The following is a 57,671-nucleotide window of genomic DNA, read 5'->3' as shown; positions in this document are numbered from 1 at the left end:
CGCGCCACCGGGCCGTACACCGTCCACACCCTCACCCGCTTCGACCGGCCGTTCACCACGTCCGGCACCTGGCGGGACGACACGGTCACCGAGGGCTCGACCCGCTCGACCGGCCCGGGCCGCACCGGCGCGTACCTCCGCTTCGACACGACGAAGGACCGCACGGTCGAGGCGACCACCGCGCTGTCGTACGTGGACGCGCGCGGCGCGGCCGTGAACCTCCGCTCCGAGGGAGGCCGTTCCTTCGACAGCGTCCGGGACTCGGCGCGGCGGGCCTGGGAGGACCGGCTCGACGACGTACGGGTGCGAGGCGGCGAGGACACGCTCCGGCGCACCTTCTACTCCTCCCTCTACCGGTCCTTCCTCGCCCCGAACATCGGCAGCGACGCGGACGGCCGCTACACCGGCTGGGACAGGAAGGTCCACCGCGAGAAGGGTTTCACCTACTACCAGAACTGGTCGCTGTGGGACACGTACCGCACCCAGGCACAGCTCCTCGCCCTGCTGGCGCCCCGTGAGTCGCGTGACATGGCGCTCTCCGTCCTGAAGATCGACGAGGAGGGCGGCTGGCTGCCCAAGTGGGGCTACGGGACGGTCGAGACGAACATCATGACCGGCGATCCGGTCACCCCGTTCCTCACCAACGCCTACCAGCAGGGCCTGCTGGACGGGCACGAGGAGCAGACCTACCGGGCGCTGAAGAAGAACGCCGACGGCGTGCCGCCCGCCGGTTCGCCCGCGCTGGGACGGGAGGGCAACAAGGAGTACATCGCCGACGGATTCGTGCCCCGCCTCAAGGGCCGTCCGCACGCCAAGCCCGGCGACTCGGACTACGACCACGGGGCGTCCGCGACGCTGGAGTACGCCCTGTCCGACGCGATGCTCGCCCAGATGGCACGGGAACTCGGGCACGAGGCGGACGCCGCGCGGTATGCAGCCCGCGCCCAGAACTACCGCCGGATCTTCGACCCCTCGACCGGCTTCTTCCGGGCCCGGGACGCCTCGGGCGCCTTCACGGGCGCGGCCGATCCGGCCCGGACCGAGGGATTCCACGAGGGCACGTCCTGGCAGTACCAGTGGCTGGTTCCGCAGGACCTGCCCGGGATGATCGACCTGATCGGCGGAAGGCAGGCCGCGAACGACCGGCTCGACGCCTTCTTCGCGTACGACCGGCTGATGAAGGACCCGGCGAGGACGGCCCGCGAGGTGTGGGTCAACGGACCGTACGCCTACTACAACGCCGACAAGTACAACCCCCAGAACGAGCCCGACCTGATCGCCCCGTACACCTATCTGTCGACCGGCACGCCCTGGAAGACCACCGACGTGGTGCACGCCGCGCTGACGCTCTTCACGGACGCGCCGACCGGCATGACCGGCAACGACGACCTGGGGACCATGTCCGCCTGGCACGTTCTGTCGGCCATCGGGATCTTCCCGGTGCAGCCCGGATTCGACACCTGGGGCCTGTCCACACCGGTCTTCGAACGGGTCGACCTGACCCTCGACAGCCGCTACCACCCGCTCGGCGCACTGACCGTGACGGCGGGGCCGGACGTCTCCGACGGGCGCCGGTACATCCGGTCGGTACACGGTGACGGGGTCGCGCACGACCGTACGTACCTGACGACAGGCGAGCTGCGCGGCATCCGCCAGCTGGCCTTCACCGTGGGCGGGAAACCGTCCGACTGGGGCACGGCCCCGGACGCCGCGCCGCCCGTCCTGAAGTGACATCGCCCACTGACCTGACCCCATAGGCCACACGAGTCCCGCCACCGCCATCGGTGGCGGGACTTAATCTGCTGTTAACTGAGCGTAGCTTGATCGTACTTGACCGTAATCGCCCCACCGGGATTGACTGCTGACTCACCCGTCGTCGACGCGAGAGCCGACCCCTTGACTTCTGACCTTCTCGCACCACTCGACCTGGCGTTCTGGAACATCGAGTCCGCGGAGCACCCGATGCACCTCGGGGCCCTCGGGATCTTCGCGGCCAACTCGCCCGCCGCGGCCCCGCACGCGGCCGACCTCCTCGCGGCCCGCGCGGCCGGCGTCCCCGGGCTGCGGATGCGGATCCGCGACATCTGGCAGCCGCTCGACCTGCGACAGCCGCTGGCCTTCGCCTTCGGCGGCGCGGCCCGCGAACCCGCGACCGACTTCGAACCCTTCGACCACATCCGGCTGCACGCACCCGTCGCGGACTTCCACGCCGCCGCGGGCGCGATCATGCAACGCCCCCTGGAGCGCGGAAAGCCCCCGTGGGAGGCCCATGTGGTGCCCGGCGCGGACGGCACCTCGTTCGCCGTGCTCTTCAAGTTCCACCACGCCCTGGCCGACGGACTGCGGGCCCTGACGCTCGCCGCGGCGCTCATGGACCCCATGGACATGCCGACGCCCCGCCCCCGCCCCAAGGAGGCCTCGCGCGGATTGCTCCCCGACGTGCGCAAGCTGCCCGGTCTCGTCCGCGGCACGCTCTCCGACGTGGGCCGGGCCCTCGACATCGGCGCCTCCGTCGCCCGCGCCACCTGGGGCGTACGCTCCTGTGCCGCCCTCGTCTCCGAGCCGACCGGCACCCGCCGCGTCGCCGGAGTGAACGTGGACCTCGACGAGATCCACACGATCCGCAAGAGCGCGGGCGGCACCGTCAACGACGTGCTGATCGCCGTCGTCGCAGGCGCCCTGCGCCGCTGGCTGGACGAGCGCGGCGACGGCAGCAAGGGCGTGGCGCCCCGCGCCCTCATCCCCGTCTCGCGACGCCGCCCGCGCACCGCCCACCCGCAGGGCAACCGGCTCTCCGGCTACCTGGTACGGCTTCCCGTCGACGACCCGGACCCGCTCGGACGGCTCGACACGGTCCGAACGGCCATGAACCGCAACAAGGACGCCGGCCCCAACCGCGGCGCGGGCGCCGTCGCACTGCTCGCCGACCACGTGCCGGCGCTCGGCCACCGGCTCGGCGGGCCCGTCGTCGGCCAGGCCGCCCGGCTGCTCTTCGACATCCTCGTCACCAGCGTGCCGCTGCCCAGCCTCGGCATGAAGCTCGGCGGCTGCCCGCTCACCGAGGTCTATCCCCTCGCGCCGCTGGCCCGCGGACAGTCCCTCGCGGTCGCCGTCTCCACCTTCCGCGGGCGGGTCCACTACGGTCTCGTCGCCGACGCGGCGGCCGTGCCGGACCTCGACCGGTTCGCCAAGGCGCTGACCGCCGAGGTGGAGGAACTGCTCGCCGCGTGCCTGCCCTGAACCGCCGTTTCCGGGTCCCGTGGAGCGCCCGCCACGGGGTCCGGAAGAGACCGGTGATCATCGCGGGTTTGGTGCCTTCGCCCTGCGCTCCGTAAAATTCCGCCTTCGAAAGCGAGCGCGGTTCGCGCGCGGCGCGGAACCCTAGGAACGGCAACGGCGATGACGGTGACAGAGGACAGCCAGGCGGCCCCCGCCGTGGACACGGCTAAGGCCCCGGAAGGCTCGTACGGTCCCGGAATCGACCCGGAGCGGCTGGCCGTCTGCCTCGGCGTGCTCGACGAACTGGAGAAGATCGAGGTCGACCACCCCGACGCCATCGCCGTGCGCCGCGCCACCGCGGGCGTCTACCGCACGGTCAAGCAGCGCCGCCGCCAGGAGCGCCGGGCCGCCAAGACCGCCCACGACAAGGCGGTCACCGAGGCCACGGCCACCGGCTCCGCCCAGCGCATCGACGACGAGACCGAGGGCATCCTGCCGTCGTCGGTGACGGACGAGGGCCAGATCGCGGGGACACTCCAGCGCCCCCGCTCCTGCTACATCTGCAAGGCTCGGTACGTCGAGGTCGACTACTTCTACCACCAGCTCTGCCAGAACTGCGCCGCCGAGAACCGCACCCGCCGCGAGGCCCGCGCCGACCTCACCGGCAAGCGGGCGCTGCTCACCGGCGGCCGCGCCAAGATCGGCATGTACATCGCGCTGCGGCTGCTCCGCGACGGCGCGCACACCACGATCACCACGCGCTTCCCGAACGACGCCATCCGCCGCTTCAAGGCCATGCCCGACAGCGACGAGTGGATCGGCCGCCTGAAGATCGTCGGCATCGACCTGCGCGACCCCGCCCAGGTCGTCGCCCTCGCCGACTCCGTCGCCGCCGAGGGCCCGCTCGACATCCTGATCAACAACGCCGCCCAGACCGTACGCCGCTCCCCGGAGGCCTACAGCGAGCTGCTCGCCGCCGAGTCTGGGCCGCTGCCCGCCGGTGAACTGCCGCCCGCCGAGGTGATCGGCACCTTCGGCTCCGGCGCCGTGTCCGCGCTCCCTGTCGCCGGGGGCGGTGCGCTGACCGCGAAGGAGGTCACGGACCTGGCGCTGGTGTCCGGCTCCGCGTCCCTGGAGCGGATCGCGGCCGGTACGGCCATCGACGCGGGCGGCCTCGTGCCCGACCTGCACGACACCAACAGCTGGATCCAGGCCGTCGAGGAGGTCACGCCGGTCGAGCTCCTGGAGGTCCAGCTCTGCAACTCCACCGCGCCGTTCATCCTCATCAGCCGGCTGCGGGCGGCGATGGCGGCGGCCGGGGCCGACCGGACGTACATCGTGAACGTCTCCGCCATGGAGGGCGTCTTCAACCGCGGCTACAAGGGCGCGGGCCACCCGCACACCAACATGGCCAAGGCCGCGCTCAACATGCTCACGCGCACCAGCGCCCAGGAGATGTTCGAGAAGGACCGCATCCTGATGACCGCCGTCGACACCGGGTGGATCACCGACGAGCGGCCACATCCGGACAAGATGCGGCTCGCGGACGCGGGCTTTCACGCGCCGCTCGATCTGATCGACGGGGCGGCTCGGGTGTACGACCCGATCGTGCGGGGGGAACAGGGCGAGGACCTGTTCGGGGTGTTCTTGAAGGACTACGCGCCCGGTAAGTGGTAGGCGAAGGGGGCTTCGGAAGGTGCGGGTCGGCTGTGGCTGGTCGCGCCCACGCGGCGGAGCCGCACAATGTCACAGCCCCGCGCCCCTCAAGGGGCGCTCCGGCCGCCCGGGGTTTGTGAGCGTAGGCGGTCGTGCACGGCGTACGTGGTTGCCGTGTGGGCCGCCCGCACCCTCGTGCCGCCGTCCACCAGCAAGTCCGTACCCGTGACCCACTCCGCCGCGTCCGAGGCCAGCCAGACCACCGCCCGGGCGATGTCCTCCGGTTCGCCGATGCGGCCCAGTGGGAGGCCGGCCGCGAGTTCGTCCTCGGCCTGCTCCCAGACGAAGCGGGCCATCTCGGTGCGTACGAGGCCGGGGGAGACGGAGTTGACCCGGACCCCCGGGGCCAGTTCGCCCGCGAGCTGCTGCGTGAGGTGAATGAGAGCAGCCTTGCTCGTGCCGTACGCGCCCACGTTCGGGCCCACGTGCGTCGCGCCCTCCGTGCAGATGTTGACCACCGAGCCGCCGTGGTCGGCCATCCAGGCTTGCCACGCGTACTGGACCAGCCGCAGCGGTGCCTCGACGTTGACCGTGAACGCCTCGCGCCAGAGGTCCGGGTCGGCGTCCATGAGCGGGCCGTAGGGCTGGTTGGTCGCCGCGTTGTTCACCACGATGTCGATACGGCCGAACTCGTCCATCGCCAGCTCGGTCAGCTCCCGCAGGTGCGCCGGGTCGGCGACGGTGCCCGCGATCCCCACGGCACCCAGCATCGCGGCGGACCGGCGCACGTCCTCGGCGTCCCGGCCCGTGACACACACCCGTGCCCCCGCGGCCACCAGCCCCTCGGCGACGGCCAGCCCGATCCCGCGCGAGGCCCCGGTGACGACGGCGACCCTGCCCTGAAGTCCGTACGGCGACGTCATCCGCGTACGGTCTCATGACGGACCGTCAGCCAACAGGTCTCCGTCGGACCGTCCAGAACCCGGAACGGCGGGCGCATGGCCGTCAGCCGACGGTCCTGGGCCGCGCGTGACGTGCTGCGACCAGCTCCAGCACCGTGCGCCAGTCCTCCAGAACCCCGGCGTCGAGGCCGGACGCCCACGATGCCTCGTCCGCCTGCCGCAGGATCTGGACGTCCTCCATGACCGGGTCGTCCTCCCACCCGTCCCTGTGGAGGCGCACGAGACGGGAGACGCGCTCGCCTAGCAGTGGGCGGACCGTGTCGGCCGCGTGGTCCGCGTGCCCCGCGACATCACCGGGCCGCAGCAGCTGCCCGATGACGTGCACCAGGCCCGCCACCTGGAGTTCCTTGTCGGCGGGGCGACTTCGACGCAGCAGCGCCGCGGTCTGCAGCGCGTGGTCGTGGAGATCGACCGGGGCGCCGCCGTGACCGGCGGTGTTCCGGGACCCTCGGCAGGCGTGCAGCAGATCCATCAGCTCTTCGACACTGCGCAGCTCCATGCGCCAGTCCTCCCTGCGGGCGAGAAAGGCCGTTGCCACGCGTCAGCAGATCATGGCCAGCTTTCGACCGAACCAACGGGAACTGAACTGCGAGCCGTGGAATGCCCGGGATGCCCCGCCCCGCTCCACCCTGCTCCGCCTGCCCCGGGCCACGGTTCCCGGGGCGGGCAGTGCTGTCTCTCGGCGGTCTGGGCTCAGTGGCCTCGGTCGATCCACTCCTGGAGGTGCGGGGCCTCGGTGCCGACCGTCGTCGAGTCGCCGTGGCCCGTACGGACCACCGTCTCCGGGGGCAGGGCGAGCAGCTGTGCCCGGATCGACTCGACGATCGTCGGGAAGTGGGAGAACGACCGGCCCGTCGCGCCCGGGCCGCCCTGGAACAGGGTGTCCCCGGTGAAGACCGTGGCCAGCTTCGGGGCGTACAGGCACACGGCACCCGGCGCGTGTCCCGGCGTGTGCAGGACGGTCAGCTCCACGCCCGCGACGGAGAGCCGCTGCCCGTCGGTGAGCTCTCCGTCCGGCAGGCGGTCCGGATGGGTCTGCTTCCACAGCGGGAGGTCGTCCGGGTGGAGCAGGATCGGAGCGCCGGTGCGGGCCGCGAGGGCGGGGGCCGCGTCGATGTGGTCGTTGTGGGCGTGGGTGCAGACGATGGCCCTCAGCGTGCGGTCGCCGAGCGCCTCGGCGATGGCGTCGGCGTCGTGCGCGGCGTCGATGACCACCGCCTCGGAGTCGTCACCCACGATCCAGACGTTGTTGTCGACGTCCCAGGTGCCGCCGTCCAGGCTGAACGTGCCCGACGTAACCAGATGGTCGATGCGGGCGGCCATCACAGCATCACCACCGAGCGCAGGACGTCACCCTGGTGCATGCGGTCGAAGGCCTGCTCCACCGCGTCCAGCTCGATGGTCTCCGTCACGAAGGCCGCCAGGTCGAGACGGCCCTGCTGGTGGAGGTCGATCAGCATCGGGAAGTCGCGGGAGGGAAGGCAGTCGCCGTACCAGGACGACTTGAGGGCGCCGCCGCGGCCGAAGACGTCCAGCAGGGGCAGCTCCAGCTTCATCTCCGGGGTCGGCACACCGACCAGGACCACCGTGCCCGCGAGATCCCGGGCGTAGAACGCCTGCTTGTACGTCTCGGGGCGGCCGACCGCCTCGATGACTACGTCGGCGCCGAAGCCGCCGGTCAGCTCGCGGATCGCCTCGACGGCGTCCTTCTCCTTGGAGTTGACCGTGTGGGTGGCGCCCATCGTGCGGGCCTGCTCCAGCTTCCGGTCGTCGATGTCGACGGCGATGATCCGCGCGGCGCCGGCGAGGTTCGCGCCGGCGATCGCCGCGTCCCCTACGCCGCCGCAGCCGATGACGGCCACCGAGTCGCCACGGCCCACGTTGCCGGTGTTGATGGCCGCGCCGATGCCCGCCATCACACCGCAGCCGAGGAGGCCCGCGACCGCGGGGGACACGGACGGGTCGACCTTGGTGCACTGGCCGGCCGCGACCAGGGTCTTCTCGGCGAAGGCGCCGATGCCCAGGGCCGGGGAGAGCTCCGTGCCGTCCTCCAGGGTCATCTTCTGCTTGGCGTTGTGAGTGTTGAAGCAGTACCAGGGGCGGCCGCGCAGACAAGCGCGGCACTGGCCGCACACCGCACGCCAGTTGAGGACGACGAAGTCGCCGGGCGCCACGTCGGTGACGCCCTCGCCGACCGCCTCCACCACACCGGCCGCCTCGTGGCCGAGAAGGAAGGGGTAGTCGTCGCTGATGCCGCCCTGCTTGTAGTGCAGGTCGGTGTGACAGACCCCGCAGGCCTGCACCTTCACGACAGCCTCGCCGGGACCCGGGTCCGGGATGAGAATCGTCCGGATCTCCACCGGTTCGTTCTTGCCGGGGGCGATGACACCGCGTACCTGCTGGGCGGCCATGGCTGGCTCCTTCGCGTGGACAATGGGGCGCTGATCATGTTGGCACAGGGTCGGACGAGTGGATCCGTGCCTGTGGACAACCGAGTGAAACACGCCCGGCCGGAGCCTGAACGTCCCTGAAAGACTTCAGACGGTTACACCTTGTTTTCAGCCCCATCGAGCGGGCGCCCGCTCATTTGGTTACCCTGTACGGGACGGACAGCTTATTTGGGTCCCACCCACACCCACGGTCCGTCCCGGGACAAGCCAGCCACCACGGCCTGCTCTCAGACGAGTTGACAGGCGCCACCGCGTCGGAACGGCCTCTACTCAGACCCGAGCGGGCGTCAGGCGACCGGTAGCAGATTGGTCCTGCACGCCCCGAGGGTGATCCGACACATAAGGAGTGCGCGGTGACACCGGAGAAGACGAATCTCGATCAGGGTCCCAAGGAACGTACGGAGCACGCAGGCCGGGCCGAGAAGCTCGGCAGCCTCGACGTGTGGGCCAGGTCCGCCCCCATCCGCCTGGCGGGCTACGAGGACGACCTCGCCGAGCCCCACATCCTGCCCAGCGTGGACTGACCGCCCAGGTCCACCGAGGGACCCGCACGATCGCTGATCGGCATGGGCGTGCCAGACTCACGTCCATGCTGATCAGAGAAGCCGCGGCCAGTGACTGGCCGCGGATCTGGCCTTTCTGGCACCGCATCGTCGCCGCCGCCGAGTCCTACGCCTGGGACCCGGACACGTCCGAGGAGGACGCCCGCGCCCTGTGGATGGCCCCGGGCAAGCGTGTGTACGTCGCCGAGGACGCCACCGGAGCGGTGGTCGGCTCCGCCTACGTCACCCCCAACTACGGCGGCCCCGCCTCCCGCATCGCCAACGCCGGCTTCATGGTCGACCCCGCCCACTCGGGCCGAGGCATCGGCCGAGCCCTGGCCAACCACATCCTCGAAACGGCCAAGGCCGACGGCTACCGAGCGATGGTCTTCAACGCCGTCGTCGAAACCAACCCCGCCGTCAACCTCTGGCTCTCCCTGGGCTTCACCATCGTGGGCACGATCCCGGACGCCTACGCCCACCCGACCAAGGGCAGAGTGGGCCTGCACGTCATGCACCGGGCCCTCTGACCGGTCAGGGCCATGGGCTGCCGCCGTCTTCAGGGCCGCGGGCCGTGCCTTTCTCACGCGGGCCGCGGGCAACCGCCGTCTTTTAGGACCGCGGGGCTGTGGCATTTGCGGCTCCGCCGCGGGGTGCGACCAGCCACAGCCGACCCGCAGCCGCCCTACGCTCCTTCCCCCGAACCCTCCAGCGGAGCCGTCCGCTTCCAGGGCCGCAGTTCCTCCAGCTGCTCCGCCAGCTCCAACAGCACCGCCTCACTACCGGGCCGCCCCACCAGCTGGACAGCACCCGGCGCCCCCGAGGCCAGCGTCCCGAAGGGCACAGACATCGCAGGCCACCCCGTCAGATTCCACGGCGGTGTCAACGGCGAATAGTTCGTGTTGACCAACACGTTCCGCAGCCACCCCCGCCGGTGCCACTCCGCGGCGGCGGGCCCCCGCCGAGCGAGGGCGGGCGTGAGCAGCACCTCGTGCTCCGCGAAGAACGGCTCGAACCGTTCCCGCAACTGCTCCCGCCGCACCCCACCCCGCACGGACCCCACAAAACGCCGCCCCAGGGCGGCGTGCACCCGGGTCCGCCGAGCCAGCCGCCGCGGATCGAGTCCCTCCGCGTCCACCGCCGTCCCCGCGGTCCAGTGCGCGAGCGAGGTCGTCCCCAGCCACACGGGATACGGCGGATCCGCCCGCCGTACCCGGTGCCCGGCTCCCGCCAGCAACTCACCTGCCTCACGGGCCGCGTCGGCGTAGGGCCGGCTGACGGTGACCCCCACCAGAGGACTCCGCACGGAGACGGCGACCGTCCGGGTGACCGGTTCCCCGGCCCGTACGGCGTCGGTCGCGGCCACCGCCGCAGACTCCGTCGTGGCCTCCGTCCCGGCCAGGACCGAGAACATCAGCCGCGCGTCCTCGACCGTCGTCGTCAGCGGCCCGTTCTCGGACATCCCGAACCAGTCACCGTGGCCGATGCCCGCCGGGACGACACCGTGACCCGGCTTCAGCCCGACCAGCCCGCAGTTGGCGGCGGGTATGCGCAGCGACCCCATGCCGTCGTTGCCGAGTGCGATGGGCACCATGCCGGCGGCGACCGCGGCCGCGCTGCCGCCGGACGATCCGCCCGCCGTGCGCGTGGTGTCCCACGGGTTGCGGGCGGTCCCGTGCACGCCCTCCGTGGTGCCGAAGACGCAGAGTTCCGGGCAGTTCGTCAGCCCCACCACGACCGCGCCCGCCGCCCGCAGCCGCGCCACGGTGACATGGTCCTCGTCGGCCGGGGTTTCCGGGCTCGCGGCGGTGCCGTTGCGGGTGGACTCGCCGCGTACGGCCAGATTGTCCTTGACCGCCACCGGCACGCCGGCGAGGGGCAGTTCGGCCAGGTCGGCGCGGGCCGCCACCTCGTCCGCCTCGGCGAGCGCCGCCGTGGCGCGCAGCGTGCGGAAGGCGCCCACGCGAGCGTCGAGCAGCTCGATCCGGGCGAGGTGCTCGGCCACCACCTCGCGGGGCGTGACCCGCTTCTCGCGTACGGCGGCGGCGATCTCGGTGGCGGTCCGGCCGGCCCAGCTGGTCACGATGGCTCCTCGGGGGCGTGTGATTACCGGTGAGTACGAGTGAGTTACGAGGAGCACTGTGCCCCGGCGCGGGGCATCCCGTCGAGAGCCGCCGCGCTTGGACATTCGCTCCGGTCCTCTTGGACTTTTCGCGCCTAGGCCCGCCCACCGTTCGCGCGGAGTGGCAGGTCATCCGACCACTGGGTCAACTTGGCTGACTTCAGACCCCATTGACAGGCCCTGAAGCCAGCCCAATCATCACACCTCCGATGATTGGGAGGTGCCCGTGCGTACGGATGCCAGGAGTACGTATCCAAGACGGTCCCGGCTGGTCGGCGTCGTGGCGGCGCTGCTGCTGCTCGCGGCCCCGGTCCCGGCGGCCCAGGCGGCCGGAGGGGCCGAGAAGGCTGACGCCACGACCCCTGTGACCGTTCCCGCGCTGTCCGACTGGGCGCCGGAATCCGGACAGTACGTCTACGGGCGCGGGACGCGGCTCGTCGCGGACGGCAAGGCCGAGCGCCGCGTCGCCGACACCCTCGCCGACGACCTGCGCGCGGCGGGCCACGGCAGCGTCCCCGTCGTCGGCGGGGGAGCGCGTACGGGCGACATCGTTGTCGATGTCGCGCCGACGCGGGCCGCGCTCGGCAAGGAGGGGTACGAACTCCGCGCGGGCAAACGCCTGTCGGTGACGGGCGCCACCGAGACCGGCGCCTTCTACGGCACCCGGACCGTCCTCCAACTCCTCGCCCAGGGCGACCGGTTGCCCGCCGGACGCACGATCGACGTGCCGCAGTACGAGGAGCGCGGCGTCGGGGTCTGCGCCTGCTACATCCACATCACGACGGACTGGCTGGAGAACCTCGTACGCGACATGGCGTACAACAAGCTCAACCAGCTGCTGCTCGAACTGAAGGTGAAGAGCGACGCGCACCCGGAGGCCAACACCTGGGGCTACTACACCAAGGACGAGATACGAAGCCTCGTCGCCCTCGGCGAGAAGTACCACGTCACGATCATCCCGGAGATCAACTCCCCGGGGCACATGGACCCTTGGATCGAGAACCGCCCGGATCTCCAGCTCACCGACTCCGACGGCAACAAGCAGCCGTCCCGGCTCGACATCACGCGCCCCGAGGCCTTCGCCTACTACACGAGCCTGATGGACGAGTACGCGGAGGTCTTCAAGGCCGACTCGTGGCACATGGGCGCCGACGAGTACATGCTCGGCTCGGACTTCGCCAAGTACCCGCAGGTCCTGGAGTACGCCAGGGCGAAGTACGGCGCGAACGCCACGCCCCAGGACGCGTTCATCGACTTCGTCAACCGTGTCCACACCTACGCGGCGGACAAGGGCAAGAAGCTGCGCATCTGGAACGACGGGCTCACCGGTGCCAACACCGTGCCCGTCACCGCCGGGACGACGGTCGAGCACTGGCTGAACGTGGCGACGAAGCCCAGCCAACTCCGGGCCCAGGGCTACCCGTTGATGAACGCGGCGTACGCCCTCTACCTCGTGCGCGGCGGCTTCCACTCGGACACCAAGGGCCTGTACGACCAGAGTTGGGACCCGCGCAGCTTCGAGGGCGAGAAGCTCGCCTCGCGCGAGGGCGTCACCGGGGCGAAGATCAGCCTCTGGCCCGACAACGGGCGCGGCGAGACCGAGAACGAGGTCGCGGTCGACACGGATCCGGCACTGCGGCACGTCGCACAGGCCACCTGGGGCAGCCCCCACCCGGACGCCACCTACGCGCAGTTCACCGCTCGCGCGAAGGCCGTGGGCCACGCGCCGGGATGGCGGGACCTCACCCGTGTGCCGGTCGCGGACGGCACGTACGCCTTCCGCGCGGGGACCGCGACCGTGACGGCCGAGGTGAAGCGCACCCCGGACGGTTACGTGACCTTGAGGACCGCGAACGGCTGCCTCGAAGTACGCGGCGGCAAGCTCACCCTCAACGTGCCGCTCCAGCCCGGTGTCGAGGTGTCCCGGCAGACCTGCGACGCCGCGAACACCCTGCAGCGCTGGCAGTTGGCGCCCGCGCAGGACGGCTACCGACTCGTCAACGCGATCACGCGGATGGCCGTGCACGTGACCGACGACGGCCGGCTCGTGCAGTACCCGCCGGACCAACAGCGCCCTGCTGTATGGCAGTTGGCCGCAGGATGACCCGTAGAGCCGCACCCCGCAGCCCCGTTGACCCCCTGACCTGAGGAGTCCGACCCGCATGGCAGTCTCCAGACGTCTCTTCGTCACGGCCGCCGCCTCGCTCGTGGCGTCCAGCGGTACGGCACTGGCCCTCGCGCCCTCCGCATCCGCTGCCTCGGCCTCCTCCGCCTCGGCCGAAGAACCGTGGTACCGGATCCCCGTCAGCCCCGACGACACCCCGGAGGAACTGGTCCGCAAGGCGTCCCAAGTCCGGCCCACGGAACGGCAGATCGCCTGGCAGGCCCTCGAACGCACCGCCTTCCTGCACTTCGGCGTGAACACCTTCACCGGCCTCGAATGGGGCACCGGGGACGAGGACCCCGACGTCTTCCAGCCGGTCGGCCTCGACACCGACCAGTGGGCCCGCGCCCTGCGCGACGGCGGCTTCAAGCTCGCCATCCTCACCGTCAAGCACCACGACGGCTTCGTGCTCTACCAGTCCCGCTACACCAACCACTCGGTGGCGTCGAGCAGTTGGCAGGGCGGACAGGGCGACGTCCTGCGCTCGTTCGCCGACTCGATGCGGCGCCACGGCCTCAAGGTCGGCGTCTACATCTCCCCGGCCGACGAGAACCAGTTCCTGCACGGCGTGTACGCCAACGGCAGCGCCCGCTCCGAGCGCACCATCCCCACCCGGATCCCGGGGGACGACCGTCCGGACGGGCCCACCTTCACGCTTCCGGCCACCGACTACGGCGCTCATATGCTCGACCAGCTCTACGAGGTCCTCACCGAGTACGGGCCGATCGACGAGGTCTGGTTCGACGGCGCCCAGGGCCGTATCCCGCCGGACAAGGTCGAGAAGTACGACTGGGACAGCTGGTACACGCTGATCCGGACCCTCGTGCCGGACGCCACGGTCGCCGTGTCCGGACCCGACGTGCGCTGGGTCGGCAACGAGGGCGGGTTCGCCCGCGAGAACGAGTGGAGCGTCGTCCCCGTCCAGGAGAAGGACAACGGACGCATGGACTTCGCGCTCTCGTACGACGCGCCCGACATGGGCGGCCGGGACGCCCTGGTCGCAGCCCAGCCCGTGGCCGACTACCTCCAGTGGTGGCCGGCCGAGGCCGACGTCTCCATCCGGGACGGCTGGTTCTACCACGCCGACCAACAGCCCAAGTCCGTACAGCAGTTGACGGACATCTACTTCGGCTCGGTGGGCCGCAACGCGGTACTCCTGCTCAACATCCCGCCGGACAAGCAGGGCCTCCTCCCGGCCGCCGACGTCACCCGCCTACGGGAGTTCCGCGAACGAATCGACCGCGAGCTGCCGGAGGACCTGGCCCGCGGCGCCCGGGTCACCACCTCCCCGGGCACGATCACGGTCGACCTCGGCCGGGCCCGCGAGGTCGACCGAATCCGCCTCGCCGAGGACATCCGACACGGGCAGCAGGTGGAGGGCTGCGTGGTCGAGGCCCAGTCCGGCGGCACCTGGACGCGAGTCGCCGAGGCCGGCACCCTCGGCGCGAGCCGCATCCTGCTCCTGCCGACTCCCGTACGGGCAAGGCACTGGCGAGTACGGGTGACACGCTCGCGCCGACCGGCACACCTGGCCCAGTTCGAGTTGCACCGCTCGCGCCCCTACTGAGGCTGCTGGGCTGGCCCCGCGCCCCCTTTTAGGGGCGCGGGGAACTGCGCGCCCAGCCACTCCAACCCGCAGGCACAACACACCCCCGCCCCAGCCCCCTCCCGCTCAAGCCCCGCAGGGCCCCGTACTCTCCCGCGAGATCAACCGCGGCACCGGCACCCGCACAGCCCGCGTCGGCCCCCCGTCCAGCAGGGAGGTCAGTTCCTTCGCGGCCGTCCGGCCGAACTCCACCGTGTCGCGGGAGAGCGCCGAGAGCCACGGCTTGACCATGCGGCAGAGCGCCGAGTCCTCCCAGGCGACGACCGAGACGTCACCCGGTACCGAGAAGCCCAGCTCCGTCGCCGCGGCGACTCCTGCGACGGCCATCACGTCGTTGTCATAGATCAGCGCGGTCGGCCGCAAACCGCCTTCCGTAACGCCGCTCTCCACAACGCCGCCTTCCAGGACCCGGCGCGTGACGGCGGCACCCTCCGCGTCCGAGTAGTCCGTGGTCACCGAGCGCACCTCGGCGAGCCCGCGCCGCTCGGCCTCGGCGCGCAGCGTACGGATGCGGCGCTCGGTGTGCGCGAGGCCGGGCAGGCCCGCGATGTGCACGATCCGGCTGTGCCCCAGCGCGGACAGCTCGTCCACGACGGCGGCCATCGCGCCGGCGTCGTCCGCCCAGACGGTGGACAGACCCGGGTGCCGCGCGTCCGGCGCACCGCCGATGACCACGGCGGGCAGTCCCAGTTCGTCGAGCAGGTCAGGGCGTGCGTCGTCCGTCCGCGGGTCGACCACCAGCACCCCGTCCACGCGGTGCTCCGCCCACCAGCGCCGGTACACCGCGCACTCGTCGTCGATGTCCTCGACCACCTGGAAGAGCAGGCCGAGATGACGCTCCGCCAGGACTTCCTGGATGCCGGAGATGAGCTGCAGGAAGAACGAGTCCACGCCCAGCGTGTCCGCGGGTCTGGCCAGGACGAGACCGACCGTCGCCGCGCCCTCGCCGGACAGCTGGCGTGCCGCAGTGCTGGGCCGCCAGCCCAGTTGCTCCGCGACCCGGCGCACCCGGTCCCGGGTGATCTCGGAGACCCCCGGCCGGTCGTTGAGCGCGAAGGAGACCGCGCTCTCGGAGACCCCGGCGCGCTGCGCGATGTCCTTCATCGTCGGCCGGCGCGCGGGAGACCGCTTGGCTGGCAACCTTGCTCCCCATTTCATGAAGCCGTGCTCATTGAAGCCCTGCTCAGTGAAGCCGCACCCAATGGAGCTCCGTACTAATGCGCTTGAGCCAGATCACTCTAAAGCGCATTAGTGATCGGCTGCAAGAGGCGACGCACAAGACCATGACCTGGCCTTATGTCCAGCTAATGAATTTAGCGAGGCGGAATCCATTGACTTCCCCACCGGGATGGATGCAAGGTCTGCCCGTCACCTCTGACCCACACCGTCGCAAAGGAGCCCGGTCACCGTGCGCATGCCTCGCAGAGCACTCGCCGCCGCTGTCGTCGCCCTGGTCCTGCCGCTCAGCGCCTGCGGCTCCGGAGGTGACGAGGGCGGTTCCACGGACGCCTCCGGCAAGGTCGAGGGCGACATCACCTTCCAGACCTGGAACCTGAGGGCCAACTTCAAGCCGTACTTCGAGGGCCTGATCGCCGACTTCGAGAAGAAGTACCCCGGCACGAAGGTCAAGTGGGTGGACCAGCCCGCCGAGGGCTACGCCGACAAGATCAGCGCGGACGCGGCCGGCGGCACCCTGCCCGACGTCGTGAACGTCTCGCCGGACCTCGTCGCCCCGCTCGCCAAGGCGGGCCTCGCGCTCGACCTGGACAAGTCCGCCGCGAAGTACAAGAAGGAGTACCTGCCGGGCGCCTGGGCGAGCCACGAGATACCGGGCATGGAGGGCACGTACGCCTTCCCCTGGTATCTGAACACCGGCCCGCTCTTCTACAACAAGTCGCTGTTCAAGGAGGCCGGCCTGGACGCCTCGAAGCCTCCGAAGACGTACGACGAACTCTTCGACGACGCGCTGGAGCTGGCGGACAAGAGCGACGGCAAGGTCGCCACCCTCGCGAACGTGCCCACCATCGAGGACTTCGGCCGCTACGGCGTCGAGCTGATGAACAAGGAGGGCACCGCCTTCGCGTTCAACGACGCCAAGGGGGTCGAACTCCTCACCAAGTACAAGGAGTTGTACGACGCCAAGGCGCTCGACTCGCAGGCGCTGACCGCGACCCCGGAGTCGTCCGGCAAGAAGTTCCTGACCGGGGCCGTCGCCATGAACCCGGGCAGCGCCCTGGACCTCGGCAACTTCAAGAAGCAGGCGCCGAACCTCTACAAGAACATCGGCATCACCGACCAGATCACCAGCACCGGCAAGGTCAACATGTACGTCATGGGCGTGATGGTCAACGCCCAGACGAGGCGGACACCGGCCGCGGTCGCCTTCGCGCACTTCGTCACCGACGCACAGAACCAGATGTCGTTCGCCAAGAAGGTCGCGATCTTCCCGAGCTCCGCCGGTTCGCTGGACGACCCGTACTTCACCGAGGAGGACGACACGGACGAGACCCGCGTCCGGATCGCCGCCGCCAAGTCCCTGAAGAACGCGGTCAATTACACGCCGGTCCTGCTCAGCGAGCAGATGAAGACCGAACTGCGGAACTCAGTCGCCAAGGCGCTGCAGGGCAAGGTGAGCCCCCAGGAAGCTCTCGACAACGCTGTCAAGGCGTGCGACCGGCTGCTCAAGCAGCAGGGCTGACCGACATGGCGAGTTCTTCCAGCACCGCGACCTCCAAGAGCGCTTCCTCCGGCATCGCATCGGCCGGCACCGCGCGGGTGCGGCGCCAACTGCCCACCAGTCCCTGGCTGTTCGCCGCCCCGGGGCTGCTGGTCGTCGGCATCTTCATCCTGTATCCCTTCGTCTCGACGCTGGTCAACGCCTTCACCGACCGCCGGACCCTGATCCCCGGCGAGTTCGTCGGCCTGGCCAACTTCCGGGAGCTGCTGCACGACGAGATGTTCTGGATCGGCCTGCGCAACAGCACGCTGTACGTCCTCGGGGTGGTCCCCGCGCTCGTCCTGCTGCCCCTGCTGCTCGCACTCCTGGTCCAGAAGAACATCCCCGGCATCGCCTTCTTCCGGTCGGCCTTCTACACCCCGGTCGTCGCGTCCATCGTCGTGGTGGGACTCATCTGGGTGTGGCTGCTCGACGAACGCGGCCTGGTGAACTCGCTGTTGGAGACGATCGGCGTCGGCAGGATCGGCTTCCTCAGCGACCAGTGGCTGATTCTGCTGAGCGCCATGGCCGTCACGGTCTGGAAGGGCCTCGGCTACTACATGATCATTTATCTGGCCGCGCTCGCCAACGTGCCGCGCGAGCTGCACGAGGCCGCGTCGGTGGACGGCGCGGGCGCCATCCGCCGCTTCCTCACCGTCACCGTGCCCGCCGTCCGCTCCACCATGGTGCTGGTCGGCGCGCTCTCCTCGGTCGCCGCCTTCAAGGTGTTCTCCGAGGTCTACCTGATGGCCGGCCCGGACGGCGGCCCCGCCGGCGAGGACACCACGCTCGTGATGCTCGTGCAGCGCACCGGCACCGGCCTGACCGGCCGCGTCGGCTACGCCTCCGCCATCTCGGTCGTCGTCTTCGTCGTCACCGTCGCGCTGATGCTGCTCGTGCTGCGCGCCGACCGGAAGGAGGACGCGTGAGCGTCGCCGAGAAGGTGCGCGAGGCACCGGCCGCCGTGGAGGCGGCGCCCCGCCGCAAGCGCGTCACCGACGAGCACGGCCGAAACGTCCGGGTGTGGGAACTCGCCCTGCGCTACCTGCTGTTGATCGCCGTCCTCGCGCTCACCGTCGGGCCGTTCGTGTGGCAGCTGTCCACCTCGCTGAAGGGCCCGACCGAGGACATCTTCAGCTCGCCGCCCAAGTTCCTGCCGAGCGAACCGACCCTGCACAATTACGAACGGGTCGCCAAGACCATTCCCGTGTGGGACTACGCGTTCAACTCGCTGAAGGTCGCCACCGCCAACGTCGTGACGAACTGCGTCGGTTCGGCGCTCGCGGGCTATGCGCTGGCCCGGCTGCGTTACCGCGGACGCAAAGTGGCCACGCTCGTGTTCATCTTCGCGATGCTCGTGCCTTTGGAGGGCATCATCATCGCCCAGTTCACGACGATGCGTGAGCTCGGTCTGAACAACACCCTCGTCGGGGTCGTCCTGCCTGGCTGCATCGGCGCGATGAACGTCCTGCTGATGCGCAACGCGTTCCTCAACCTGCCCTACGAGATAGAGGAGGCGGCCTACGTGGACGGGGCGAACGTCTGGCAGCGGTTCCTGCGGATCGCCCTGCCCTCGGTGAAGGGCACCCTCGCAGTCGTCGCGATCTTCGCCTTCATGGGCGCCTGGGACGACTTCCTGTGGCCGCTCATCGTGCTCAGCGACCCGGACAAGTTCACCCTGACCATCGGCCTCAACTACCTGCACGGCACCTTCGCCAACGACGAACGGCTCGTCGCCGCGGGCACGATCATCGCCGTGGCACCGCTGATCGCCCTCTTCGCCTGCCTCCAGCGGTACTTCTTCCGCGGTGTCGGCGAGGGCGCGGTCAAGGGCTGACCCCGGCAACCACGGGTTCACCAGCCCACACCACCACGGGCACGCCCGTCCGTAAGGCCCCACACCCCCACGTACGCACCCCAGAACCAGGACTCCCGCATGCCGCCTTCTGTCGTGCGCTTCGGCGTCAACTACACCCCGAGTGAAGGGTGGTTCCACCACTGGCTGGACTTCGATCTCGACTCCGTACGGGCCGATCTCGACTCCATCGCCGCGCTCGGCCTGGACCACATCAGGGTCTTCCCGATCTGGCCCTACTTCCAGCCGAACCGTTCGCTGATCCGCCCGCGGGCCGTCGAGCAGCTCGTCGACCTCGCGGGCGCGGCGGCCGAGCGCGGCCTCGACGTCAACGTCGATGGTCTGCAAGGGCACTTGTCCAGTTTCGACTTCCTGCCCGCGTGGACGCAGACCTGGCACCGACGCAGTCTCTTCACCGACCCCGAGGTGGTCGAGGGGCAGGCGGAGTACCTGCGGACCCTCGCGGCGGCCCTCGCCGACCGGCCCAACTTCATCGGTATGACCGTCGGCAACGAGGTCAACCAGTTCTCGGCGGGCCCCCATCCGGACCCCGACCGGGCGGATCCGGCGCAGATCGACGCCTGGCTGGAGCGGATGCTCACCGCCTGTGAGAAGGGCGCTCCGGGCAAACTGCATCTGCACGCGGAGTACGACGCGGCCTGGTACCAGGACGACATGCCGTTCACCCCGGCCCAGGCGGCCCGGCGCGGCGCGGTGACCGCCGTGCACTCGTGGGTCTTCAACGGCACGGCCCAGCGGCACGGACGTACCGGAGTCGCGACCGAACACCACGCCGCCTATCTGATCGAGCTGTCCAAGGCATGGGCCGACGACCCGTCCCGCCCGGTCTGGCTCCAGGAGGTCGGCGCACCGGCGCCGCTGGTTCCCGCCGAACACGCCGCCGCCTTCACCGAGGCGACCGTCGCGAACGCGCTCGACTGCACCGACCTGTGGGGCATCACCTGGTGGTGCTCCCACGACGTGTCCCGCGATCTCGCCGACTTCCCCGAACTCGAATACGGGCTGGGCCTGTTGACCAACGACCGCCGCCCCAAGGACAGTGCACGGGCGCTGGCCCGCATGGCCGGCTCGGCGCGCGAGCACACGTACGCGCCCAAGACCCGCACCACCGCGCTCGTCGTCCCCGACAGCCCCGCCGGCCGCTCGCTCTGCGCGCCCGGCGGACCCGTCTTCGAAGCGTTCTTCCGGCTCACCGCCGACGGCGCCCGCCCGGCCACCGTGCTCGCCTCACGCGCGGACGACGAGGAACACCTCGCCGCCCGTGGCATCACCGAAGTCGTCACTCCCGATCAGGTTCCGTAGACCCCCACAAGAACTCCCACAAGGAGACACTTGCTCGTGAACCCCACCAGACGCACCGTCCTGCTCGCCGCCGGCACCGGGGCGGCAGCCGCGCTGCTCCCGGCCTCACCCGCCACCGCCGAGCCGAGCGCCGCCGCGGCACTCCAGCCGTACGCGTCCTACTGGTACCCGGACTCGTTCCCCTCGGGCTCCCCGGGCGCAGGCATCACCTGGCGCAGCCTCAAGGCATGGAGCGCCGGTACGGACACCGACCTGGCGTTCAACGCGGCGTCCGTGCCGCTCGCCGCCCGCTTCACCCCGACACCGGCGAACACGACGGCCCGCTCGGGCCAGGCCCGTATCCAGTCCCTGGTCTCCTTCGGCCCGACCGCGAGCAACCCCTCGCAGGGCGCGGCCAACGCCGACTACTACGCCCTCACCCACTGGTCGTACCTCGACGAGCTGGTCTTCTGGGGAGGCTCCTCCGGCGAGGGCCTGATTCTCGCCCCGAACGCGCCGATCGTGGACGCCGCCCACCGGCACGGCGTGCCCGTTCTCGGCAATGTCTTCCTGCCGCCCGCCGCGTACGGCGGCCAGCTGCAGTGGACCCGGGACCTGGTGCAGAAGGACGCGTCCGGGCACTATCCGCTGGCCGCGCAGCTCGTCGCGGTCGCGGAGGCGTACGGGTTCGACGGCTGGTTCGTCAACGCCGAGACCAGTGGCGGGAACGCCGCCCTCGCCACCGACATGCTCGGCTTCCTCACCGAGCTCAAGACGCTCGGCACGGCGAAGGGCCAGCGCGTCACCTGGTACGACTCCATGACCGTGAGCGGCTCGGTGAGCTGGCAGGGCGCCCTCAACAACCAGAACAGGGTGTTCTTCCAGGCCGCCGACTCGATGTTCGTGGACTTCCGCTGGTCGTCGAGCAGCCTCGCCTCCTCGGGAACGGCGGCCCAGCAACTCGGCCGCAGCCGTTACGAGTTGTGGGCGGGCGTCGATGTGGAGGCCAACGGCTGGAACCGCTCCGTGAGCTGGGACGCGATGGTGCCCAGCGGCTCGGCGCACGTCGTCTCGGTGGGCTTCTACCGGCCCGAGTGGACCCGCAACCACCTGCCCGCCGGGCGCACCCCGGGCGATTTCCACGCGGCCGACGACCGGTTCTGGACCGGACGGTCGCTCGACCCGGCGAAGCCCGACGCCACCGACACCTGGCGGGCCCCAGCCGTCTCCGTCGCCGACCGCTCGACGGTGACCTCGGTCCCCTTCGCGAGCACCTTCAACACCGGCCACGGACTGCGCTGGTACGAGGACGGCAAGGTGACGTCGACCGCCGCCTGGAACCACCTCGGCCTCCAGGACCGGCTGCCGTCCCGGCGCTGGGTCGTACGCACGACCGGCGCCCGACCCGCCGTCACCTTCGACTTCGCCGACGCCTGGAGCGGCGGCAGCAGCGTCCTGGTCGCCGGCGCCCTCGACGCGCCCGCCACCCTGGACCTGTACGCGACCAGGCTGCCGATCGGCGAGGACACGGTCGTCGAGCTGACCCATCGCGCCGACTCGGGAGACGTGACGGTCGAGCTGGCCGTCGCCACCGCCGAGCCGTCGGGCCCCGGCCAGCCCTACGCGTACACGTACTTCCCGGTCACCACAGGGAGCGGCTGGGGGACATCGACCGTACGGCTGACCGGTCTGCCGGCGGGCGCCACGGTGCACGGTCTCGGGGTCCGGCTCACCGGGTCGGGCGGCGCCGTGAAGTGGCGGCTCGGCGGACTCGCCGTCCGGAACCAGGCCGCCCAGAGCCCGTCCGTCCCGGCCGACCTGAGCATCACCGGCGCCACGGGAGGCGACCTGCGCTTCGCGTGGCGGGCCGTCCCCGGCGGCGTACGCCACTACACGCTGCACCGGGTCCTGCCCGACGGCACCCGGCGCTTCCTCGGCGGCACCGCTCAGCGGGCCTTCTTCGTCGGCGGATTGACACCGGAAGGCGGTGAGTCCACGGCACGGTTCGAACTGCGGGCCGTGGGGGAGCTTTACACCGCGTCAGCCCCCGCTACCGTCACACACACCTGGTGACCGCCGACCAGGTGGTCACCGTCGAAAGCCGGTGTTGACCACCGACACCGAGCAGCAACCCGCACAACGGAGTTACGGAGCACCTCACATGCATGACGACCGCAGCCTGGTCGAAGCCCGCCTCAAGCGTGTGCTCGACGAGCGCATACGACCCGCCGTGTACCCCGAGTCGGTACCACTGGAAGTGGCGGTGTGGCACGCGCCCGGCGAGCCGGTTCCGGTCGACGAGGGGCTGTCCGCCCCGGTCGAACCGATCGAGGCGGGCGCGCGGTGGGGTGCTCCGTGGGGCACCAGCTGGTTCCGGGTGACCGGGACCGTGCCCCAGGAGTGGGCCGGGAAGACCGTCGAGGCGATCCTCGACCTCGGCTTCGACGAGAACATGCCCGGCTTCCAGTGCGAGGGCCTCGTCTACCGGCCCGACGGCACGCCGGTGAAGGGCCTGAACCCACGCAACCAGTGGGTGCGCATCGGTGCCCCCGTCGAGGGTGGCGAGGAGGTGCGGCTGCATGTCGAGGCCGCGTCCAACCCCGTCATCCTCGACTACCACCCCTTCCGGCCCACGCAGTTGGGCGACAAGGAGACTGCGGGCAGCAAGCCGCAGTACAAGCTGGAGCGCATGGACCTCGCCGTCCTCGACGAGACGGTGTGGCAGCTGGTCATCGACCTGGAGGTGCTCGGCGAGCTGATGGCCGAGCTGCCGGTGGAGTCCGCGCGCCGCTGGGACATCCTGCGGGCGGTGGAGAAGGCTCTCGACGCCGTCGACCTGCAGAACGTGGGCGGCACGGCGGCCGCGGCCCGCACGCACCTCGAAGGGGTGCTGTCCGCCCCCGCCGTCCCCTCCGCCCACCGCATCAGCGCGGTCGGCCACGCCCACATCGACTCGGCATGGCTGTGGCCGCTGCGCGAGACCGTACGCAAGGTCGCCCGGACCACCTCCAACATGACCGCCCTGATCGAGGACGAGCCGGACTTCGTCTTCGCCATGTCGCAGGCCCAGCAGTGGGCCTGGGTGAAGGAGCACCGGCCCGAGGTGTGGGCGAAGGTCAAGAAGGCGGTGGCCGACGGGCGGTTCGTGCCGGCCGGCGGCATGTGGGTCGAGTCGGACACCAACATGCCGGGCTCGGAGGCGATGGCCCGTCAGTTCGTGCACGGCAAGCGGTTCTTCCTCGACGAGTTCGGCGTCGAGAACGAGGAGGCGTGGCTGCCCGACACCTTCGGCTTCGCGGCCGGACTGCCGCAGATCATCAAGGCGGCGGGCTCCAAGTGGCTGCTGACGCAGAAGATCTCGTGGTCCCAGACCAACAAGTTCCCGCACCACACCTTCCAGTGGGAGGGCATCGACGGCACGCGGATCTTCACGCACTTCCCGCCCGTTGACACGTACAACTGCTCCATGAAGGGCAGTGAAATCGCCCACGCGGCAAACAACTTCAAGGACAAGGGTGTCGCCCGGCACTCCCTCGCGCCGACCGGCTGGGGCGACGGCGGCGGTGGCACGACCCGCGAGATGATCGCGAAGGCGGCCCGGCTCCGGGACCTCGAAGGCTCGGCGACCGTGGTCTGGGAGACCCCGGAGAAGTTCTTCGAGAAGGCGGAGGCCGAGTACCCCAACGCCCCTGTGTGGGTGGGTGAGTTGTACCTGGAGTTGCACCGGGCGACCCTCACCAGCCAGGCGAAGACCAAGCAGGGCAATCGGCGCAGCGAACACCTTCTGCGTGAGGCCGAGTTGTGGGCGGCGACCGCGGCTGTCCGGACCAAGTTCACTTACCCGTACGAGGAGTTGGACCGCCTCTGGAAGACGGTGCTGCTTCACCAGTTCCACGACATCCTGCCCGGCTCGTCCATCGCGTGGGTGCACCGCGAGGCCCGTAAGACGTACGAGGCCGTCGCCGAGGAGCTGAACGGCATCATCGGCGCCGCCCAGCGTGCGCTGGCCGGTGAGGGGACGGCCGCCCTCGCCTTCAACTCGGCGCCGCACATCCGCGACGGGGTGCCCGCCGGCGGAGCGCGGACCCCGGTCGTCGGCGGCGAGTGCACGCTCGTGCCGCGCACGGACGGCGGCTATGTGCTGGACAACGGACGGCTGCGGATCGAGGTCGACGAGCGCGGACTCGTGGTCTCCGCGTTCGACCTCGCCGCGGACCGCGAGACCCTCGCGCCCGGCAAGGCGGCCAACCTGCTCCAGATCCACCCCGACTTCCCCAACATGTGGGACGCCTGGGACGTCGACGAGTTCTACCGGAACACGGTCACCGACCTGGTCGACGCCGACGAGGTCGCCCCCGGTGACGACGGCGTCTCGGTCCGGATCGTACGGACCTTCGGGGCGTCGAAGGTCACGCAGGTGCTGTCGCTCGCGCCGGGGGAGTGGCGGCTCGACATCGGCACCGAGGTCGACTGGCACGAGACGGAGAAGTTCCTGAAACTGGCCTTCCCGCTGGACGTGCACGCCGAGCGGTACGCGTCCGAGACGCAGTTCGGGCACTTCTTCCGGCCGACGCACACCAACACGTCATGGGAGTCCGCCAAGTTCGAGGCCTGCAACCACCGGTTCGTCCACATGGAGGAGCCCGGCTGGGGCGTCGCGGTCGTCAACGACTCGACGTACGGCCATGACGTGACGCGTGCGGTGCGCGACGACGGTGGTACGACCACCACGGTCCGCGTCTCGCTGCTGCGCGCCCCGCGGTTCCCCGACCCCGAGACCGACCAGGGCGTCCACCGCTTCCGGCACGCGCTGGTGCCCGGCGCCGGGATCGGTGACGCGGTGCGCGAGGGCTGGCGGATCAACCTGCCCGAGCGGAAGGTCGTCGGCGGGGCCTCGGAGGTCGCGCCCCTGGTGGCCGTCGCTCAGGACGCGGTCGTGGTCACCGCGGTGAAGCTCGCCGACGACGGCAGCGGTGATGTGGTCGTCCGCTTCCACGAGTCCCGCGGCGGCCGCAGCCGAGCCACGCTCACGGCGGGCTTCGATGTCGAGGCCGTCACGGTGACGGACCTGCTGGAACGGCCGCTGGCCGACGCCACCGCCCCGGAGCGGGACGGCAACAGGATCACCCTGAAACTCCGCCCGTTCGAGCTGGTGACGCTGCGGCTCAAGCGGGCCTGACCCCTTCAGGGGGCGCAGCCCTTGAGGGGCTGCGCCCTTCAAGGGGCGCGGGGCTGTATCGATATGCGGCTCCTCCCCCACTCTCGGCTTCGCTCGAGCGGGGGGACCCCCATCGTGGGCGCGACCAGCCCCCACCGGCCCGCAGGTTGATCATCTCGGACCCGGTTCCAGCCCTACGGCTGGAGCTGGGTCCGCAACCACTGCTCCACCTCACCCACATGCGCGGCGGCAGCCGCCCGCGCGGCCTCCGGATCGTGGGCGACCAGCGCACGATGGATCGCCGCGTGCTCACGGCGCGTGCGCTCGAACGCGCCCTCCTCCTGGTAGCCGCGCCAGACCCGGGCGCGGAACGTGCGTGAGGAGAGCCCCTCCAGGATGGCCGCCATCGTGTCGTTGCCCGCGGCGACCCCGATGGCGCGGTGGAACGCCAGGTCGTGGGAGAGGATCTCCTCCGGGTCGTCCGTCGCGTTCATGGCCGTCAAGTGCTTCTCGACCTCGGCCAGTTGGTCGGGGGTGATCCGTGCGGCCGCGAGCGCCGTCGCCGTCGACTCCAGGATGCGCCGCACTTCGAGCAGCTCGACCAGCCGCGGCCCCCGGGAGAGGTCCGCGACCACTCCGAAGGTCTCCAGCAGGTCCCCGGCCTCCAGCTGCGTGACGTAGATCCCGGATCCGTGCCGGGCCTCCAGGACGCCCAGGACCGTGAGCGCCCGGATCGCCTCGCGCATCGAGCTGCGCGAGATGCCCAGCTGGGACGCCAGATCCCGCTCGGTCGGCAGTCGCGCGCCCGGCTCCAGACGGCCCTCGCCGATCATCGCCTTGATCTGGTCGATCGCGCGCTGCGTCACGGTCCCCTTCTGCGGGGCGGCCGTCGTCCCCTGGGGCAGGCTCTCGTCCACGCCATGTCCTCCTGTCGCCGGGTGCGCCGCAGTCTAACCACTCAGGTGGTCGGACCACTACGTATGAAAACCAGGGAAAAATGCGGTCCAGGGGTGTTGTCGGGGGGAAGTGGTCTGATAAATATGCCTGGCACCCGCTCGATCACGCTCAACGAGGAGCCGAAAGATGGCCGGCAGAACAGTGCGGTACCGGAACGGGCGAAACACCTCACGGGCGATACGTGCGGCGGCTGCGGCCGCCTGCGTCGCCCTCGCGCTCACGGCATGCGGCAGCACCAAGGACAACGTCGCCTCGAAGGACGACGGCGGAGGCGACGGCAGCGGCAAGGTCGGGGTGATCCTGCCCCTGCTGACCTCGCCGTTCTGGCAGTCGTACAACGACTACGTACCCAAGATGGCGAAGACCGAGGACGTCGACGCCCTCAAGACCGTGAACTCCAACAGCGACCCGTCGCAGCAGATCACGGACATCAACAACCAGCTCAACCAGGGTGTGAAGGGCCTCGTCGTGGCGCCCCTGGACAGCGCCGCGATCTCCGCCGGCCTCGACCAGGCCGAGCGCAAGGGCGTGCCCGTGGTCGCCGTGGACGTGGCGCCCGAGAAGGGCAAGGTCGCGATGGTCGTACGCGCCAACAACGTCGCGTACGGGGAGAAGGCCTGCGAGTTCCTCGGCAAGGAGAACCCCTCCGGCAAGGTCGTGCAGATCATGGGCGACCTGGCCTCGGTCAACGGCCGGGACCGCTCCGAGGCCTTCCGGGCCTGCGCCAAGGAGAAGTTCCCGAAGCTGAAGGTCCTGGAGATCCCCGCCAAGTGGGAGTCCGACACGGCGGCCTCCAAGCTGGACACCCTCCTCAACGCCAACCCGGACATCAAGGGCATCTACATGCAGGCGGGCGGCGTCTACCTCGCGCCCACGCTGCAGACCCTGAAGTCCAAGGGGCTGCTGAAGAAGGCCGGCGAGAAGGGCCACATCGCGATCGTCTCGAACGACGGCATCCCGCAGGAGTTCGACGCCATCCGCAAGGGCCAGATCGACGCCACCGTCTCGCAGCCGGCCGACCTCTACGCCAAGTACGGCATGTACTACATCAAGGCGGCGATGGAGGGGAAGACCTTCAAGCCGGGTCCGACCGACCACGACTCCGAGATCGTCAAGCTGCCCAGCGGCATCCTCGAGGACCAGCTGCCCGCGCCGCTGGTGACCAAGGAGAACGTCGACGACCCCGAGCTGTGGGGCAACACGGTCAAATGAGCACTCCACTCGTTGAGGCGCGGGGCATCGCCAAGCGGTACGGTCCCACGGTCGCCCTCGCCGACGGCCGGCTGACCGTGCACGCGGGCGAGTCCCATGCCCTCGTCGGCCGAAACGGCGCGGGCAAGTCCACCCTCGTCACCGTCCTCACCGGCCTCCAGGCCCCGGACGAGGGCACGGTCAGCTTCGACGGTGAGCCCGCGCCCGCGCTCACCGACCGGGACGCCTGGCGGCGCAAGGTGGCCTGCGTCTACCAGAAGCCCACCGTCGTCCCCGAGCTGACGGTCGCCGAGAACCTCTTCATCAACCGGCAGCCGCAGGGCCGCGGCGGCTTCATCAGCTGGCGCAGGCTGAAGACCGAGGCCGCCGAGGTCCTCGACACCTGGGACGTCCACGTCGACCCGGAGGCCCGGACCGCCGACCTCAAGGTCGAGGACCGCCAAATGGTGGAGATCGCCCGGGCGTTGAGCTTCGGCGCCCGGTTCATCGTCCTCGACGAACCGACCGCCCAGCTCGACAACCGGGAGATCGAGCGCCTCTTCACCCGCATGCGCGCGCTCCAGGAGTCCGGCGTCACGTTCCTGTTCATCTCGCACCACCTCCAGGAGGTGTACGAGGTGTGCCAGACCGTGACGGTCCTGCGCGACGCCCGCTGGATCACCACGGCCCCGGTGGCCGAGCTGCCGAGGGCGTCCCTTGTCGAGGCCATGGCGGGGGAGTCCATCGCCGCCGTGGAGGAGAAGGCCTCCCGCGGCGACGTGGACGCCGGCGCGCCCGTCGTCCTCGAAGCACACGGGCTCACGTCGGATTCGTACGAGGGCATCGACCTCACCGTGCGCGGTGGTGAGGTCGTCGGCCTCGCCGGATCCAGCGGCAGCGGCAAGATCGAGCTGGCCGAGTCCTTCGCGGGACTGCACACGCCGACCGGCGGAACTGCCCAACTGGAGGGCAGGCAGCTGCCGTTCGGCGATGTGACGGCCGCCCTGCGCGCGGGGGTCGGCTGCGTACCGCGCGACCGGCACGGGCAGGGTCTCGTCTTCGGCATGACCGTCGGCGACAACGCCACCATGAGCGTCCTGGACCGACTCGGCCGGTACGGCTTCGTCGGCACCGACCGCAAACGGGGCTTCGCCGACGAGCTGATCGACCGCCTCGACATCCACACCCAGGGGCCCGACCAGCCCGTGTCCGACCTCTCCGGCGGCAACGCGCAGAAGGTCGTCATGGCCCGGGCCCTCGCCTCCGAGCCCCGGCTGCTGGTCCTGATCAACCCCACCGCGGGCGTCGACGTGAAGTCCAAGGAGTCCCTGCTCTCCCGCATGGACTCGGCCCGCGACGACGGCACCGCCGTCCTCGTCGTCTCCGACGAACTCGACGACCTGCGCCGCTGCGACCGCGTCCTCGTCCTCTTCCACGGCCGCGTCGTCGCCGAGCATCCGGCGGGCTGGCGCGACCACGAGCTGATCGCCTCCATCGAAGGAGTGGACCACCATGGCTGACACGAAGGCCCCGTCGGCCTCGGCCTCCACCCCCCTACGGCCGCTGAAGAGCAAGGCCGACGCCAAGGCCGTACTCCTGCGCAGGGCACGCGAACTCGCCCTCGTACCAGCTCTGTTGCTGTTGCTCGTCCTCGGTGCGTTCGTCAACGACGCCTTCCTCACCGAGCAGAACATCATCTCCATCCTGGGCGCCTCGGCAGCCCTGGCGATGGTGGTCCTCGCCGAGTCGCTGGTGCTCATCACCGGCAAGTTCGACCTGTCGCTGGAGTCGGTCGTCGGCATCGCGCCAGCCGTCGGCGCGCTGTTGCTGCTGCCCGCCGCACAGTCGGGCTGGGGCACGGAACTCCCGGCGTGGCTCGCCCTGCTCGCGATCCTCGTGGTGGGCGCGGTCATCGGCGGCTTCAACGGCATCCTCGTGGTGAAGCTCAAGCTCAACGCGTTCATCGTGACGCTCGCGATGCTGATCATCCTGCGCGGCCTGCTGGTCGGCGCGACCGAGGGCAAGACACTCTTCGGCATGCCCGACGCCTTCTACACGCTCGCCACCACCACCTTCCTGACCGTTCCCATCTCGGTCTGGCTGGCGGCGGCGGCGTTCGGCGTCGCCGGGTTCTTCCTCAAGTACCACCGTCTGGGGCGTGCCCTGTACGCGATCGGCGGCAACGCCGACGCGGCCCGCGCGGCCGGCATCCGTGTCGAGCGCGTGATGCTCGGCGTGTTCGTCGTCGCCGGGACGCTCGCCGCGGTCGGCGGACTCATGCAGACCGGCTACGTCGGCGCGATCAACGCCAACCAGGGCCAGAACATGATCTTCACCGTGTTCGCGGCCGCGGTCATCGGCGGCATCAGCCTCGACGGCGGCAAGGGCACGATGTTCGGCGCCCTGACCGGCGTCCTGCTCCTCGGCGTCGTCCAGAACCTGCTCACCCTCGCGCAGGTTCCGTCCTTCTGGATCCAGGCCATCTACGGGGGAATCATCCTGGTCGCCCTGATGATCGCCCGCGTGACCACCGGCCGGGCTCAGGACTGAGCCAACGCCTCGCGACCGTCCCAAGTACCGGACCGAAAGGCCCTTCTGTGTCCTCATCTGCCGCCCGCATCACCGCGGTTGACACCTACGACATCCGCTTCCCCACCTCGCGTGAGCTCGACGGCTCCGACGCGATGAACCCGGATCCCGACTACTCGGCCGCGTACGTCGTGCTGCGCACAGGCAGCGACGACACGGCCGACGGCCTGGAGGGGCACGGGTTCACCTTCACCATCGGGCGGGGCAACGATGTCCAGGTCGCCGCGATCGAGGCGCTGCGCCCGCACATCCTGGGCCGGCCGGTGGACGAACTGTGCGCGGATCCCGGCGCGTTGAGCCGGGACCTGATCGGGGACAGCCAACTGCGGTGGCTCGGGCCCGAGAAGGGCGTGATGCACATGGCGATCGGCGCCGTCGTCAACGCCGTCTGGGACCTGGCCGCCAAGCGCGCCGAGAAGCCGCTCTGGCAGCTGCTCGCCGACGCCACACCCGAATGGCTCGTGTCCCAGGTGGACTTCCGCTACATCGCGGACGTCCTCACCCCCGAGGACGCGCTCCGCCTGCTGAGCGAGGGCCGGGAGGGCGCGACCGAACGCGCCGCGCTGCTCAAGGAGCGCGGCTTCCCTGGCTACACCACCTCGCCCGGGTGGCTCGGCTACTCCGACGAGAAGCTCACCCGGCTGGCCCGTCAGGCCGTCGCCGACGGCTTCACCCAGATCAAGCTGAAGGTCGGCGCGGACCTCGCCGACGACGTACGCCGCTGCCGGGTGGCCCGATCCGTCGTCGGCCCCGGCATCCGCATCGCCATCGACGCCAACCAGCGCTGGAACGTCGACGAGGCCATCGAGTGGACCAGGGCGCTCGCCGAGTTCGACCCGTACTGGATCGAGGAGCCCACCAGCCCCGACGACGTCCTCGGCCACGCCGCGATCCGCAAGGCGATCGCCCCGGTCAAGGTCGCCACCGGCGAACACGTACAGAACCGGATCATCTTCAAGCAGCTGCTCCAGGCGGGCGCCATCGACGTGCTGCAGATCGACGCGGCCCGCGTCGGCGGCGTCAACGAGAACCTCGCGATCCTGCTGCTTGCCGCCAAGTTCGGCGTCCCCGTCTGCCCGCACGCCGGCGGCGTCGGCCTGTGCGAACTCGTCCAGCATCTCTCGATGTTCGACTACGTGGCACTGTCCGGCACGACCGAGGACCGCGTGATCGAATACGTGGATCATCTGCACGATCACTTCCTCGACCCGGTGGTGATCGGAGAGGGTCACTACATGGCACCCACCTCACCGGGCTTCTCGGCGACCATGCGGCCGGAGTCCATCGCGGAGTTCACGTTCCCCGGCGGCACCTTCTGGGCCGCCGACCTCGACCGGCAGAAGGAGCAGGCGGCATGAGCGACTTCGAGGGTCTCAGGGCCCTGGTGACGGGCGGCGCCTCCGGCATCGGCCGGGCCACCGCGGAGCTCCTCGCCTCCCGCGGCGCCCAGGTGGCCGTCCTCGACCTGGACCCCACGAGCGTCGAGAAGCCCCTGCTCGGCTACCAGGCGGACGTCACCGACGACGAGTCCGTACGCCGGGCCGTCGCCGCCGCGGTCGCCGACCTGGGCGGCCTCGACGTGCTGGTCAACAACGCGGGCATCGGCGCCCAGGGCACCGTGGAGGACAACGACGACGAGGTCTGGCACCGCGTACTGGACGTCAACGTCGTCGGCATGGTCCGTACGGCCCGGGCGGCCCTGCCGTACCTGCGGAAGTCCTCGCACGCGGCCATCGTGAACACCTGCTCCATCGCGGCCACCGCGGGCCTGCCGCAGCGCGCCCTGTACTCCGCGTCCAAGGGCGCCGTCCTGTCGCTGACCCTCGCCATGGCCGCCGACCACGTCCGCGAGGGCATCCGAGTCAACTGCGTGAACCCCGGCACCGTCGACACCCCCTGGGTCGGCCGCCTCCTGGACTCCGCGACGGACCCCGCCGCCGAACGGGCCGCCCTGGAGGCCCGCCAGCCCACCGGCCGACTCGTCTCGGCGTCCGAAGTCGCGGGCGCCGTCGCCTACTTGGCGAGCCCGCTGTCCGGCGCCACCACCGGCACCGCGCTCGCCGTGGACGGCGGTATGCAGGGGCTGCGACTGCGTCCGGCGGGCCAGTGAGCGGGTCGGCGAGCACGCCGCTGAACAGGCTCGGCCGCAGCGGCGTCGAGATCACCGCCCTCGCCCTCGGCGCCGCCGCCATCGGCAACCTCTTCACGGAGGTCCCCGACGAACAGGCGCACGAGACCGTGGGCGCCGCCTGGGACGCGGGCGTCCGGTACTTCGACACCGCGCCCCACTACGGCATCGGCCTCTCCGAACGCCGCCTGGGCGCGGCCCTGAGCGAGCGCCCCCGGTCGGCGTACACCATCTCGACCAAGGTGGGCCGCCGTCTGGAGCCCAGCGACGCGGGCGGCGACGACCTCGCCAACGGCTTCGCCGTGCCCGCCACACACCGCCGCGTGTGGGACTTCAGCGCGGACGGCGTACGCCGCAGCCTGGACGCCAGCCTGGAGCGGCTCGGCCTCGACCGGGTGGACGTCGTCTACCTCCACGACCCGGACGACCACGCCGAACAGGCCTTCCGGGAGGCCTATCCGGCGCTGGAGAAACTCCGCTCGGAGGGCGTGGTGGGCGCGATCGGCGCGGGCATGAACCAGTCCGGGATGCTCACCCGCTTCATCCTCGACACCGACGTCGACGTGGTGCTGTGCGCCGGGCGCTACACCCTCCTCGACCAGGGCGCGCTGGCCGAACTGCTGCCGGCCGCACAGGAGCGCGGGACCTCGGTGGTGATCGGCGGCGCCTTCAACTCCGGTTTGCTGGCCGACCCGAGGCCGGGAGCGATGTTCAACTACACGGCCGCACCGCCCGAGTTGCTGGACCGCGCCCTCGCTCTCAACGCCCTGGCCGACCGGTACGGCACCACCCTGCGCGCCGCCGCCCTGGCCTTCTGCGCCGCCCATCCGGCCGTCGCGGGCGTCCTCGTGGGAGCCAAGTCGCCGTACGAAGTCCGCGACTGCGCCGAGCAGTTCGCGACGCCGGTGCCAGCGGCCTTCTGGCAGGAGGCGCGGGACGCGGATCTCCTGCCCGTCGACGCGCCCGTGCCCGGCGAGCACGCGTCGGAGTCGAAGGGGGCGTCGTGAGAGTGGCCCTGCACACCAAGGTCCGCGCCGACCGTGTCGCCGAGTACGACGCCGCCCACCGGGAGGTCCCCGGGGAACTCACGGACGCCATCCGCGCCGCCGGAGCCTCCTCCTGGACGATCTGGCGCAGCGGCACCGACCTCTTCCACGTCCTGGAGTGCGAGGACTACCCGCGACTCCTCGCCGAACTGGAGAAACTGCCGGTCAACATCGCCTGGCAGGCCCGGATGGCCGAGCTTCTCGACGTGGTCCACGACTACTCGGCCGAGGGCTCGCAGGCGGAACTGCCGGTCGTATGGGAGCTGCCGTGACCGTACGCACGGGCACCGTCGACGCCCACCATCACGTCTGGGACCTCTCCGTACGGGACCAGGACTGGATCACCGGCCCCGAACTGGCGCCCCTCAGAAGGAACTTCACCGTCGAGGACCTGGAGCCGGAGGCGCGTGCCGTCGGAGTCTCCCGGACCGTCCTCGTGCAGACGGTTACGGTGGCGGAGGAGACCCCGGAGTTCCTGGCCCTCGCGGAGGCCCACCACCTGATCGGCGCGGTCGTCGGCTGGACCGACCTCACCAGCCCCGACGTGGCCGACGAACTGGCCCGCCTGCGCGAACTGCCGGGCGGCCGGTACCTGAAGAGCATCCGCCACCAGGTCCAGGGCGAGCCGGACCCCGAATGGCTGCTGCGCGAGGACGTACGCCGAGGACTGACGGCGGTCGCCGAGGCGGGCCTGGTCTACGACCTGGTGGTCCTTCCGCACCAACTCCCGGCCTGCGTACGGGCGGCGGAGCACCACCCCGAACTCACCTTCGTCCTGGACCACTTGGGCAAACCCCCGATCGCCGCAGGCGAGTTCGAACCCTGGGCCACCGGCATCCACGCCCTCGCGGCCCTGCCGAACACCGTCTGCAAGCTCTCCGGCATGGTCACGGAGGCGGACCCGAAGGGCTGGCGGGTGGGCGATCTGACCCGCTACTCGGACACCGTCCTGGAAGCCTTCGGCCCCGGCCGGCTCATGTTCGGCTCCGACTGGCCGGTGTGCACCCTCGTCGCCTCGTACGCCGAAGTGGCCGATATCGCGGGCCAGTTGACCGGGAAACTCAGTGAGAGCGAACAGGAGGAGATCTTCGCGGACACCGCGACCCGCGTCTACGGACTCTGAAGCACACTGGCGACCTACATCTACGACCTCTGAACCACCGCGTCGAGCCGCGTCGGCGGTAGGAATTCCCGTACATACGTCCGCTCCCAGCAGGCGCCCGTCTCCCGCAGTTCCCGCCAGGTCGTGTACCGGTAGCGGAAGAGGCGGGCCCGGACGTACCGGGGCGGCGCGTCCGGCGGGAACGGGGAGCGGCGCAGGAGTCGCAGTGTGTCCCGGTCGTTCTCCAGGAGCCGCTCCACCAGGGCACCGAACCACGATCCGGCGTAGGCGGGGGAGAGCGCGGCGAACCACATCATCCAGTCGAGCCGCAGGTGGTACGGGGCGAACTGACGCGGCCAGCGCCGCGGATCGCCGGGCTTGCCCCTGAACTCGTACTCCCGCCAGTCGGAGTCCTCGTGGGGTGCGGCGTCGGCCGTGCCCTCGACCACCACCTCGTACCGGACGCGGCTGACGCTGCCGAACGCCCCGTAGGTGTTCACCAGGTGGAGCGGGTCGAAGGAGCGGTTCATGACCTGGCGACGGGAGATCATGTTGCGGACCGGGCGGTAGCTCAGCGTCACGAGCACCGCGGCGACCGCGAGCACCACGACCTCGTACCAGAGCGGGGCGCCGGGGACCTCCGGGGCCGAGCCGGGGAGCTCCAGCGCCGAGAGGGCCAGCACGATCGTGATCCAGTTCAGCCAGGAGAAGTTGCCGGACAGGATCAGCCACAGCTGGGTGAGGATCATCAGGGCGGCGGCGGCCGTGGCGACGGGCTGAGGGGTGAACAGCAGGACCGGCACGACGAGTTGGGTGAAATGGTTGGCGGCCACCTCGACCCGGTGCAGCGGCTTCGGCAGATGGTGGAAGAACCAGCTCAGCGGGCCCGGCATCGGCTGGGTCTCGTGGTGGTGGTCGAGGCAGGTCAGCTTGCGCCAGCACGCGTCGCCGCGCATCTTGATCAGCCCCGCCCCGAACTCGACGCGGAACAGGATCCAGCGCAGCAGGAAGAGCACCACGACCGGCGGGGCGACCTCGTCGTTGCCCAGGAACACCGCGAGGAAGCCGGTCTCCAGGAGCAGGGACTCCCAGCCGAACGAGTACCAGGTCTGGCCGACGTTCACGATCGACAGATACATGACCCAGGGCACCAGCCAGAGCAACATGGCACCCCAGAGCGGCAGTTGACCGTCCAGCCCGGCGATGAGCGCCACCGACACCGCACAGCCGGTCCACGCCCAGGCCGCGAAGAAGCGGTCGGAGTAGTGGAGATGGAACACGCTCGGTGCCTGCCGGAACGGCACCCGCGCCACGAACCGGGGCACCGGCAGCATCCCGCGTCCGCCGATCAGCGCACGGAACTGCAGCGCCGCGCCCAGGAACGCGACGAGATAGACCACGGCCAGCGCCTTCTGGAGGACCAGTCGGCTCATCCAGTACTCGGGGGCTGTGAACCACTCCACGGAGCCCGCTCCCTTCCCTGCCGTTTCCCTGCCGTTGTGACCCTGAGTGACTCTCTCCGGCTTGCGCGGTTCCCGGGACCGACACAGACAATGGTGGACATATTGCCCGTGATGGGCCGGGACGGACGGGAGAACGTGGTGCGCATACCCGCCAGAGCCCTCGTCACGGCCTGCGCGCTCGCCTCGGCGCTCCTCACAGGAGGCTGCGGCGGTGACGGGGACAAGGCGTCCGGCTCCGCCACCGCCGGCGGAGAGGTCTTCCTCCAGCCGGTCGCGGCCCAGGGCCCGGACCCCTTCACCGACTCCACGGCCACCACGACCGCGACGCCGCCACCCGTCACCCGTACGCCCCGGTCCACGGCCCCGACCGGCAGTCCCACGGCGGAGGGCGTCCGGTCCGTCTCGGGCGGCACGCCGGGCCTCTACGGGGGTACCCGGCGCGTCGGCAGCTGTGACGTCGACCGGCAGATCCGCTTCCTCGCCGCCGACCAGGTCAAGGCGCGCGCCTTTGCCCAGGCCACCGGCATCGCCCGGGCAGGCATCCCCGACTATCTGCGCGGACTGACCTCGGTCGTGATGCGCGCCGACACCCGAGTCACGAACCACGGCTTCCGGGACGGGCGCGCGACCGAGTACCAGGCCGTCCTCCAGACGGGCACCGCTGTCCTCGTCGACAACCGGGGCGTACCGCGCGTGCGCTGCGCCTGCGGGAACCCGCTCAAGCCGCCGGTCGCCCTCCAGGGAACCCCGGGGCACCACGGCCGCCCGTGGTCCGGCTACCGGCCCACCGAGGTCGTCGTGGTCACTCCGGCCCCGCGGGTGATCGTCAACATCACGATCATCAACATCCAGAACAACACCTGGATCGAACGACGGATCGGCGACCACGACGGCGACGAGGACCGCATCGTGCCCGCGCCCGTCGTCGACCCGCACAGCCCGCGTCCGGACGGATCCTCTCTGTCGCCGGACGAGTCGTCGTCCGAGAGGTCGTCGCCCGACGGGTCGTCGTCGGAGCGTTCCCCGGATGGCGCCGACGAGTCCGCGAGCGACTGCGTGACGGCGACCGTGACCGTCACCCCCGGCACCACGGAGGGCACTCCGACGGACGGCTCCACGGACACCATGTCCCCCGACCCCTCGGACTGCCCCACGGTCACCGAGACGGCCGCTCCGGACCCCTCCGACTCCCTGGTGTCACCCCCGGACGGTACGGACACGGGCACGCCGCCCGACGCGGACGTCCCCGACGAGCCCGCCGTCGACCTGCCCGACGGCGCCGGCCTGATCCCCGGCTAGGCGGGGCCGTGCGCAACCTGCCGTACATCCGTCGGCCGCGCGGTTCCCGGGGGTGTCCCACGGGTCGAAGAATCGCCCAAATCCTGGCAAGGTGGGCCCATGGTTGATCGGGGAGCGAGCGCCCTGTCACTCCCGGACGACTGGCCCGCCCACCCGGACCCGATCCTGGCGCTCAACCGCATGGGCAGCTTCGACTGGGACCTGGACGCCGGAACCTTCCAGATGGACGCCCTGGCCCACGAGATCTTCGACCTGCGCCCCGACGAATACGACGGCCGCCCCGAATCGCTGAGCACCCGGGTGCCACCGACCGAGGGCCGCCGTATCGACGCCCACGTCTCCCAGGCCATCAAGGACGGCAGCGAGAACTACGGCGCGTACTTCCGGGTCCGCCGCCGTGACGGCACCCTGCGCTGGACCCACACCCAGGGCTACATCCGGCGCGACGAGACGGGCCGTCCCAACCGCATCATCGGCATCGTCCGCGACGCCACGCAGGAACTCGGCGAGGCCGAGGCCCGCCGCGAGCAGGCCGCCCTGGACGAGGCCCGCCGCCAGCAGACGAACGTCGTGCAGATCACCACCGCGGCCCTCGCGCACGCCCACACCGTCCAGGACGTCATCGACGTCCTCAAGGACACCCACGGGGTCACCCACCTGGGTGCCAAGAGCCTCGTCATGGGCCTGGTCGAGGCCGGCCGTATTCGGCTGGTCGCCGAGGGCCCCGCGGGCAGCTTCGTACCGGGCACGCTGGTCACCCGTATCGACGAGCAGTACCCGATGAGCGAGGCCGTGCGCACGCTCGCCCCGCGCTTCATCGAGTCGCCGGAGGAGTTCGCCGAGTCGTACCCGCTGCTCTGGCCGCACATCACCGATCTGGAGATCACCTCGGCCGCCTATCTGCCGCTCATCGCCCAGGCCCGGCCCATCGGCGCCATCGGACTGCTCTACAACGACCGGCACGGCTTCTCGTCGGAGGACCGCAACGTCCTGGTCGCGCTCGGCAGCAGCATCGCCCAGAGCCTCCAGCGGGCCATGTTCTACGAGCAGGAGAAGGACCTCGCCCAGGGCCTCCAGCAGGCCATGCTGCCGCGCTCCATCCCCAGCGTCCCTGGCGCGGACATCGCGGTCCGCTACCGTTCCGGCTCCCTCGGCCGGGACATCGGCGGCGACTGGTACGACGTGATCCCGCTGCCCGGCGGCCGCGTCGGGGCCGTCATCGGCGACGTCCAGGGCCACGACACGCACGCGGCAGCCGTCATGGGCCAGCTGCGCATCGTCCTGCGCGCCTACGCGGCCGAGGGCCACACCCCCGCCACCGTCATGGCCCGCGCCTCCGTCTTCCTGCACGAACTCGACACCGAGCGCTTCGCCACCTGCCTGTACGCGGAGGTCGACCTGTCCACCGGTGTGATGCAGGTCGTCCGGGCGGGCCACATCGACCCGCTCGTCCGTGACACCGACGGCAGCTGCCGCAGACTGCCCGTCGAAGGAGGACTGCCTCTCGGCCTCTCCGCCCTGTTCGGGCGCCTCGAATACCCGGTCAACACCCTCGAACTTGACCCCGGCCAGACCCTGCTGCTCTGCACCGACGGCCTCGTCGAACAGCCCGGGATCGACCTCGACGACGGCATGCAGACCCTGCGCGCGCTCATCTCCACCGGCCCCGACGACGTACGCGACCTCGCGGACCGGCTCATCGACGTGGCCGAGGAACGCGGCGGCGAGGACGACGTGGCGCTGCTCCTGATGCGGCGCCTCGGCCTCGACGCACAGCGCCCCGGAGGCCGGCTCCAGCAGCACGTCGGGCCCGGCGACCCCGAGGCGCTCGCCGAGGCGCGGCACATGATCCGCGCGGCCGTACGCGCCTGGGGCGCGGGGGAGAGGGCCGACGAGATCGAGCTGATCGCGGACGAGCTGATCACCAACGCCCTGATGCACACGGAGGGCTCCGCCATCGTGACGTTGCGCGTCCTCACCGGGCTCGACCGGCGGCTTCGGGTGGAGGTCGAGGACGCGTCCAGCGCGTTGCCGCGGCGGCGGGAGGCGGGGGAGTCCGGGGTCTCCGGGAGGGGGCTGCTCCTGGTGGACCGGCTCGCCGATGTGTGGGGCGTGGAGGCGAGGGGCGGCGGCAAGTGTGTGTGGTGCGAGTTCTTGGTGCGTGACCGGGAGTGAGCGGGGCCTGCGGGTGCGTTGTGACGTGCGGGTCGTGAGGGCTTGTCGCGCAGTTCGCCGCGCCTCTGAAGGGGCGTGAGTGGCACCCTGGATCCATGCCGGAGCTGCCCGAGGTCGAAGCCCTGAGGGACTTTCTGGGCGATCATCTCGTCGGTCACGAGATCGTGCGGGTGCTGCCCGTCGCGATCAGTGTGCTGAAGACGTACGAGCCGCCGCTGAGCGCCCTCGAAGGGCACGAGGTCGTCGCCGTGCACCGGCACGGGAAGTTTCTGGACCTGGAGACGGACGGCGGGCCGCGCCTCGTGACGCATTTGGCGCGTGCGGGGTGGCTGCACTGGAAGGACCGGCTTCCGGACGGTCCCACCCGTCACCCGACCACCGCCCCTCACCGACGCGCTGCGCGCGACTCCTTCTTGTCGCGGCCCGGCAAGGGCCCGCTGGCGATGCGCGTCGCCCTGGAGACCGGCGAGGGCTTCGACCTCACCGAGGCGGGCACCCAGAAGCGGCTGGCCGTGTACGTCGTACGGGATCCGGGGGAGGTCCCGGGTGTCGCCCGGCTCGGCCCGGACCCGCTGGCCGGCGACTTCGACGAGGCCCGTTTCGCGAAGCTCCTGCACGGCGAGCGGCGGCAGCTGAAGGGCGCCCTGCGCGACCAGAGCCTGATCGCGGGAGTGGGGAACGCCTACAGCGACGAGATCCTGCACGCCGCGAGGATGTCGCCCTTCAAGCTCGCCTCGACCCTGACGCCACAGGAGACGGGGCGGCTGTACGAGGCGCTGCGGACGACGCTCGCCGGTGCCGTCGAGCGCTCCCGCGGACTGGCCGCGGGCCGGCTGAAGGCCGAGAAGAAGAGCGGCCTGCGGGTCCACGGTCGCACCGGAGAGCCCTGCCCGGTCTGTGGCGACACCATCCGCGAGGTCTCCTTCAGCGACTCGTCCCTCCAGTACTGCCCGACCTGCCAGACGGGCGGCAAGCCCCTCGCGGACCGCAGGATGTCCAAGTTCCTGAAGTAGGCCCTGACCGCCGCGACGAGCCGTGACCGGCCGTCAGGCGCCTGCGCCTCAGGGGGCCTTCAGCGTCACCAGGGCCTTGCCCTCCGGGTTGCGCACCTCGTACCGGAGGACCTCGCCGGGATGCATCGCCGCCGCGCCGTGCATGGGCTCGGAGGGTTTGCTCTGGGCGGGCTCGCCGGCTTTCTCGGGCACGGTCCAGCTGAGTACGACCTGCTCCGAGTCGTCGCGGCCGATGGCGACGAGCTGGCAGCGCAGGAGACTCGGCGCGTTCTTGACCTTCAGGTCGACTTCGCTGCCCCAGGCGCGGTTCAGGGTGGTGACCTCGGCCCATACGCCCGACGACGGGTCGGTCGCCGCGACCGTCTCGCCGCCGGAGGACTCGTCCCCGGTGAAGACCGCGACCGCGGGACCGCCCACGGCGAAGGCCACGGCCGCGGCGACCGCGTACAGCCAGCGCCTGCGTCCGTTGCGGCGTGTCGACGCGACGTCTTCCAGGAGCCGGTCCAGCAGGGCCGGCCCGGCCTGCGTCATGGGATGCACCGCACGTGGCGTCGCCTGGGCGTATGCCCGCAACGACCGTGTGGTGGCTGCCAGTTCATGTATCTGAACCGCACACTGGGGACACTCCGTGAGGTGGTCCTCGAAGCGGAAGGCATCCGCCTCGTCCAGCACGCCGAGCGCGTATGCGCCGACGTCGCGGTGGCGTTCCAGCGACCTCATACCAAATCCTCGGTGCCGATGGGGTGTGTGTGCGGGGAGTAGTTGCTTGCCCACCGGTACGCAGGAGACCGCCGAATCACTCAAGTCCCGTAGGAAACGAACCAAGAGATTCGGAGCGGACGGGCCCGCGGATTGGTCGAGGTCGAGAAAAAACTGGTCAGGGTAGTTGGATGCAGGAGTGTGCCGGAAAACCCCTCAGAAAAGATGGATCGCCAGGTGCCCCAGAGGCAGCCCCAGCTGCCAGGCGGGTGTCCAGACCTTCGGGCCGTCGTCCTCCCCGATGACCGGACCGCCGCCCGGCACCGCGTCCAGGTCGGGCGCGAGCAGCTCGGTCTCCTCCAGCCAGCGCCAGGCCGCCGTCGCCAGGTCCAGGTCCGGCGCCGGACCACCCGCGTCGATCGCCTCGGCTGCGAGTCCGGACATGCGCTCCCGCACCCAGTCCTGCCACGGCTGGTCGTACGCCGTCAGCGACAGCCACGTCTCCAGCTGGGTGACGACCCGGATGCCCGAGAGCTCCCCGCTCGTGTCCGACAGGAAGATGGTGAGCGCCAGGGCATCGCGCCCGGCGCGGAACTCGAAGGACGTGGGCGGCATCAGGTCGCCCGTCCGCAGCAGTTCGTCGGCGATGTACTCGGCGTACAACCACGCCATGGGGACGGTGAGTTCACCACCACCCGCGCCGTCCGTGCTCTCTTGACCTCTGTGCAGCATCCCTTCCTGCCTTCCTCCGGTGCGTGCGCGTCGCCCGTCCCCGGGCCCCAGTCGGGAACACGGATGAAGACAGCTGATTGCTCAACCATGGTCCTCGGCAAGGCGCTTTACGGAGGCTTGACCTAGCCTCCGGTTTCACCGCAGGTCGGCCGCGTATCCCGGAAGAACCCGGCGCAGGGCGCGCAGCGCGTAGTACGCGCGAGATTTCACGGTACCGGGCGGAATACCCAGGGCCTCGGCGGCCTCCGCCACACTCGCCCCCCGGAAATACACCTGCACCAGGACTTCACGGTGCTCGGGAGTGAGTGTCTTCACAGCCTCTCGCACATCGAGGGTCGCCACCGAGCGTTCCGCGTGATCGGCCGCGACCCGCGCGCTCTCCAGCACGGCGTCCCCGACCTCGGCGGGCCGCGCCTGGCGGGCCCGCCGCGCGTCTATGGCGAGCCGCCGGCCGACCGTCAGCAGCCAGGGCCGTACGGAGTCGAAGTCGTCGGCGCGCAGCGCCTCGGGATGCTGCCAGGCGCGTACGAACGTCTCCTGCACCAGATCCTCGGCACGCTGGCGGTCTCCGTCGGAGAGCCTCAGCATCAGGGCGAAGAGCGGTGCGCCGTGCTCCCGCTGCAATTCGGCCAGCTCGTGCTCGGCGGTCGTCCTGCTGGTCATGGTCGTGGCGGCCGTCATGGCCGTATGCCAGCGCAGGGAGACCCGCCGGGACAGGCCATGGACACGGCTCGTCGGCAGACGGTCGAACCCGTCGACGAACGGTACGACGAACGGTCAACCGGGACGGAAGGCTCCGCCTCCGCATCTCGGTTCGCCCCAATGGCCCCATCCCGGAACCCCGTACGGGGCAGTGGCGGTGGCGGCTTCTTGACTCCCATCGGCACTCTTGTCTGGACACATATCGGTTCGTACGCAAATACGACCGCATCGGGCAGTATTGAGCCGCATTGGATCGAGGCCGAGAATGGCGAGGACATCGCGCACCCGACGGACGACAACGGTCCTCGCGGTCCTGTGCTGCGCCGCTGTTGTCGCGAGCTGTCAAGGCCAGGACGGGCCGAAACGCCGGGGGAGCCCGGTCGGGGGCGGAGCGTCGGCGCAGAGCTTCACACTCGTCGCCTCCGGTGACGTCCTCCCGCACAGCTCGATCATCGACAGGGCGAACGCCGACGCGGGCGGGTACGGCTACGACTTCCGCCCCATGCTGTCGGGGGTCAAACCCGTCGTGGCCCGCGCCGACCTGGCGATCTGTCACATGGAGACGGTGTACGGGGCGGACGGCCACTACACCGGCTACCCCACCTTCAAGTCCCCGCCCCAGGTGGCCGACGGCCTTGCCACGACCGGCTACGACGCCTGCTCGACCGCCTCCAACCACACCCTCGACGACGGCGCCGCCGGTATCCACCGCACCCTCGACGCGCTCGACCGGGCCGGGGTGCGGCACGCCGGGTCCGCCCGCGGTGCCGCCGAGGCGAGCGCGCCCACGATCATGCAGACGGGCACCGCCAAGGTCGCCCACCTCGCGTACACCTACGGCACGAACGGCTTCCCGCTCCCGGCCGGCGCACCCTGGGCCGTCAACCTCATCGACCCCGACCGGATCGTCACGGAGGCCCGGGCCGCCCGGAAGGCGGGCGCCGACGTCGTGGTCGTGTCCCTGCACTGGGGCACCGAATGGCAGGACGAGCCCGACGCCCAGCAGCTGGAACTGAGTGAGCGGCTCACCGGGTCCCGCACGGACGGCCGCCCCGACATCGACCTGATCCTCGGCACCCACGCCCACGTCCCCCAGGCGTACGAGAAGGTCAACGGCACCTGGGTGATCTACGGGATGGGCGACCAGATCGCCGGCGCGATGACCAACCACGACGGTGCCAAGGATCCCCGCGGCAACGAGAGCACGATCGGCCGCTTCACCTTCGCCCCGCCGGAGAGGTCCGGCGACCGCTGGCGGGTGGAGAAGGCCGAATTCGTACCCCAGTGGTTCGACGTCGGCTCGGGCCGCGTGGTCGACCTCAACAGCGCGATCGGCCAAGGAGCCGACGTGACCGCCGTACGCGACCGGATCCGCCGCGTCGTCCTCAGCCGGGGCGCGGCCGGGGACGGCCTGGTCATGGCGAAGTAGCCGAAGTAGGTGAAGTAGCGGGGCGCGTTGAAGCGCCTGCCGGGCGTGCAGACCGAGGGAGCGCGTTGCCGTACCCCCGGCGCCCGCACCGATGGCACCGCCCACGCCGGTCGCGGCGCTCGGCGCTCTACGGCACCACCGTCACCGGCCACCGCCCCGCCTTCACCAGCCGGATCGCGACGGAACCGACGATCCGGTGGCCCGCCTGCTCGGAGGCGCCCACGACGACGGCGTCCGCCTTGAGCTGGTCCGCCGCCGAGACGAGCCCGTTGTACGGGTCGCCGCGGAAGGTGTGGAACTCCCAGCGCACATCGAATATGCCCTTGACCCGCTCGGTCGCGTCCCGGATCTCCCGCACCAGCTCCTCGGCGATCTGGTCGGTCGTCTCGGCGACCGGAACCCCGAGCGCGGCGCCGGCGGCCATCACCGGCTGGATGTACACCAGAGCGAGCAGTGCCCGCTGGCGCCGGGCCAGCCCCGCGGCGTAGGAGGCGGCGCGCAGGGACGAGGCGGAGCCGTCCACGCCGACCACGATGACCTTGGGCCCGTCGGTGCCCCGTTCGAACTGGTGGGGGTGCTGTTCCGTCACGGCGCAGAGGCTATCGGAACAGGCGGTTCCCAACAGCCGCCCGGGATCGCGCACGGCCGCGCTCGACAGGCGGCCGGGCCCCGCTGTTCCTACAGTCGAGAGCATGAACGCCGGCGTCCGGGCGGAAGCCCCGAGGGACCCGAAGGACACGACAGGGCCGATACGCCCGTCGCGGGACGGTCTCCTCAGCAAGGTGCCCGAGGGATTCGCGGTCTTCTTCGCGGCCCTCGGCCTGCTCTGTCTGGTGCTGGCCTTCATACCGCCGCTGCGCCGGCTGCCGCGCCCGGTCGTCCACGTGCTGAACCTGGTCGTGGTCCCGGTCAGCGCGAACCTCGCGTACGCCGTCTTCCTGTTCCTCCTCGCCGCCGCCATCGCGGCCCGCAAGAAGATCGCCTGGTGGCTGGTCGTCGTCTATCTCGGACTGCTGGTCCTCACCGACGTGCTGGGCACCGCGATGGGCCAGTACGCCGACTCCGTCCCCTCGCTCGTGGTCTGCGCGCTGGCCCTGTGCCTGCTGATCGTGGCCCGCCGGGAGTTCTACGCCGACTCGCGCAGGGCCGCGGTGCGCCGGGCCCTCGGCGTGCTGCTCGCCGGGCTGGCCGTGGCGATCCTCGTCGGCTGGGGGCTCGTCGAACTCTTCCCCGGCACCCTGCCGCGGGGCCAGCGGCTGTTGTGGGCCGCCGACCGGGTCTGCGGCGGACTCATCTCGGGCGGCGCCTTCGACGGGCGGCCACCCCGCCCGCTGTTCTTCTTCCTCGGCCTGTTCGGCGCGCTCGCCCTGCTGAACGCGGCCGCCACCCTCTTCCGCTCCCAGCGCATGGAGGCGGCCCTGCACGGCGACGAGGAGAGCCGGATCCGCGCGCTGCTCAAGGCGTACGGGGCGGACGACTCGCTCGGCTACTTTGCCACCCGCCGCGACAAGGCCGTCGTCTTCTCGCCCAGCGGCAAGGCCGCCGTCACCTACCGCGTCGAGGCCGGGGTGTGCCTCGCCAGCGGCGACCCCGTCGGCGACCGCGAGGCCTGGCAGCACGCCATCGGCGCCTGGCTCGACGTGGCCCGCCGCTACGCCTGGGCCCCCGCCGTCATGGGCGCCTCCGAGGAGGGCGCGAAGGCGTACGCGCGCTCAGGGCTCGGCGCTCTCCAGCTCGGCGACGAGGCGATCCTGCACGTCGCCGGCTTCGACCTCGACGGCCGCGACATGCGGGTGGCCCGACAGGCGGTGGGCCGCGTCCGCCGCAGCGGCGCCACCTGCCGCGTACGCAGACACTCCACCCTCACCGACGAGGAGATGGAGGAGATCGTAGCCAGGGCGGACGCCTGGCGGGACACCGAGACCGAGCGCGGCTTCTCCATGGCCCTGGACCGGCTCGGCGACCCCGAGGACGGCGACTGCCTCCTCGTCGAGGCCCTCGACTCCGACGGCAGACTGCTGGCGCTGCTGTCCCTCGTGCCCTGGGGCCGCGACGGCGTCTCGCTCGACCTGATGCGCCGGGACCGCAGCGCGCCCAACGGCGTCATGGAGTTCATGGTCGCCGAGCTGTGCGCGGTCGCCGGAAAGCTCGGCGTGCGCAGGATCTCGCTCAACTTCGCCGTGTTCCGCTCGGTCTTCGAGGAGGGCGCCCGCATCGGAGCCGGACCGGTCCTCAGACTCTGGCGCCGCCTGCTGCTGTTCTTCTCCAAGTGGTGGCAGCTGGAGGCCCTCTACCGGTCCAACGCCAAGTACCACCCCGAGTGGTATCCGCGCTTCATCTGTTACGGGGACACCGCCGCCCTCGCCCGGATCGGCCTGGCCTCGGGCATCGCGGAGGGCTTCGTCTCCGTACCGTCGCTGCGCACACTCCGGGGCAGGGGGCGCGCGAAGGGCGGGCCGAAACCGTCGAGCACCGAGGGTCTGCCGTCGCTGTCGGCGCTCGGCCTCGACGGAGGGGGCGAGGCCGAGGCCGCCGATCCGACGTCCGGGCTGCCCGAACAGGTCCGCATCCGGCACCGCAAACTCGACCGGCTCCGCGCCGACGGCATCGACCCCTATCCGGTCGGCATCCCGCCCCGCACCCACGCCCTCGCAGAGGTCCGCGAGGGGCAGCACGTGACGGTCGCGGGCCGCGTCATGCTCGTACGCGACTTCGGCGGCATCGTCTTCGCCGTCCTGCGCGACTGGTCCGGCGACTTCCAGCTCGCCCTCACCCGGAAGGACGCGGGTCCCGCGCTCGACCGGTTCCGCAAGGACGTCGACATCGGCGACCACGTCAGCGTCACCGGCCTGACCGGTGTCAGCGACAAGGGGCAGCCCACGGTCTTCGTCAGCTCCTGGCAGCTCATCGGCAAGTGCCTGCGCCCCCTGCCGGACAAGCGGCGCGGCCTCGCCGACCCGGAGGCCAAGGTGCGCCGCCGCTACCTCGACCTGGTCGCGAGCCCGGACGCCCGGGACGTCGTACGGGCCAGGTCCACGGCCGTCCAGGCCCTGCGCCAGGGCCTGCTGGAGCGCGGCTACCTGGAGGTCGAGACGCCGATGCTCCAGCAGATCCACGGCGGCGCCAACGCCCGGCCCTTCACCACGCACATCAACGCCTACGACCTCGACCTCTATCTGCGGATCGCCCCCGAGCTGTATCTGAAGCGGCTGTGCGTCGGCGGCATGGAGAAGGTCTTCGAGATGGGCCGCACCTTCCGCAACGAGGGCGTCTCCTACAAGCACAACCCCGAGTTCACGATGCTGGAGGCCTACCAGGCCTTCGCCGACTACGACGTGATGCTCGACCTCACCCGCGAACTGATCCAGGGCGCGGCGACCGCCGCCTTCGGTTCACCGGTCGCCCGCAAGGACGGCACCGAGTACGACATCTCGGGATCCTGGCCCGTCAGGACGGTCTACGGGGCGATCTCCGAGGCGCTCGGGGAGGAGATCGACGCCGACACGCCCCTGGAGTCCCTGCACCGGCTGTGCGACCGGGCGTCGGTCCCGTACACCGCCGAGCACGGCCGCGGCGATGTCGTCCTCGAAATGTACGAACGCCTGGTCGAGGAGAAGACCCAGCTGCCGACCTTCTACAAGGACTTCCCGACCGACGTCTCCCCGCTCACCCGGCAGCACCGCGTGGACCCGCGGCTCGCCGAACGCTGGGACCTCGTCGCCTTCGGCACCGAGCTGGGCACCGCCTACTCCGAGCTGACCGACCCCGTCGAGCAGCGCAGGCGGCTCACCGCGCAGTCACTGCTCGCCGCCGGGGGAGACCCGGAGGCGATGGAGCTGGACGAGGACTTCCTCGACGCCCTGGAGTACGCCATGCCGCCCACCGGAGGGCTCGGCATCGGCGTCGACCGGCTCGTCATGTTCCTCACCGGGCTCACCATCCGCGAGACGCTGCCCTTCCCGCTCGTACGCCGCCGCTGAGCGGCTCCCGACCTCCGGGAGCTGCTCTCAACGGGTGCTTTCGTGCGTCCGCACCGGTGGACATGTGCTGCGCCGCACGTCGGCCGGGCGACTGATTACTCATGAATAAGGATCAGTTCCTCTCGCGGCGCCGGGCGTTGTTCGCCGGCGCCGCCGTGCTGGGAGCGGCGGGCGCGGCCGGCACGGTACAGGTGCTCACCGCCGACCCGGGCTCCCCGGTCCGGTCCTCCGCCGCTCCCGCCGCCGGCGCCCAGGCGAGGCGCGCGGCCCTGAGACCATCCGCCTACCGTCTTCAGCCCATCGCCGGATACGGACCGGTCCGCGGCACGGCCGCGCGGACCCTCGTACGGCACGAGCCGTTCCTGCGTATGTCGGGGCGCGGCAAGACCATGGTGCTGACCTTCGACGACGGGCCCGACCCCCGCTACACCCCCCAGATGCTGCGCACCCTCAAGGCCCACAAGGTGCACGCCATGTTCTTCGTGTGCGGGGAGATGGCCGTCGGCCACAAGGACCTGCTGCGCCGGATGGCCGACGAGGGACACGTGGTGGCCAACCACACCTGGTCCCATCCGCTGCTGACCAGGCTGACCAGGGCCGAGATCCGCTCCCAGATGGAGCGCACCTGCGATGTCATCGAGGAGGGAACCGGAGAGCGGCCCGGCTGGTTCCGCGCGCCGTACGGGGCCTGGAACCGGGCCGCCTTCCAGATCGGCGCCGAACTCGGCATGGAGCCGCTCGCCTGGACCGTCGACACCCTCGACTGGACCTCACCCGGTGCCGACGCGATCGAGGGCCGGGTCATCAAGGGCGCGGCCCCCGGCGTCGTGGTCCTCGGGCACGACGCGGGCGGGGACCGTACGCAGAGTGTGACGGCGCTGCGCGACTATCTGCCCCGGCTGCTGGACTCGGGGTACCACTTCATCGTGCCCCGTCGGCAGTCCGCATAGAGCAGCGGAGTTCCACGGAACCGAAAGGATTCCGTGGAACTCCGCCGATTTTCGCCCGCCTGCCGGGGAACGCTCAGCGAACCTCGATCAGGCGGGCGAACACGACGACGTTCCCGTCGTAGCCGTTCTGCTTGGAGAAACCGCCCCCGCAGGTGATGACACGCAATTCGGGGGTTCCGGTGTTCCCATAGACCCGGTCTCCGGGGAAGTTGTTCTTCTCGAAGACCTCGATGCCGTAGATCTCGAACACGGCGGTCTTTCCGTCCTTGCGCAGGACCTCCACGCGATGTCCCTTTTTCAGGGCCCCGAGTCCGTAGAAGACGGCGGGGCCCTGTCGGTTGTCGACGTGGCCGACCATGACGGCCGTGCCCTTCTCGCCGGGCGAGACCGCGCCCGAGAACCAGCCCGCGAGGTTCGGGTCCTCCGGCGGCGGCGCGTCCACCCAGCCCTCCATGTCGAGGCCCACGGGTGTCGCGGGGGCGTCGACCCGGATCGCCGGGATCCTGATGCGGTCTGCCACGGAGAACTGCAGGGGGGCCGGAGCACCCGTGCGGGTCGTGCTGCCGGTGACGTGATTGTCCGCGGCGGCGGCCGTCGCCGGTTGCGGGGGCCCGACGTCGAACTCTCCCGAACCATTCCGAATGAGAGCGAGGCCGGTCAGCAGGACAAGCGCTATCACGCCCCAAGGAGCGCGCCTCTTGGGGCGCTCCTCCTCTTCCGCCAGCTCGGTCACGGACATTCGCAATCCCCTCTCGACGTGGCCGTCGCCACGTCCGTCGCGCATACGAGAACGCTAAGCGCAGCGCGCGCACAGGGCGACGGGAGAAGCGCGAACGGGTGGCTGAGCGTGTCGCCGTGCGCCATCCGAGTTGCCGTCGCCAGGAAATTTCTGACGGTCCGTGACCTGCGGCAATATCCGATTGTGTTCCTTTCCTTCGGCGTGTCCTCTCACCGGTACGGAGCATTCTCGAAATGCGGCCCTGTGCAGGGCAACTGAGGGTCTGTCTGGGAGGCGTTTTCTCGCCGATCGACTCGGGGACGGTTCCCGGGGCGCCTTCCGCGGAGGATCACATGCGTACCACTCGTGCCCTGGCGGTCTCTGCGGTGGCGTTCGCCGCCGTCGGAATCGCCGCGCCCACGGCCGCGGCCTGGGACAACCCGAGCAACATCACCGCGATGCCCAGCGTCATCGCCCGCGGCGGCCAGCTCTCGGTCACCGTGGACGGCTGCCCGAACGGCGGCTCCATGACGTCGACGGCGTTCCCGCAGGCCAGACTCTCGTCGACCGGTGGCAACAACGAGACCTCGAAGGGGACCGCCACCATCAACAGCTCGGCCAACCCGGGCTCGTACGACATCACGGTCCACTGCAGCGGCAAGACCCTCACCAAGCCGCAGGCCTTCACCGTCATCGGTGGTGTCCGAGGCGGTCTCGGTGGCAGCAGCTCCACCGGTGCCACCCCGACCGACATCGCGATCGGCGGCGGCCTCGTCGGCCTCGCCCTCATCGGCGGCGGGGTGTTCTGGATGCGCCGCCGCTCCGAGAACAGGATCTGAGCCCGGACAGCCCTTCGCCCCGGACCCTCAGGGGTTCCGGGGCGAAGGGCTGTCCGCTGCGTCCGGTGCGTCAGCCGCCGTGCTCGCCGGCGCGCCGCCGCGACCAGTAGTACGCCGCGCCGACCGAGCCCGCGATGAGCGCGGCGCCGAGGCCGATCTCACCCGGGTCGAAGTCGCCCGCGCTGCCGCCGACGCCCGCCTTGACGCCCCGGTGGACCGGGGTGTGCGTCGGGTCGTCCGGGCGGCCGGTGGCGATGGTGAGGTCCGTGTGGCCGGACTCGTCGCCGCACTGGAACGTCACCTCGTACACCGCTCCGGGCTTGGCGTCCCAGTCGACGGTGGCCGTGGCGGAGCCCTGTCCCTTGCGGATCGTCACCGTGTCGAAGACGCCCGAGGACACCTTGGTGTCCGACTTGCAGCCGTTGACCGACAACGAGACACGGCCGCCGGCGGCGATGGTCGTGGGCGAGACGTTGAAGCCGAACGAGGTGATGTTGCGCTCCTCCCCGTCGTCCCGGGCGGCGGCGACGGGTGCGGTGAGGGTCAGGGCGGTCATGCCCAGCAGTGCGGCCGAAGCGACGCGTATCGCGCGCATGGTGAGTCCTCCGGGTCCCCGAGGCGCAGCCGCGGACCTTTTCCGCTGCGCCGTACATGCACCTCGATGATCGAAACGCTAGGAAGGTGCGGGCGCGGGCGCGATCGCTGTCGCGCGAATGGGGCAACGGTGTGGGCCGAACCGGGTAACTGATGCCTGCGGTTGGGGGACGGGCGCGGCGTGGCGTCCGTCCCCCGGTGAAGCCGGCTCGTAGGGGTCCGTCACTCACCGGCCTTCGGGAAGAGCGTCAGGAACGGATCCGCCGTCGCCGTGATCCCGCGGCTGTAGGGAGCGTCGAAGTCCCAGATCAGGAAGAGCAGGAAGGCGATCAGGGCGGCGAACAGGCCCGCCAGGATCACCTCGCGCAGGGTGCGGCGGATCTGCAGCGCGAAGATCAGCCCGACGGTGACCACGGCTCCGGTGATCAGACCGAACCACACGACGCCCGGCATGGTCGGAGCCGTGGACTCCGCGCGGGCCGTGCGCGCGTTGTCCGCCGCGGTGACCTGGTCGAGGAGCGGCTGGTAGGCCTGGGCCTCGAAGTCCGTCCGCGGCTCGTAGTCGGTGACGTCGTTGCGGATCCTGGCCAGCAGCTTCGTACCCTCGTCCGTGACCTTGCCGTCGTCGGCCATGGCCTTCCACTCGGTGGTGACGACGTGGCCGACATAGACGTTGACGTCGTCCCGGATGCGGTCGCGCACGTCGGGCGGGTACACCCGGACGCGCTCGGAGATCTCGTGCAGCGCGTACGCCTCGTTCTGGACGTGATCCTGGGCGACGCCGCGCGCCTCCCAGACGCCGGCGATGGCCAGGCCGAGCACGATGGCGTACACCACGCCGATCATCATCGTCATGTACTCGATCACGTCCGGGGTCTCGGACGGATCGTCGTCCTCGGCGGCGGTGTGGTGCCGCACGACGGTGACGATGAGGACGACGACGGTGGCCGCCGCCATCGCGAGGGCGAGAACAAGCCATTCCGACAAAGGATTCCTCCAGAGGTCATCGCGGGCGCAGCGCGGCGACGGCGAACACCGCGGGCGCGGTGATGAGCAGGGTGAGCGAGACCAGGGACGGGCCGTCGCGGGGCGGCGCCTTGCGCGGCCTGGTGCGGTACGGCGGGTAACTCACCGGAGTCGGCGAGGGGCTGGGGTGCGCGGTGGGGGTCGGCTTCGGTGTCGGAGTGGGCTTCGGAGCCGGCGCGGGGACCGCCGGGGGCGGTACGACGGGAGCCGGCCGTGGTGGGGCGGGCGCGGGCGGTGGCACGGTCGGCGGGTCGGGGGCAGGCCGCGGTGGGGGAGGCGGCGGGGCGGGTGTCGGTGTGGGCGTCGGAGTCGGCTTGGGCGGGGGCTTCGGCGGAGGGGGTGGTTCCGGAGTCGGGCAGGGCAGGGACGGCGTCGGAGTCGGTGTGGGCGTCGGCGTGGGGCAGGTCCCCGCGACGGCCACCGCCACCGTGCCGTCGCCGCCGGGCCCCGTGGCCGCGTACGCGCAGGCGTCGGCGGCCGCCGGAGCGGGCGCGCCACCGGCGATCCAGGTCAGCGCGAGCAGCGTCAGCAGGCGTATGACGAGGGCGCATCCGGTCCGTGGCTGAGTTCGTAGTGGTCCAGGCACGACGGAGATCATCGGTCCCCACGCGCTCGCGCGCGCGAGAGTGCGCCCAGGTTGCCCCGAAGGAGGGACAAGGGGCTCGCGCGCTTGCCGTCACACGCCTGAGCAGGCCTCCCGCGCCCCACCGAAAGCAGGGCTCCCGGGCGTTACCAGAAAGAAATATGTGCGCGCTTTGAACACTCACCGCACTCCCGCCCGTACCTAGGGCCATACGCGGTGTGGATCAGCGCCGCAACACCTAAGCAGACAGCGGGAGTTACCAATGAAGACCTCCTGGCGGAGCGCCTCACTCGTAGCGTCAGCTGCGGCAGTGCTGGTGCTGACGACGGCGTGCGGTCAGGACAAGGCGGACACTTCGACCGGCAGCCAGAACGTGGGCGCGGCGCCCGCGGCCAATGGTTACGGTTCGGCGGGGGCCGCGGCCAGCCCGAGCACCGGAGCCGGTGCCGGCACGGCCGGTGCGGCCGCCGGTACTCAGACGCAGAGCGCCGGACAGCTTGCCGTGGCGGACACCGACAAGCTCGGTGAGGTTGTGACGGACAGCGCGGGCATGACGCTCTACCGCTTCGACAAGGACACGGCCGAGCCGCCGAAGTCGAACTGTGACGGCGACTGCGCCACTGCCTGGCCGCCGGTTCCGGCCTCGGGCGCCACCGCGCCGATCGGCGTTGACAAGACCCTGCTCGGCGAGGTCACCCGTACCGACGGCACCAAGCAGCTGACCTACGAGGGCTGGCCGCTGTACCGGTTCGCGAAGGACACCAAGGCCGGTGACACCAAGGGCCAGGGTGTGGGCGGCACTTGGTACGCGACGGCCCCCGATGGCAAGAAGGCCTCCGGTGGCGGAGAGGCCGCGGCCGGCGGCAGCGCGGAAGCCGCAGACCTGCCGGGTCTGTCGACCCGTAACGACCCCGAGCTCGGTGAGGTCGTCATCGACAAGAACGGCATGACGGTCTACCGGTTCGAGAAGGACGTCCCCTGGCCGATGAAGTCGAACTGTGTCGGCGAGTGCCTGGAGAAGTGGCCGGTCGTCGCGCCGGTCGACGCCGCCGACACCAAGGGCATCGACAACAAGAACGACGGACGGCGCGGCTACGTCGTCAACAACCGCCCGGACGGCCTCAAGCAGCAGAGCATCGACTGCTGGCCGCTCTACACCTTCGCGGGTGACAAGAAGCCCGGTGACACCAACGGCCAGGGCGTCGGCGGCACGTGGTACGCCATCTCCCCGGAGGGCAAGCCGCTCGGCAAGCCGAAGTAGCCGGGCCCGAAGCGGCCAACCGAACGATCACTTCCCCAGGTTGGTCACCGAGACACACCGATCGCGAAGCGCGGAGGGGAGGCGACGTTCGAAGCGCGGAAGGTTGTGAACGCACACACGGAGAGCGTGAACGCACAGAGAAGGAGAGTGCCGGAAGTTCGGAAAACGTGTGCACAACCACCGGTTCGCCCCCTCCGCTCCGCACGGAGGGGGCGAAGCGGCTTTTTCACATCCGGCCGGATCCGGTCGCGTGAACGGTTATCCGCACGCTTCTTCGTAACGCTGCGCAGTTTCCCCGGAACTCTTTGGAACGCTTCGGTCCGATTTCGTAAGGCGGCGAATTCGGCACGTGCCGGAGACGGCGACCTGGAACGGATGGTCAATTTCCGTTTCCACTCGCTCCTTTGGCGGACGATCAGTAGCCTCAGCTCGAACACCGGATCGTCTACGCCTTGGAGAGATAGATGGAGCGTCCCGCCTGGGCCCCACGTGGCATCGACATCTCGGTGCCCAGCGTGAGTCGCGTCTACGACTACTACCTGGGCGGATCGCACAATTTCGAGGTCGACCGGGAAGCCGCGCGCCGGGCCATGGAGTTCATGCCGGGACTTCCCAAGATCATGCAGGCGAACCGCGGGTTCCTGCGCCGTGCCGTGCGATTCGCGGCCGACGAGGGCATCGACCAGTTCCTCGACATCGGTTCGGGCATCCCCACCTTCGGCAACGTCCACGAGGTGGCGCAGAGTGCCCGCCCCGGCGCACGCGTCATGTACGTCGACCACGACCCCGTCGCCGTTGCGCACAGCACGGCCGTGCTGGCCGGGAACGAGGACGCGGACGTGGTCACCGCCGACCTCCGCAAGCCCCAGGAGATCCTGGCGAGCCCTCAGGTTCAGCGCCTGATAGACCTGAATCGGCCAGTCGCACTCCTCCTCGTTGCCATACTTCACTTCGTGGAGGACACGGACGACCCGTACGGGGCGGTGACAGAGCTGAGGGACGCGCTTGCGCCCGGCAGCCTGTTCGTCGTCTCGCACGCCTCGTACGAGGGACTCCCGCTCTCAAAAGAGCGGGCCGAGGGCGCCGTCGACGTCTACAAGGACATCCGCAACCCGCTGATCATGCGCTCGCGCGACGACGTCGCGCGGTTCTTCGAGGGGTACGACATGGTGGAACCCGGACTGGTGCCGATGGCGAAATGGCGGCCCGACTCGGCGTCCGAGGACGAGGACCCTTATGCCTACTCGGGTTTCGCGGGCGTGGGGCGCAAGGCGTGACCGCCGAGCCGGACGGGCCGGAGGACAGACTGCGCAGGTTCGCGACGATCTGGAGCCGGGCCGTGTTCCCGGCGACCGCGACGTCGCTGACCCGGCCGGAATTCGAGCAGCGCCTGGTGCCGCTCGCCCGGCGGCTCAGCGAGGCGCTGCGGGCCAGGACGTTCGAAGCGGCCGAGGGCCAGGCCGTCGGCGCCGCGCTCATCGACGCGCACTGCACCGAACCCGAGGCGCTCAGCCGCACCCTCGACTGCGTCGACGCCTACCTGGTGCTCTACTGCGGCGGCGACGGGTCCCAGGAGGCCCTGCGCGCCCGCTCGGCACGCCTGCAGCACGCCATGGCGGCCGGGTTCGCGCACGCGCTGCGGGAACGGACGCTGGCCGAGCAGGAGTCCATCGCACGCGCCGCCCTCCAGGCCCAGGGCGTGGTGGCGGACGCCCTGCACGCCACCGAGGCACGCTTCCGCGCGGTCTTCGAGGGCGCCGCGATAGGCATCGGCGTCGCCGACCTCGACGGCAACATCCTCCAGGTGAACAACGCTCTGCTGCGCATGTTCGGCGGCACCGAGCAGCTGATGCGCGGCCGCAACGTCACCGAGTGGACCCACCCCGAGGACGCCCCCCAGGTGTGGCGGCTCTACGAGGAGTTGGTCACCGGCGACCGCGAGCACTACCACGTCGAGAAGGCCTTCTACCGCCCTGACGGAACGGTTCTGTGGACCAACCTCACCGTCTCCCTGCTGCGTGACGCGGACGGCCGGCCCCAGTTCCAGCTCGCCCTCATGGAGGACACCACCGAGCGGCGGCTGCTCAACCTGCGGCTGCGGTACGAGGCCACGCACGACGCGCTCACCGGACTGCCCAACCGGACGCTGTTCTTCGAGCGGCTCGACAAGGCGCTCGCGGCGGGCGACGGCATGCGCTTCGGTCTCTGCTACCTCGACCTCGACGGCTTCAAGACCATCAACGACAGCCTCGGACACGCGGCCGGCGACCGGCTGCTCGTCGAGGTCGCCGACCGGCTGCAGTCCTGCGCGACCGCGCCCGGCGAGATGGTCGCCCGGCTCGGCGGCGACGAGTTCGTGGCCCTGACGACCGGGCCCGACACCGAGAGCGAGGTCGACGCGCTCGCCGACCGCATCATGAACGCCCTGATCACACCGGTGCGCATCGACGGCAGGGAACTGACCGTCCGCGGCAGCATCGGCATCGTCGAGGGCCCGGCGGGCGAGCGCGGCCCCGCCGAGGTACTGCGCAGCGCCGACATCACGATGTACCGCGCCAAGTCGGCGGGCGGCAACCGCTACGAGCTCGCCGACCCCGAGGCCGACGCCCGTGCCATCACCCGGCACGGGCTCACCACGGCGCTGCCCGCGGCCCTGGACCGGAACGAGTTCTTCATCGAGTACCAGCCGCTCGTCCACCTCGGCGACGGCAGCGTGCGCGGCGCCGAGGCTCTCGTGCGCTGGCTGCATCCGCAGCACGGCGTGCTCGGACCCGACCGGTTCATCCCGCTCGCCGAGCACACCGGCCTGATCGTGCCGCTGGGACGGTGGGTCCTGGAGCAGTCGGTCCGCCAGGCCCGCGAGTGGCAGGAACGTCACGCCGACGCCGGACCGCTGCGTATCAACGTGAACCTCTCGCCCTGCCAGCTGACCCATCCCGGCCTGGTCGCCGACACGGTCGACATCCTGGAGCGCATCGGACTCGAACCGTCCTCGCTCTGCCTGGAGGTCACCGAGTCCGCGCTGATCGGCGCCGACGACGACCTGCTCAAGCCGCTGCGCCGGCTCGCCGAGATGGGCGTCGACATCGCCCTCGACGACTTCGGCACGGGCTACTCGAACCTCGCCAACCTGCGTCGCCTCCCGGTGAGCATCCTCAAGCTGGACCGTTCCTTCACCCAGGGCATGCAGCAGTTCCCCGCCGATCCCGTCGACCTCAAGATCGTCGAAGGGATCGTTTCTCTTGCCCACAGCCTTGACCTCGCGGTCACGGTCGAGGGCGTGGAGACGGCGGCCCAGGCCGAGCAGCTCCGCATACTGGGCTGCGACACGGCCCAGGGCTGGTACTACGCCCGGGGCCCCCGGACCGCCTCCACGAACTGGCATTGGTGGACGCGACGGGCTGAGCGTGGCCGCTCCGCGGGAGTGGCGGGGTGCGGGTGCG

46 protein-coding genes and 1 pseudogene (1 of these 47 cut by a window edge) are annotated in these 57,671 nt (G+C 70.6%); 31 read left to right on the top strand and 16 right to left on the bottom strand.

What is annotated here, in order from left to right:
* From ACH4YP_RS01335 to ACH4YP_RS01325, 3 genes are all read left to right on the top strand, one after another.
* Positions 1-1,731 carry the 3' portion of a GH92 family glycosyl hydrolase gene (locus ACH4YP_RS01335; RefSeq protein ID WP_398489435.1) on the top strand. 618 nt of this gene lie to the left of the window's left edge, so 1,731 of the gene's 2,349 nt are visible here — the last part of the coding sequence; its start codon lies off the left edge, out of view; the stop codon is at positions 1,729-1,731.
* Positions 1,732-1,896: 165 nt separating this feature from the next.
* Entirely contained in the window at positions 1,897-3,240 is a 1,344-nt protein-coding gene (locus ACH4YP_RS01330) for a wax ester/triacylglycerol synthase family O-acyltransferase (protein ID WP_361060035.1), read from the top strand.
* Positions 3,241-3,399: 159 nt separating this feature from the next.
* Positions 3,400-4,896, top strand: coding sequence for an SDR family NAD(P)-dependent oxidoreductase (locus tag ACH4YP_RS01325; protein WP_361060032.1), 1,497 nt, complete (start codon positions 3,400-3,402; stop codon positions 4,894-4,896).
* 86 nt (positions 4,897-4,982) lie between these two features.
* Here the strand turns inward: ACH4YP_RS01325 and ACH4YP_RS01320 are convergent, their stop codons facing one another.
* The 4 genes from ACH4YP_RS01320 to ACH4YP_RS01305 form a co-directional block, all read right to left on the bottom strand.
* Complete coding sequence (locus tag ACH4YP_RS01320) at positions 4,983-5,798, bottom strand: SDR family oxidoreductase (RefSeq protein ID WP_398488805.1); 816 nt, start codon at positions 5,796-5,798, stop codon at positions 4,983-4,985.
* A gap of 82 nt (positions 5,799-5,880) precedes the next feature.
* Positions 5,881-6,336, bottom strand: coding sequence for an HD domain-containing protein (locus tag ACH4YP_RS01315; RefSeq protein WP_361060070.1), 456 nt, complete (start codon positions 6,334-6,336; stop codon positions 5,881-5,883).
* 194 nt (positions 6,337-6,530) lie between these two features.
* Entirely contained in the window at positions 6,531-7,160 is a 630-nt protein-coding gene (locus ACH4YP_RS01310; RefSeq protein ID WP_361060026.1) for an MBL fold metallo-hydrolase, read from the bottom strand.
* Positions 7,160-8,248: an S-(hydroxymethyl)mycothiol dehydrogenase gene (locus ACH4YP_RS01305; protein WP_361060023.1), complete on the bottom strand. Its 1,089-nt coding sequence runs from the start codon at positions 8,246-8,248 to the stop codon at positions 7,160-7,162. Before ACH4YP_RS01305 ends, ACH4YP_RS01310 begins: the two co-directional genes overlap by 1 nt.
* 392 nt (positions 8,249-8,640) lie before the next feature.
* Here ACH4YP_RS01305 and ACH4YP_RS01300 point away from each other — a divergent pair, with 392 nt between their 5' ends.
* On the top strand, positions 8,641-8,811 hold the full coding sequence (locus ACH4YP_RS01300; RefSeq protein WP_189839336.1) for a hypothetical protein: 171 nt from the start codon (positions 8,641-8,643) through the stop codon (positions 8,809-8,811).
* 65 nt (positions 8,812-8,876) lie between these two features.
* Positions 8,877-9,359: a GNAT family N-acetyltransferase gene (locus ACH4YP_RS01295; protein WP_398488803.1), complete on the top strand. Its 483-nt coding sequence runs from the start codon at positions 8,877-8,879 to the stop codon at positions 9,357-9,359.
* A gap of 155 nt (positions 9,360-9,514) precedes the next feature.
* Here the strand turns inward: ACH4YP_RS01295 and ACH4YP_RS01290 are convergent, their stop codons facing one another.
* Entirely contained in the window at positions 9,515-10,912 is a 1,398-nt protein-coding gene (locus ACH4YP_RS01290; protein ID WP_398488802.1) for an amidase, read from the bottom strand.
* Positions 10,913-11,177: 265 nt separating this feature from the next.
* On the opposite strand from ACH4YP_RS01290, the gene ACH4YP_RS01285 reads away from it, so the two are divergent.
* The gene (locus tag ACH4YP_RS01285; protein WP_398488800.1) at positions 11,178-13,055 is read left to right on the top strand and encodes a family 20 glycosylhydrolase; all 1,878 of its coding nucleotides are present in this window, start codon (positions 11,178-11,180) and stop codon (positions 13,053-13,055) included.
* A 58-nt stretch (positions 13,056-13,113) separates the two neighbouring features.
* Positions 13,114-14,682 carry an alpha-L-fucosidase gene (locus ACH4YP_RS01280; RefSeq protein ID WP_398488798.1) on the top strand — a complete coding sequence of 523 codons (1,569 nt, stop codon included), beginning with the start codon at positions 13,114-13,116 and terminating at the stop codon, positions 14,680-14,682.
* A 105-nt stretch (positions 14,683-14,787) separates the two neighbouring features.
* Here the strand turns inward: ACH4YP_RS01280 and ACH4YP_RS01275 are convergent, their stop codons facing one another.
* Positions 14,788-15,861, bottom strand: coding sequence for a LacI family DNA-binding transcriptional regulator (locus ACH4YP_RS01275; protein WP_398488797.1), 1,074 nt, complete (start codon positions 15,859-15,861; stop codon positions 14,788-14,790).
* Between the two features lie 274 nt (positions 15,862-16,135).
* Here ACH4YP_RS01275 and ACH4YP_RS01270 point away from each other — a divergent pair, with 274 nt between their 5' ends.
* The 6 genes from ACH4YP_RS01270 (at position 16,136) to ACH4YP_RS01245 (ending at position 25,773) form a co-directional block, all read left to right on the top strand.
* The gene (locus ACH4YP_RS01270) at positions 16,136-17,419 is read left to right on the top strand and encodes an ABC transporter substrate-binding protein (protein WP_398489434.1); all 1,284 of its coding nucleotides are present in this window, start codon (positions 16,136-16,138) and stop codon (positions 17,417-17,419) included.
* Positions 17,420-17,424: 5 nt separating this feature from the next.
* Positions 17,425-18,366 carry a carbohydrate ABC transporter permease gene (locus ACH4YP_RS01265; RefSeq protein WP_398488796.1) on the top strand — a complete coding sequence of 314 codons (942 nt, stop codon included), beginning with the start codon at positions 17,425-17,427 and terminating at the stop codon, positions 18,364-18,366.
* Positions 18,363-19,274: a carbohydrate ABC transporter permease gene (locus ACH4YP_RS01260; protein WP_398488794.1), complete on the top strand. Its 912-nt coding sequence runs from the start codon at positions 18,363-18,365 to the stop codon at positions 19,272-19,274. The genes ACH4YP_RS01265 and ACH4YP_RS01260 overlap by 4 nt, the downstream gene beginning before the upstream one ends.
* 114 nt (positions 19,275-19,388) lie before the next feature.
* Positions 19,389-20,615, top strand: a complete 1,227-nt coding sequence (locus ACH4YP_RS01255) for a glycosyl hydrolase (RefSeq protein ID WP_398489432.1) — start codon at positions 19,389-19,391, stop codon at positions 20,613-20,615.
* 36 nt (positions 20,616-20,651) lie between these two features.
* Positions 20,652-22,667, top strand: a complete 2,016-nt coding sequence (locus tag ACH4YP_RS01250) for an endo-beta-N-acetylglucosaminidase (RefSeq protein ID WP_398488793.1) — start codon at positions 20,652-20,654, stop codon at positions 22,665-22,667.
* 88 nt (positions 22,668-22,755) lie between these two features.
* A complete protein-coding gene (locus ACH4YP_RS01245; protein ID WP_398488791.1) occupies positions 22,756-25,773 on the top strand; it encodes an alpha-mannosidase in 3,018 nt (1,005 codons plus the stop codon).
* A 173-nt stretch (positions 25,774-25,946) separates the two neighbouring features.
* On the opposite strand, the gene ACH4YP_RS01240 is transcribed toward ACH4YP_RS01245, so the two are convergent.
* Positions 25,947-26,669 (bottom strand): FadR/GntR family transcriptional regulator, encoded by a 723-nt coding sequence (locus tag ACH4YP_RS01240; RefSeq protein ID WP_361059993.1) that lies wholly within the window; start codon positions 26,667-26,669, stop codon positions 25,947-25,949.
* Between the two features lie 166 nt (positions 26,670-26,835).
* Between ACH4YP_RS01240 and ACH4YP_RS01235 the strand changes: the two genes are divergently transcribed.
* The 8 genes from ACH4YP_RS01235 to ACH4YP_RS01200 are packed head-to-tail and all read left to right on the top strand — an operon-like array spanning position 26,836 to position 34,786.
* A complete protein-coding gene (locus ACH4YP_RS01235) occupies positions 26,836-27,921 on the top strand; it encodes a sugar ABC transporter substrate-binding protein (RefSeq protein WP_361059990.1) in 1,086 nt (361 codons plus the stop codon).
* Positions 27,918-29,420 (top strand): sugar ABC transporter ATP-binding protein, encoded by a 1,503-nt coding sequence (locus ACH4YP_RS01230; protein WP_361059987.1) that lies wholly within the window; start codon positions 27,918-27,920, stop codon positions 29,418-29,420. The genes ACH4YP_RS01235 and ACH4YP_RS01230 overlap by 4 nt, the downstream gene beginning before the upstream one ends.
* Positions 29,413-30,450, top strand: a complete 1,038-nt coding sequence (locus tag ACH4YP_RS01225) for an ABC transporter permease (RefSeq protein WP_398488790.1) — start codon at positions 29,413-29,415, stop codon at positions 30,448-30,450. The genes ACH4YP_RS01230 and ACH4YP_RS01225 overlap by 8 nt, the downstream gene beginning before the upstream one ends.
* 47 nt (positions 30,451-30,497) lie before the next feature.
* On the top strand, positions 30,498-31,847 hold the full coding sequence (locus tag ACH4YP_RS01220) for an L-fuconate dehydratase (protein WP_361059981.1): 1,350 nt from the start codon (positions 30,498-30,500) through the stop codon (positions 31,845-31,847).
* A complete protein-coding gene (locus ACH4YP_RS01215; protein WP_361059978.1) occupies positions 31,844-32,599 on the top strand; it encodes an SDR family oxidoreductase in 756 nt (251 codons plus the stop codon). The genes ACH4YP_RS01220 and ACH4YP_RS01215 overlap by 4 nt, the downstream gene beginning before the upstream one ends.
* A 20-nt stretch (positions 32,600-32,619) precedes the next feature.
* Positions 32,620-33,624 carry an aldo/keto reductase gene (locus ACH4YP_RS01210; RefSeq protein WP_361060065.1) on the top strand — a complete coding sequence of 335 codons (1,005 nt, stop codon included), beginning with the start codon at positions 32,620-32,622 and terminating at the stop codon, positions 33,622-33,624.
* Positions 33,621-33,935: an L-rhamnose mutarotase gene (locus ACH4YP_RS01205; RefSeq protein ID WP_361059975.1), complete on the top strand. Its 315-nt coding sequence runs from the start codon at positions 33,621-33,623 to the stop codon at positions 33,933-33,935. Before ACH4YP_RS01210 ends, ACH4YP_RS01205 begins: the two co-directional genes overlap by 4 nt.
* On the top strand, positions 33,920-34,786 hold the full coding sequence (locus ACH4YP_RS01200) for an amidohydrolase family protein (RefSeq protein WP_398488788.1): 867 nt from the start codon (positions 33,920-33,922) through the stop codon (positions 34,784-34,786). Before ACH4YP_RS01205 ends, ACH4YP_RS01200 begins: the two co-directional genes overlap by 16 nt.
* Positions 34,787-34,806: 20 nt before the next feature.
* Here the strand turns inward: ACH4YP_RS01200 and ACH4YP_RS01195 are convergent, their stop codons facing one another.
* Positions 34,807-36,228 (bottom strand): lipase maturation factor family protein, encoded by a 1,422-nt coding sequence (locus ACH4YP_RS01195; RefSeq protein ID WP_361059969.1) that lies wholly within the window; start codon positions 36,226-36,228, stop codon positions 34,807-34,809.
* A 90-nt stretch (positions 36,229-36,318) separates the two neighbouring features.
* On the opposite strand from ACH4YP_RS01195, the gene ACH4YP_RS01190 reads away from it, so the two are divergent.
* From ACH4YP_RS01190 to ACH4YP_RS01180, 3 genes are all read left to right on the top strand, one after another.
* The gene (locus ACH4YP_RS01190) at positions 36,319-37,527 is read left to right on the top strand and encodes a DUF6777 domain-containing protein (protein WP_398488787.1); all 1,209 of its coding nucleotides are present in this window, start codon (positions 36,319-36,321) and stop codon (positions 37,525-37,527) included.
* 99 nt (positions 37,528-37,626) lie between these two features.
* Positions 37,627-39,702, top strand: coding sequence for a SpoIIE family protein phosphatase (locus ACH4YP_RS01185; RefSeq protein ID WP_398488785.1), 2,076 nt, complete (start codon positions 37,627-37,629; stop codon positions 39,700-39,702).
* Positions 39,703-39,797: 95 nt separating this feature from the next.
* Complete coding sequence (locus ACH4YP_RS01180) at positions 39,798-40,715, top strand: DNA-formamidopyrimidine glycosylase family protein (RefSeq protein WP_361059961.1); 918 nt, start codon at positions 39,798-39,800, stop codon at positions 40,713-40,715.
* A gap of 48 nt (positions 40,716-40,763) precedes the next feature.
* Here ACH4YP_RS01180 and ACH4YP_RS01175 read toward each other — a convergent pair whose 3' ends face one another.
* The 3 genes from ACH4YP_RS01175 to ACH4YP_RS01165 form a co-directional block, all read right to left on the bottom strand.
* Positions 40,764-41,435, bottom strand: a complete 672-nt coding sequence (locus ACH4YP_RS01175) for a zf-HC2 domain-containing protein (RefSeq protein WP_361059958.1) — start codon at positions 41,433-41,435, stop codon at positions 40,764-40,766.
* A 195-nt stretch (positions 41,436-41,630) separates the two neighbouring features.
* Positions 41,631-42,146 (bottom strand): hypothetical protein, encoded by a 516-nt coding sequence (locus ACH4YP_RS01170; RefSeq protein ID WP_361059955.1) that lies wholly within the window; start codon positions 42,144-42,146, stop codon positions 41,631-41,633.
* Positions 42,147-42,281: 135 nt separating this feature from the next.
* Complete coding sequence (locus ACH4YP_RS01165) at positions 42,282-42,827, bottom strand: sigma-70 family RNA polymerase sigma factor (RefSeq protein WP_200394485.1); 546 nt, start codon at positions 42,825-42,827, stop codon at positions 42,282-42,284.
* Positions 42,828-43,113: 286 nt separating this feature from the next.
* Here ACH4YP_RS01165 and ACH4YP_RS01160 point away from each other — a divergent pair, with 286 nt between their 5' ends.
* A complete protein-coding gene (locus tag ACH4YP_RS01160) occupies positions 43,114-44,277 on the top strand; it encodes a CapA family protein (protein WP_398488784.1) in 1,164 nt (387 codons plus the stop codon).
* A 127-nt stretch (positions 44,278-44,404) separates the two neighbouring features.
* Here ACH4YP_RS01160 and ACH4YP_RS01155 read toward each other — a convergent pair whose 3' ends face one another.
* Positions 44,405-44,866, bottom strand: a complete 462-nt coding sequence (locus ACH4YP_RS01155; RefSeq protein ID WP_361059949.1) for a universal stress protein — start codon at positions 44,864-44,866, stop codon at positions 44,405-44,407.
* A 103-nt stretch (positions 44,867-44,969) separates the two neighbouring features.
* On the opposite strand from ACH4YP_RS01155, the gene lysX reads away from it, so the two are divergent.
* Both lysX and ACH4YP_RS01145 read left to right on the top strand, forming a co-directional pair.
* On the top strand, positions 44,970-48,257 hold the full coding sequence (lysX, locus tag ACH4YP_RS01150) for a bifunctional lysylphosphatidylglycerol synthetase/lysine--tRNA ligase LysX (RefSeq protein ID WP_398488783.1): 3,288 nt from the start codon (positions 44,970-44,972) through the stop codon (positions 48,255-48,257).
* A gap of 101 nt (positions 48,258-48,358) precedes the next feature.
* Positions 48,359-49,207 carry a polysaccharide deacetylase family protein gene (locus tag ACH4YP_RS01145; protein WP_398488781.1) on the top strand — a complete coding sequence of 283 codons (849 nt, stop codon included), beginning with the start codon at positions 48,359-48,361 and terminating at the stop codon, positions 49,205-49,207.
* 73 nt (positions 49,208-49,280) lie between these two features.
* Here the strand turns inward: ACH4YP_RS01145 and ACH4YP_RS01140 are convergent, their stop codons facing one another.
* Positions 49,281-49,946: a class F sortase gene (locus ACH4YP_RS01140; RefSeq protein ID WP_361065281.1), complete on the bottom strand. Its 666-nt coding sequence runs from the start codon at positions 49,944-49,946 to the stop codon at positions 49,281-49,283.
* Positions 49,947-50,278: 332 nt separating this feature from the next.
* Here ACH4YP_RS01140 and ACH4YP_RS01135 point away from each other — a divergent pair, with 332 nt between their 5' ends.
* Positions 50,279-50,764: a hypothetical protein gene (locus ACH4YP_RS01135; RefSeq protein ID WP_361065197.1), complete on the top strand. Its 486-nt coding sequence runs from the start codon at positions 50,279-50,281 to the stop codon at positions 50,762-50,764.
* 70 nt (positions 50,765-50,834) lie between these two features.
* On the opposite strand, the gene ACH4YP_RS01130 is transcribed toward ACH4YP_RS01135, so the two are convergent.
* The 3 genes from ACH4YP_RS01130 to ACH4YP_RS01120 all read right to left on the bottom strand — a co-directional run bounded on the left by ACH4YP_RS01130 (position 50,835) and on the right by ACH4YP_RS01120 (position 52,970).
* Complete coding sequence (locus ACH4YP_RS01130; protein ID WP_398488779.1) at positions 50,835-51,359, bottom strand: hypothetical protein; 525 nt, start codon at positions 51,357-51,359, stop codon at positions 50,835-50,837.
* Positions 51,360-51,580: 221 nt separating this feature from the next.
* A complete protein-coding gene (locus ACH4YP_RS01125) occupies positions 51,581-52,345 on the bottom strand; it encodes a hypothetical protein (RefSeq protein ID WP_361065202.1) in 765 nt (254 codons plus the stop codon).
* Positions 52,346-52,361: 16 nt separating this feature from the next.
* The gene (locus ACH4YP_RS01120; RefSeq protein WP_398488777.1) at positions 52,362-52,970 is read right to left on the bottom strand and encodes a hypothetical protein; all 609 of its coding nucleotides are present in this window, start codon (positions 52,968-52,970) and stop codon (positions 52,362-52,364) included.
* Positions 52,971-53,229: 259 nt separating this feature from the next.
* On the opposite strand from ACH4YP_RS01120, the gene ACH4YP_RS01115 reads away from it, so the two are divergent.
* The 3 genes and pseudogenes from ACH4YP_RS01115 (at position 53,230) to ACH4YP_RS01105 (ending at position 57,633) form a co-directional block, all read left to right on the top strand.
* Complete coding sequence (locus ACH4YP_RS01115) at positions 53,230-54,228, top strand: SCO0930 family lipoprotein (RefSeq protein WP_398488776.1); 999 nt, start codon at positions 53,230-53,232, stop codon at positions 54,226-54,228.
* 464 nt (positions 54,229-54,692) lie between these two features.
* On the top strand, positions 54,693-55,505 hold the full coding sequence (locus ACH4YP_RS01110; protein WP_361065210.1) for an SAM-dependent methyltransferase: 813 nt from the start codon (positions 54,693-54,695) through the stop codon (positions 55,503-55,505).
* Positions 55,502-57,633, top strand: a pseudogene (locus ACH4YP_RS01105) (putative bifunctional diguanylate cyclase/phosphodiesterase). The gene ACH4YP_RS01110 and the pseudogene ACH4YP_RS01105 overlap by 4 nt, the downstream one beginning before the upstream one ends.
* Positions 57,634-57,671 lie beyond the last annotated feature (38 nt).

This window comes from Streptomyces sp. NPDC020747 (assembly GCF_044334695.1).
Taxonomy (GTDB): domain Bacteria; phylum Actinomycetota; class Actinomycetes; order Streptomycetales; family Streptomycetaceae; genus Streptomyces.
This window is presented reverse-complemented; position numbering and strand designations above follow the sequence as displayed.

Bases quoted from the DNA above. Each gene is read 5' to 3' on its own strand.
- ACH4YP_RS01325 (WP_361060032.1), top strand. From the start codon at position 3,400: ATGACGGTGACAGAGGACAGCCAGGCGGCCCCCGCCGTGGACACGGCT.
- ACH4YP_RS01320 (WP_398488805.1), bottom strand. From the start codon at position 5,798: ATGACGTCGCCGTACGGACTTCAGGGCAGGGTCGCCGTCGTCACCGGG.
- ACH4YP_RS01315 (WP_361060070.1), bottom strand. From the start codon at position 6,336: ATGGAGCTGCGCAGTGTCGAAGAGCTGATGGATCTGCTGCACGCCTGC.
- ACH4YP_RS01310 (WP_361060026.1), bottom strand. From the start codon at position 7,160: ATGGCCGCCCGCATCGACCATCTGGTTACGTCGGGCACGTTCAGCCTG.
- ACH4YP_RS01305 (WP_361060023.1), bottom strand. From the start codon at position 8,248: ATGGCCGCCCAGCAGGTACGCGGTGTCATCGCCCCCGGCAAGAACGAA.
- ACH4YP_RS01295 (WP_398488803.1), top strand. From the start codon at position 8,877: ATGCTGATCAGAGAAGCCGCGGCCAGTGACTGGCCGCGGATCTGGCCT.
- ACH4YP_RS01280 (WP_398488798.1), top strand. From the start codon at position 13,114: ATGGCAGTCTCCAGACGTCTCTTCGTCACGGCCGCCGCCTCGCTCGTG.
- ACH4YP_RS01270 (WP_398489434.1), top strand. From the start codon at position 16,136: ATGCCTCGCAGAGCACTCGCCGCCGCTGTCGTCGCCCTGGTCCTGCCG.
- ACH4YP_RS01265 (WP_398488796.1), top strand. From the start codon at position 17,425: ATGGCGAGTTCTTCCAGCACCGCGACCTCCAAGAGCGCTTCCTCCGGC.
- ACH4YP_RS01245 (WP_398488791.1), top strand. From the start codon at position 22,756: ATGCATGACGACCGCAGCCTGGTCGAAGCCCGCCTCAAGCGTGTGCTC.
- ACH4YP_RS01235 (WP_361059990.1), top strand. From the start codon at position 26,836: ATGGCCGGCAGAACAGTGCGGTACCGGAACGGGCGAAACACCTCACGG.
- ACH4YP_RS01230 (WP_361059987.1), top strand. From the start codon at position 27,918: ATGAGCACTCCACTCGTTGAGGCGCGGGGCATCGCCAAGCGGTACGGT.
- ACH4YP_RS01225 (WP_398488790.1), top strand. From the start codon at position 29,413: ATGGCTGACACGAAGGCCCCGTCGGCCTCGGCCTCCACCCCCCTACGG.
- ACH4YP_RS01215 (WP_361059978.1), top strand. From the start codon at position 31,844: ATGAGCGACTTCGAGGGTCTCAGGGCCCTGGTGACGGGCGGCGCCTCC.
- ACH4YP_RS01200 (WP_398488788.1), top strand. From the start codon at position 33,920: ATGGGAGCTGCCGTGACCGTACGCACGGGCACCGTCGACGCCCACCAT.
- ACH4YP_RS01190 (WP_398488787.1), top strand. From the start codon at position 36,319: ATGGTGGACATATTGCCCGTGATGGGCCGGGACGGACGGGAGAACGTG.
- ACH4YP_RS01185 (WP_398488785.1), top strand. From the start codon at position 37,627: ATGGTTGATCGGGGAGCGAGCGCCCTGTCACTCCCGGACGACTGGCCC.
- ACH4YP_RS01180 (WP_361059961.1), top strand. From the start codon at position 39,798: ATGCCGGAGCTGCCCGAGGTCGAAGCCCTGAGGGACTTTCTGGGCGAT.
- ACH4YP_RS01175 (WP_361059958.1), bottom strand. From the start codon at position 41,435: ATGAGGTCGCTGGAACGCCACCGCGACGTCGGCGCATACGCGCTCGGC.
- ACH4YP_RS01170 (WP_361059955.1), bottom strand. From the start codon at position 42,146: ATGCTGCACAGAGGTCAAGAGAGCACGGACGGCGCGGGTGGTGGTGAA.
- ACH4YP_RS01165 (WP_200394485.1), bottom strand. From the start codon at position 42,827: ATGACGGCCGCCACGACCATGACCAGCAGGACGACCGCCGAGCACGAG.
- ACH4YP_RS01160 (WP_398488784.1), top strand. From the start codon at position 43,114: ATGGCGAGGACATCGCGCACCCGACGGACGACAACGGTCCTCGCGGTC.
- lysX (WP_398488783.1), top strand. From the start codon at position 44,970: ATGAACGCCGGCGTCCGGGCGGAAGCCCCGAGGGACCCGAAGGACACG.
- ACH4YP_RS01145 (WP_398488781.1), top strand. From the start codon at position 48,359: ATGAATAAGGATCAGTTCCTCTCGCGGCGCCGGGCGTTGTTCGCCGGC.
- ACH4YP_RS01140 (WP_361065281.1), bottom strand. From the start codon at position 49,946: ATGTCCGTGACCGAGCTGGCGGAAGAGGAGGAGCGCCCCAAGAGGCGC.
- ACH4YP_RS01135 (WP_361065197.1), top strand. From the start codon at position 50,279: ATGCGTACCACTCGTGCCCTGGCGGTCTCTGCGGTGGCGTTCGCCGCC.
- ACH4YP_RS01130 (WP_398488779.1), bottom strand. From the start codon at position 51,359: ATGCGCGCGATACGCGTCGCTTCGGCCGCACTGCTGGGCATGACCGCC.
- ACH4YP_RS01115 (WP_398488776.1), top strand. From the start codon at position 53,230: ATGAAGACCTCCTGGCGGAGCGCCTCACTCGTAGCGTCAGCTGCGGCA.
- ACH4YP_RS01110 (WP_361065210.1), top strand. From the start codon at position 54,693: ATGGAGCGTCCCGCCTGGGCCCCACGTGGCATCGACATCTCGGTGCCC.